Here is a 49,592-nt window from a genome sequence, read left to right as displayed (position 1 = left end):
AACTCAAATCGAGACAGCCCACCAAAATCAAACTCAACTGCAATCTCAAATATCCGACTTAGAAAATCAGTTAGAAAGTGGGCGTCAAACTCGCTCAGAATTGGCATCTCAACTCACTTCTCAAATCTCGGAACTTCAAACTCAAATCGAGACAGCCCACCAAAATCAAACTCAACTGCAATCTCAAATATCCGACTTAGAAAATCAGTTAGAAACATTACATCAAGAACGCTTGCAGCTACAATCGCAACTTTCCTTATCAGGCGAGCGAGAATTTAAAAAAGCTGAATCAGGACAAATAGAAGCATCTACTTCAGCTCCCAAAGTTTTGACAAGTAAAGAATTTGTTGTTTGTCAACAGGGTCAAGGCAATTATACTACTATTAGCGAAGCGGTAAAAAATGCTGCTCCCGGTACGCGCATTTACCTGCGTCCTGGTTTGTATAAAGAAAGTCTAATTCTCGACAAATCTGTGGAAATTATCGGCAGCACAGAAGCTGGTAGCGTCACTATTGAAAGCACCGACTCAAACTGCATTCAAATGGCAACAAACAGCGCTTTAGTGCGAGGATTGACAATGAGAACAACCGGGAAACATTACGCTGTAGATATTCGCCAAGGCGAGTTAATCGTAGAAGACAGCGATATCACTTCTGCCAACTATTCTGTGGTGATAATTTGCGGCCCTAATGCTAATTCGGTAATCCGCCGCTGTCAAATTCATGATGGAATATGGAACGGAATCTTTATCTCGGATAATGGCAAAGCAACGGTGGAAGATTGCAATATCTATGATAACGGCACTCTGGGAATCGGTGTCGGATTGGGAGGAAAATTGATTGCGCGCCGGTGTAGAATTAATGGTAATGAAGGTGAGGCGATCGCAGTTTATAGAGATAGCATTGCTACGGTGGATGATTGCGATTTGACTGGCAATGCTGGGGGTGCTTGGCGGATTTCAGATAACGGATACGTGCGCGGCCAAGGTAATCAAGAATAGAAGAAGTCCTGCCGTCATTAGTCATTAGTCATTTTAGACGCTCGCGAAGTCGAAGGCTAGTCATTAGTCCGCAGTCATTGGTCATTTTACCCAGAGCGAAGTCGAAGGGTGGTCCTGCCGTCATTAGTCATTTTACCCAGAGCGAAGTCGAAGGGTGGTCCTGCCGTCATTAGTCATTTGTCATTTGTCATTTGTTAGTGGCTACCAATTACTAATGCTCGATGCCCAATTATTTCATGTCCGGTCTATTGACCGCAATCAGTAAGGTTCGTAGTGCCCGCGAAAGTCCGCAGCTTTTTGCGGTCTATTGACCGCACTACGAACAGTCATTGTTATCGTAATCGACCGGACATGATATTACCCATTCTAAATTCCCCGGCGATGCGGTGCATTGCTTCTACAGCGTCGGGATTAAGGCCACCGATCGCGCGATTGAGCACAATTCCCCCGAAAACTTGGATTTGCGGTACAATTTTATTGACCAAAACTGCCCGCGCTGCTGTGCTGGCATAGTGATTTTTGAGTACAACTGCTTTCATGTGCGATCGCGCGGCTGACTCAGCTACCTCAAAATCGTCTAACCTGCGGGGAATCACATCGGGAGACGAATGGACGTGAAAGTCGATCGCACCTTCTATCTGCGAATCTCCGACAGCACAAACAGGCTGGCAAAACCCACAGCACACAATCCCAAAAATTGCAACTATTGCGGCAATTTTTAACTTAATCGATCGCACAAAAAACACTTATTTTTTACGCCAGATAACTTGACAAAAGTCTATTTAGTTTGTAGTGTGGACTTTAGTCCGCAAAATGCTGCGGACTAAAGTCCACACTACGAACCGTTAAAGAAAAGATTTAACCGCATTTGCTAAATCCGCTGCATACTCTTCGTGCAAACCCAAAGAGCCCGGAATAACTCGCGATTCCACACCCGGTAATTGGGCTAATACTTCCATTTCTGCCTTAGATTTTGGTGGCGCTTTTTCAGCAATTACAACCATCACCGGCACTGCCAATTTTTGGAAGTTGGCGACAAATTCTTCCCGCGTTTTTGCCGGATCTAAACCACCAGTTACAAATGCCGCCGAACCAAATCTCGCACCTGGTTTTTGGGTGACTTTCCACTTATTTTCGATGAAATCAGGCGTGACTTTTGCTGCATCCGCATAGACGTGGCGGCGGTACATGAAACCCAGGAATGACGGCGCAGTGTTCAGTTTGTAGAGAAATTGACCTAGTAAGGGCGATCGCACTAATTCTCTCACAACTCCGTGCCAACCGCTTTGCTGCTTGCTCATCGTCGGTAAAGGCCCGCGCCAAGTCGGCGCAGCTAACACAATTTTTGACCAAACATTCGGCTTTGACTGTGCTAATTGCATCGCATAACCCGCAGCGTGACCGGCCGCAACTACAGCCACAGGACTGCTAAAAGTTGACTCAACAAAATCCTTAAGAAATTGATGATATAATTCCGGTTCGTAGTCGGTGCGCGGGCGAGCAGAGTCGCCGAAACCAGGCCAATCTACACTCACAACTTGAAAGTTAGGAGCTAACAATTCCGCTAAAGGACGCATTTCTGAGCGCGTGGAAACCGTACTGAAAGCTGGTAGCAATAATACGGTGTTTCCCTCTCCTGTGGTTTCGTAAATAACTTTGATTTGCGTTTCTTTCCAGTTCCAGAGATATTCTTGAACTGTGGCGGGATAATTACTAGAATTAGATTGGGTTAGATCGGCAGTCTGAGTCACGGCTTTTTCTCCTGTTAATTTGCTTCTGCTTGCGCGTTCACTTCGCAAGCAAGTGCTTTGTTTCTCATCATTTGAAAGATGTTGTAAAATCCGTTCGCGCGGGAAGGAGTCAGGCTCACATTCAATCCCGTATCTTGAATAAAATCTGGGGTAACGTTGACTATTTCAGCAGGCGTCAATCCGCTCAAACCTTCGACGAGCAAGCCAACTAATCCTTTAACTAACTGAGCGTCTGAATCGCCTTGATACGCTATTTTTCCGTCGGTCAAATTTGCAGTAATATAAACTTGCGATACGCAGCCAGAAACTTTGTTTTCCGGCAATTTATCGCTTTCGGGAAATGCTGGAAGTCGCTTAGCATACCACAGCAGTTGTTCGTAGCGCTGTTTCGGGTCGGAGTGTCGCTGGAAGCGCTGGACAATTTTAGCTAGGGTTGCGGGTAGCGCGGTATTTGCGGACATGATTTCGAGTAGCGGTTTACGTCGCTAATATTATACATTTTATTTTAGCAGCAGGGCGATCGCCCTGCAACATCTGCGTCCATCCGCGTTCATGTGCGGTTAAAAAATCCCAAGAAAAACGTTTGCTAAAAATCGCGTTTGTTGCTCTGCTATATAATTCTATTGGGGATAATTTTGGAGATGTTAAAAAGTCGATCGCCCGCTTGTCGATTGATCGCCAATTTGCATAAATTCTTGTAGAGCAAAAGTGCGATCGTCCCGCAAATCTCAAGTGTCGCAACGATCGCGATCTTACCAAAAAACATTCGGCCCAAAGCCCTCAACTCGCCTGTAACGGTGGCAAACCGCGCAACTGGCGCAGGGAATTCATGCAAACCGGGCAATCGCAGCCAAACAACGCCACGGCGGCATCGCTTTCTTCTTCGGTAAAGTCCATCATCGCCACCGGCTGGCCATCCGGCGACTTCGAGCCGATTGTCTGTTTAGGATTAGCAGCAGCGGTTTTGGCCCGAAGGCGCACGCAACTCAGACGCTGAGTGTGGGGCGATCGCACGCAGGTAGGCGCATCCGCCGATTTGCCGGGTGTTTCGCCTATATTTTGAGCGTTTTGGGCGATCGCGCTTACAGACATCAGAGATCCAAACAGCGTCGGACTTACAAGCAAAGTGAGGAGCAATCTATTCATGTGTCGTCCTTAAGAACTTCAACGTATACAGTAGCCGATTATCTGTGGCAATTCAACAAGGTTTTCATCCTCCACCAGTACAGTTTGCCGTGATTAAGGCTTAAAAGCCGAATACTTTCCCCCCAAACCTTCAACAATTGTCCGCGTATTAGCAACCAGCATTTTGCGATCGGTATCGGCGGCGCTTCCCACTTTAAGATTTGTTGCGATTTTAGATAATCTCGCTCGCCAGTGATAACAAAATCATCCAATGTGGGTAAAATAATGTCAGCAAGGGCAACTCGAAGCAGCGAACAAGTTTACCTCAGAAACCAAGTGGGGAGTGATGAGTACAGTTTTAGTTGTGGAAGATTCCCGCAGCCAGCGGGAGTGCATTTCACATCAGTTGAGATGCAGCGGATTAAATGTAATTCAAGCATCTGACGGTGTGGAAGCACTGGATAAAGTTGAGAAAAATTACCCGGATTTAGTATTATTAGATATCGTAATGCCTCGCCTCGACGGCTACGATGTTTGCCGTTTAATTAAGGCTAATCCCGAAACTCGGAATATACCAGTAATATTTTTAACCGGGAAGGGACAGCAGCTAGCTTTGTTCTCCAGGGCGATCGATCGCGCCGAGGCGTATGTTAGCAAACCTTGGCAGCCCAGGGAACTTTTGGCAACCATCAAAAAAGTGTTGATTAATGCCGATCTTAAGTTCGATCGAGCTTCCGCTGACGCTTGGACGGAATACGGTATTTTAACCTTAAATACGATCGAACTTTATCAAAGTCGCGCCGATGCTTGGACAAAATACAGCGCCCAAATTATTAAATTGTACGATGCCAGCATAGCAGCTTTCCAGCAAGCTTTGTCCATTGAACCGAGTCACTCGAATGCCAACAAATATCGCAACCGAGTTCAGACAATTCGGGCAATTTTAATGAAAAAAATTGAGCAAAATCAACCTTGCAAAGTCTGCGATTATTATTACGGCCAAGACGGAATCAATTGTGCAGTGCATCCCGCTGGCCGCCCTCAACCTTTTTGTCGCGATTGGGAATTTAATTAAACTAAAATGAAAACAAACAACCGCACTAACTTGGAAAAGCTGCTGCAAGAAAGAAACGAACGTCCCGAAAAAATGGCAGAAATTGATGCCAAAATAAATGCAACTTTCCGCCAAGAACACACAATATTGGTAATGGATATGTCGGGCTTCTCGCGAACGACTGTCCGCTACGGAATCATTCATTTTCTGGCAATGATTCACCGGATGCACGGAATTGTCAAACCGATAATTGCGGAATGTGGCGGTACTGTTGTTAAAGAGGAAGCGGACAATATTTTTGCAGTATTTCCCGATGTAAAATCTGCTGTAGAAGCTGCAATCGACTCTCTAAAACAAACGGCGGCTGTCAACACGACACTGCCACCCGAGATGGATATTTACCTCTCCATTGGCATTGGCTGCGGCGATGTTTTGATGCTGGAAGGAGAGGATATGTACGGAGCGGAATTTAATCTAGCTGCTAAACTGGGAGAAGATTTGGCGGAACGGGGAGAGATTTTGCTCACCTCCGCAGCGTTTGAAAAATTGGAAGGTGAGAAGGAAGATTGGGAAAAATTGGAATTTTCGATTTCTGGTTTAGATTTGGTGGCGTACAAGCGGGTACAGTCTGCTTAAATTATCTCAGGGGTTTTTCATGATTGCATAAAATATTATGTATAAGGTGCGTCGCTATCAGGTTATCGGTCTAATTTAGGGATTATTTATGGCGACGCACCCTACAAAAAATTATTATTTATTCTTCCTTCTTCCTTCCTATAAATGATTGACGAACAAAAAAAATGGCAGGCTATAAATTTAGCGAATATTCAACAGAGGCTTGCTTGGGTGCAACAACAGCCGGATGGAGTTGTTTTTTGCAAAGAGTCGGGAGTTCACTATGTTGCAGTTAGAAAAGACAAAGGTCAAATTAAGCTATGTTTAGTAGAAAAGGTGAATTTGCATACAGATTTATTGCAATCTGTGTTCAACCTCAACAATCCTCTGCATTTAGTTTCAGAATATACCCAAGCGATGATGTTGGGTTTATTGTGGCAAAATCGACCTAAAAAAGTTTATATAGCTGGGTTTGGTGGCGGCAGAATTCCGTTAGTTATGCACCATTATTTGCCGGAAACTATTGTAGAATGTGCCGATGTAGATCCGATCGCCCTGGAAGCAGCCATCGAGTGTTTTGGAGTGCAGTTCGACGATAGACTCACCGTCGCAATCCAGGATGGGAGAGAATACCTAGAACAGCAAAGCCCAGATATTCAGTATGATATAATTATGACAGACGTGTTTTTTGGCAACGGCTACTTTCCGCACCGACTAGCAACTAAAGAATTTTATGAACTTTGCCAAAAACATTTGTCAACCGCCGGAGTTGTTTTAGTAAATCTGCTGCAAAGAGATGAGTTTTATGCCCAAAAGGTGAAGACTTTTCAAAGCGTGTTTTCCCAGGTATGCGTCTGCCCTTGGAAGGATATTAACAGCGTTCTAATTGGTACTAACAGCCCTATTTTAGAGAAAGACGAGATTGTTTCCAGGGCCAAATATGTGCAAGATGGACATGAATTTTCGTTTTCCTTGACAGACAGAGCTCTTGATGTGAAAATAAGTTCAGAATTGGGTGAAATTATACCTGATTTAGACAAAGCTAAAATTTTGACTGACGATTCGCCGCCCGCCGGTTATTTTGATTGCTGGTTATTTTGATTGGAGTGGCTTCAGTTTGTAGGGTGCGTCGCCATCGACAATCCCTAAAAAAGAGCGACAATCTGAAAGCGACGCACCTACAGAATATATCAGCAAATAAGCCCAACAATTGTGTTGTAGGAAGATTTTTTATAAATGGTATCAGGTGCGTCGCCCGTGAAATTGTCGATTTAATTTAGGTATTTTTCATGGCTCCACACCCTACGGCAAATTACAATCTACGTCTTTATGCTTTAATATATTCAGCCATTTGTTTTTCTAGGCGATCGATCAATGTATCGACATCCACTGCTGCGAGTTCAAAACAATCAGGAGGTGCGGGGTCAATTTCAAACAAAATTAGCTTGATTTCACCTTCACCGATCGCCAAAATCGCCACCTCTTTCTCGGGTTTGTGAGCGTTGAGCACTCCTAAAATTTCCTGAATGTGACTTTTAACTTGACGGTTTAACTCTTCAACAGCCTCTTTTTTACAGTACACGAAACGCGGCGTTCCGGCAATGTCAATGCCCAAAATATCTTCGCTTTCCTCTCCCCTTTCCTGAAACAACCCCCAAGCTAAAGCCGCCAATTCTTGTTTGTTGGCTGCTACAAATTTATCTAACTTGCGGCGCCAGTTATTTTGATTTTTTTGTTCTGAATCAGGGCCACCAAATAAAAACATTTTCTCTCCTTGTAGAAACTAATATTTTTCAGTCATTAGTCATGGGGGATCGGGCATGGGGCATGGGGCATGGGGCATCTTGCCCGCTCGCGAAGTCGAAGGGTGGGCATTGGGCATTGGGTATTAGTTAGGTATAAAATCACCAATTACCAATTATCAATTACCAATTATCAATTACCAATTATCAATTCCGAATTCTCAATTCCCAATTCCGAATTCCCAATTCCGAATTCCCAATTCCTAATTCCCTTTTTGGCCCGATGCCCGATGCTCGATGCCCGATGCCCGATGCCCCATCCCCCATTCCCCATTCCTAAAAAGCACTGCGTTTCTATTTTATACCAGATTGCACTCGCCAGAGCGACGCATAAATTCCATCATGTTCGATCAGTTGTTCGTGCTGCCCCGATTCTACCACTCGCCCTTGTTCCATGACAAAAATACAATCGGCATTGCGGACAGTAGAAAGACGGTGGGCGATCGCAATTGTAGTCCGATTTTTGGTGATTCGTTCGAGCGATCGCTGAATTGCGGCTTCCGTCTCGTTATCCACCGCTGAAGTAGCTTCATCTAGAATTAAAATCGGCGGATTCTTCAACACAGCCCTCGCAATCGCAATCCGCTGCCGCTGTCCCCCCGACAATTTTTGACCGCGTTCCCCTACAATAGTTTTGTAACCCTCCGGCAATTGCACGATAAACTCGTGAGCCTCAGCAATTTGAGCAGCATTTACGATGTCTCGATTGCTAGCCTCAAAACTGCCGTAAGCAATATTTTCTGCTACCGTACCGTGAAACAAGAATACATCTTGACTCACCAATCCGATCGCTCTGCGCAAATCTTTTAAATTCAGGGTAGTTAATTCTATACCATCGAGATAAATCTGACCGTACTGTACCTCATACAGCCTCAAAATTAGTTTTACCAGCGTACTTTTCCCCGAACCAGTCACCCCAACAATCGCAGTAGTTTTCCCCGCCGGTAGAGTCAGCGAAAAATACTGTAAAATCGGTTTTCTTTGATTGTAATAAAAGGTAACATTTTTAAATTCTAGCTCACCCTTAATCGAACTAACCGGCAGGCGAATATCGCCCGTGCGAATTGCGATCGGCGTATCCAACAAATTCATCACCCGATTAGTAGAAGCCATGGCGCGCTGGTATCGATCCATAGTATCACCCAGCCGAGTCAGGGGCCACAGCAACCGCTGTGTCAAAAACACCAAAACGCTGTAAGTCCCTACAGACAACCTACCCGCCACCACCTCCAAACCGCCCAGAAATAGCGTTGCAATAAACCCCAAGAAAATTATCACCCGAATCAAAGGAATAAAAGCTGCCGAAAGTGCGATCGCCCGTCGGTTACTTTGGCGGTAAGCTTGGCTTTGGGTTTCGATGCGCCCAGTTTCATAATCTTCGGAAGTAAAACTTTTAATAGTAGTAATTCCCGTCAAATTATTCGACAGTTGCCCGTTGAGAAAACTCACCTTTTCCCGCACATCAGCATACAGTGGAGCGAGACGGTTTTGAAAGGCGAATGAGCCCCAAATAATAAAAGGAATCGGCAGCATTGACAGGATAGCAACAGCAGGAGATGCTGCAAAAAAAGCGGCGCTAATCACAATGACCGTCGTACTTACCTGAATCACTTCATTGGCACCACCATCCAAAAACCTCTCAAGTTGATTGATGTCATCATTGAGAATTGAAATCAAACCGCCGGTGCTGCGTTCTTCAAAATAAGCTAATTCTAATTCTTGTAAATGGCTGTAAGCTTCCAGACGCAAATCGTGTTCGATATCCTGAGCCAAATTGCGCCACAAATAATCATAGGCATATTCAAAAAGAGATTCCAAAGTCCAAACTATCAAACTCAAAAAAGTAATGATTGCGAGTTGCCAAAATACATCTTTTATTCCCCACTTAGCAAGGATAGAATCTTGCTGTTTCACAACCACATCAACGGCAATACCGATTAATGCTGGTGGCGCTAAATCAAAGAATTTATTCAGCAGCGAACAGATACTGGCGAGCCAAGTTTTCAGGCGGTAGCGGCGCCCGTACTTTAGCAGCCGCTTGAGGGGATGGATGGGTTTTGATTGATTTGGTGACAATTGAGAATCGGTCATAGGGCATGGGGCATGGGGCATCGGAAATCGGGCAGAGAATTAAAAATTATAGGACTTATGCACGCTGACCTCAGAAACCGGGTTTCTGCGTATATTTTCGTTACTAAACGCAGAAAATCGTAGAAACCCGGTTTCTAGCCCCCCATGCGTAACCCCTCAATTAGTAGGGTGCGCGCCGAGGCGCACCCTACCCTGATTTAATTTTTAATTCTCAAATGCCCCGTTCCTAGGCTTTAAACGTTAACACTGGCTTCATTTTAGCGACTATCCCCACCATTTGTGCCTCCACCTGAACGTCAATTACTGGTTGAATTGGTTTGTAAGCTGCCGGGGCTTCTTCGATTCTACGTTCTTCCCGCAAGGTAATGCAATCTACGCCGGTTAATCCCAAAGCGGAGTCAGTTTTGTCAGCACCTTGGCGACTGAGATCGAAGCGCGATCGCGCCCGGCCCGCACCGTGAGAAGCCGATCGCAAAAATCGATCGTTCCCCTTACCAACCAGCAAATAAGACGGCGCACCCATCGAACCCGGTACAATTACAGGCTGGCCGGAATGTGCGGGACAAGCGCCTTTGCGCGTTACCCAGCCAGCACCTTCAGCTAAGGTAATATTGTGAGGCAAATCGTAAACTAAAGGAGCTTCGATATCCCCGAAAACTTGCCGCAAACGCAGTCGCAGAAGTTCTGCTAGCAGCAAGCGGTTGATAAAACCGTAATTGGCGGCCGTTGCGGACGCTTGTAGGTAGCTGCTCACAAGTTCGGGATTGGCTTCGACAGACAGCGGAAACAGCCCGGATTCAGGGTATTTTAGGGTTTTCGGCCAGGCGGCGATCGCTCGATCGCGCCACATACCACCGATGTATTTGCCGACATTTCGCGAACCGGAGTGAATCATAAAAGCGATTTGTCCCGATCGCACTCCCCAAGTATAAGCCGTAGCTCGATCGACAACTTCTTCAACCACTTGAATTTCTACAAAATGATTGCCGCCGCCGATGGTAGCCAACCCGCCATCCCTTACTGTGCCGTCATTTGGGACTAATTCTTCGGGAGCCCATTTGACATCGCCATTCATGGAACCATTGAGAAAAGTGCGATCGGCGCACTCAGCAGCCAACTGCTCAAAATCCGAATTAGCTGCGCTACCAATTGCTTTATCCTGCATAGCATCCAGCCATCCGGGTATCCCGTGTTGGAACATCGCGCGGGAGGTTTTTGCAGTCATGCTGACATCGCGAGTACCGAAGAAATAATCGCCTTTCATCAACTCTACAAATCGATCGCGCTGACTGAGAAATTGTGCGATCGACAAATCAGCAACGTGCAAGCGCATCCCGCAGTTAATGTCGGAGCCGACAGCCGCCGGAATCACCATTTTGTCAGTTTGGACGATCGAGCCAATTGCCACTCCCGCATCCCCCGGATGGAAGTCTGGAGTGGCGCAGGCGCGACAAACACAACCACCTTGAGGGTGACGAACATTCGCCAAATTTGCTAACTGTTTGAGAGCCTTTGCTTCCAGCGGAAAACCTTCTGGAAGCAAAACTTCTGCTGTTATGGAACTGGCATCTTGCCAGTTTTCTCCTGTGAAACTGGCATCTTGCCAGTTTTCTTTCAGAGAACTATTGAGACAAATCGAGTAGACTTGATTGTCGTAACTCAGATCAAGACCTTGCCGAGACAAAGCTCGCAAAAGCCTATTCAAGTTTTTTGGCTGCTGCATAAAGAGTCTGTTGCGGGTTGCAGTGCAACCCCCACAAATTGAAGAGATGTTGTAGTTAATCAAAGACTTTGGTTCAGCAGCCGCAATCTTTTGAGAGACAAGTTGAAGGCAACTTTTCTAATTATGTCGATCCTGGCACATTATTTTTGATCTGTCAACTTCCAGCGAGTATCAGAAACCGGGTTTCTGCCTAGATACTTCGCAACCACACAAAAATTTTGTCAGAAACCCGGTTTCTTTTCCCAGCGAGTATCAGAAACCGGGTTTCTGCCTAGATACTTCGCAAACACACAAAAATTATTAGAACTCTTGCAAAAATCCAAAGCACCCCACCCCAACCCTCCCCGAACTCGCGGGGAGGGAGCAAGATTATTCTTGTTTCCCCCCGCGGGAGGGGGGACTTGCGGGGGGTAAATTTGACTTTTGCAAGAGGTCTATTGTCAGAAACCCGGTTTCTTTTCCCAGCGTCTCCTAAATAATTCCAGTTTTCAAAGCTTAAAGATAATATCTCACCGTTGTAACAACCCGACTTCTTTTAGCCCGCAAAGCCGCCTTCAAAAAGAAAGCAGTTTGATTGTGCAGCAGTCCCTCCCACCAATTTTTCGTCACAAAAGCCGGAATAATCAGCGTTAAGAACACTCCCGGCCGCTGTTCTTCAAACAAAATCAAAAAGTGAGTCAAAGCCTCAGTAACAGAACGGTAAGGCGATTCCAGAATTTCCAAAGGAATGTCCGACTGCAAATCTTGCCAAGCTGCTTGCAATTTTGCTCGATCGGTCAAACCAATATCCACATGAACCGCCACAACCTCATCAGCAATTAAACGAGCGTAATCCAGGGCCTCCAAAGTTCCCCGGTGCAACTGCCCGACTAACACCACCGCCGGATGTGTCACCTCCTTAACTTTCGGTCTCCGAAGATAGGATTTAGGTGCTATTCCCTGAATGCTCAAGCGAGCCGCTACATAACGATAGTGCCGGTGAATAGCTAAAAATAGACTGACTACGATCGGAATAGTTACTACCACAACCCAAGCTCCCAAAAGGAATTTGGTAGCGACAATTACAGCCAAAACTCCCGTTGTTGCCACTGCACCAATACCGTTCATCGCAGCACTAGCTTGCCAACCTTTACCTCGCTCTTTAAACCAGTGAATTACCATTCCCGATTGGGAGAGAGTAAAAGAAGTAAAAACCCCAACCGCATACAGCGGAATTACTGCGGTGGTATCGCCTCGGAAGATGATAATTAACAGAGCCGCGCAGAGGCTGAGCAAATTAATGCCATTAGAATAAACTAGGCGATCGCCCAACAGCGACAACTGCCTCGGCAAAAACCCGTCCCGCGCCAGAAAATAACAAAGTCGCGGAAAATCCGCATAACTCGTATTCGCAGCCAACAGCAAAATCAACAGAGTTGCGGCCTGCAAATAGTAATAAAATACACCTACTCCAAAAATATCTTTTCCCAACACAGAAAGCAGCGTTTCGTTTTCTCTAGGAATCACCTGATAAATATGGGCTAAGTAACTAATGCCCAAAAACATCACTCCCAGAATTACTCCCAAATAAGTTAAAGTCAGGCGCGCATTCTTCCATTCAGGAGGCTTAAAAGCTAACACTCCGTCCGATATTGCTTCAACTCCAGTCAGAGCCGTACAGCCCGCCGCAAAGGCGCGCGCGATCAGAAATAATCCCAAAGGTTCCTTAGCTGGAATATTTTCTAATGCAGGCAAAACATGACCTGTTGCCTGTTGGAATAAACCGCAACTAATCAATATAAAAATGCCCACGATAAACGCATAGGTTGGCACCATAAATATCTTGCCAGATTCGCGCAATCCCCTGAGATTGGCAAACATGATCAGGACAATACAAACTAAGCACAAATCAACGGTATAGGGCAGCAATGAAGGAACTGCGGAAGTCAAGGCTGCCACCCCAGCCGAAATACTCACAGTTACGGTGAGGATGTAGTCAATCATCAGCGAAGCTGCTGCGATCAAACCTGGATAAATACCTAGATTTTCTCGCGCCACAATGTAAGCGCCACCGCCGTTTGGGTACGCTTTAATTGTCTGTCGGTAAGACAGCGCTACGATCGCCAACAGTAAAATAATAATTCCCGAAATCGGCAGCGATAAACTCAAACTGCTGCTCCCGGCTAGTAACAGCACCAGCAGAGTTTCTTGAGTAGCGTAGGCCACAGACGAAAGTGCATCGGAAGCAAGAACAGCTAGTCCTGTAGCGTTGCTCAGCCGTTCGTGAACAGATGCGCTGGTAGGGAGAGATTCACCCAGTAAAACCCGCTTGAGTCGAGAATAAGTGTACATTGAAACTCAATATATAGGCGTCCACAAATCATAATCGAGACGGGGACAGTTTTCAGCAATTTTTGGCTCACAAGTTGTAATTTTTTCTAGCTTGTTGAGTCAGCTTCAGCTTGTGTTCGAGAGCTTGCCAATTTTCGGCTTGGATATCGCTGATGAACTCGTCGAGACTGTCGCGGTAAATAGAGAGCGATCGCAATAATTGCTCTCGATTGTACTTGGCCACCATCACTCCCAGCTCGGGGTTGCCACCCCCTACGCGACTCGTGTCCCGAAAACCCGAACTCGCCAAATGCTGGGCTAAATTAACAAGATCTCGATCGCCCTCTCGATCGCACGCAGCAACCAGCGTCGCGCTAGTCATCAGCGGCAAATGAGAAATCCAAGCCACAGCTCGATCGTGCTCCTCAGGCCCACACCGGTAAACCTCAGCACCCAGCAACCGCGCAATTTCCTCAACCTTCTCCACCGCCAGCGGCGGAGTCTGTTCCGTCGGCGTCACCACGTAAGGCCGGCCCACAAACAAATCCCTTACCGCCGCCTCAATCCCGCTTTCTGCACTCCCCGCCATCGGGTGTCCCCCGACAAAATTCGGCCACAGATCGGACACAGCTTGTACTATGGGTGTTTTTACCGAGCCCACATCCGTTACGATAGTATCAGGGGAAAGATGGGGGAGCAATTTTTGGACGATCGGCTCGATCGCTCCTAAGGGCGTGCAAATAAAAACCAAATCCGCTGCTGCCATCAGAGACAGGTGTATGCTAGCTTCAGAGACAACACCCGTTTCTTGCGCGCGATCGCAAGTTTGCTGCCGGCTCGAAACCCCAAAAACATCAAACCCGCGCGATCGTAAATCCAGGGCGATCGAGCCACCAATTAAACCAAGTCCTACAATACCGATATTCATTAGCAATAAAATGGGGATATTTGATACGGTGCCGCCCCCATGACAGTCGAGGAACTCCTGAAAAAATATGCCGCCGGAGAAAGAAACTTTGCCGGAATCAACCTGACTGAGGCCAACCTCAGCGGCGTCTACTTGAGCGGAGCCAACCTGACAGGTGCGAATCTGAGTGTAGCAAACCTGAGCGGAGCTAACCTCAGCAAAACCAACCTCACCGGTGCCAAACTCAACATCGCCAGACTCAGCGGCGCCCATCTCGGCGGCGCCAACCTCACCGACGCCGACCTCAACGTCGCGTACCTAGTGCGAGTTGACCTCAAAAAAGCCATACTCACAGGAGCTAAACTGATCAGAGCCGAGCTAATTAGAGCCGAACTCACTCAAGCCAACCTCACTCAAGCCAACCTCAGCGGCGCCACTCTCACCGAAGCCACCCTCCGAGGAGCCAACCTCGCTCAAGCCAACCTTCGAGGCGCTCACCTCAGCGGCGCGTGCTTGACAGAAGCCAACCTCGAACAAGCCAACCTGCAAGGCGCCGACCTCAGCCGAGCCGACCTCAGCGGTGCCGACTTGCGAGGGACAGAACTGCGACAAGCCAACCTCACTCAAGCCATACTCAGCGGCGCCGACCTCAGCGGCGTCAACTTGCGGTGGGCCATCCTCAGCGGCTGCAACCTGCGCTGGGCAGATCTCAGCGAAGCCAAATTGAGCGGCGCCGACCTCAGCCGAGCCGACCTCTGCCACGCCAACTTGCTCAATGCCAGTTTAGTTCACGCCGACCTGTCAAATGCCTATTTGATCCGTGCCGACTGGATTGGAGCCGACTTAACCGGAGCCACCTTAACCGGAGCCAAACTCCACGCAGTTTCGCGCCTCGGCATCAAAACCGAAGGTATGACCTGCAAGTGGGTTGACCTGAGCCCCAACGGCGACCACAGCCAAATTTACTGGTTGAACTCTGGAGGAACCCACGAATTTTTTCACGAAACCTTGCCCACAGTTCGGATTGTGATAGACTCGCCCTTAGACCAAGGCGCTCATTTTGCCCTAGCTGCAACTTATTACCAAATTGCCCAACAATACCCGAGTTTAAGTCAGCCACCCACAATCGAAGTCAGCTCCAGGCGCACCGTACTCGCTTTTAAAATGGACAGCGACGATAAATTATTTGCGACCGCTTACGTTGCCATCATTCCTTTTAACGACGCCGCCACAACTCAAAAAAATCTGATAGCTTTGATGAAAATGATTCAATCCCACGATGCAGGCAAACTGAACGTCAAAGAATCCAAACACGTCCAGTTATGCAGCAAAGCTCTCAACCAAGCTATCAGCAAAGTAGACCAAATCAAAATTTCAAGTTCTTTTCCAAAAATCGGGGAAAGCATCAATTTTTTTCAAATTCCTACACAGATGATCTTAATTAATTCCCGCGACCAAAGACTCAGCGTATATCACCATCCAGCCTTCGGCAAGCGCCTGATTAAAAAATACGATCCCAACAACTCCAGCGCAGGCAAGTTAGCTGAGGGCACAAAATTGGGTCAAGCTAATATCACGAGCATTTTGGATTTTATAAAAGGCTTCCATAATATAGATGTCTAGGCATATTGCATCAAGTTACAAAAAATGCTTATTCTATTTTAAAGGTTGGCATAACAAAGCTTTGTTCTAGCTAACACATCAGGAAAAGTGAAAAGCATGGACGCGGAAGAACTCATCGCCAAATATGCAGCAGGAGAAAGAGACTTTACTGCCATCCTCCTGTGCGAGGCCAATCTCAGCAGGATCGATCTGGCCGGGGCTAATTTCAGTGAGGCAATCTTGAGCCTCACCAACATGAGCGGCACCAATCTGTCAAACGCCAACATGAGAAAAGCTAAACTCAATGTTGCTAGACTCAGCGGTGCCAATCTCAACAAAGCCAACCTCAACGGCGCTATCCTCAACGTGGCTAACTTGATTCGGGCCGACCTCAGCGAAGCCCAACTCGTCGAAGCTACACTGATCAGAGCGGAACTGATCAGAGCCGACCTCAGCGGTGCCAACTTGAGCGGTGCAAACCTCAGCGAAGCAGATTTGAGAGAAGCAACCCTCAGAGAAGCCAATCTAGAGCAAGCCGACCTCAGCGGGGCTCACCTCAGAGGCGCTTGTCTGACAGCGGCCAACTTGGAACGGGTCAACTTGCACAGAGCCGACCTCAGCAGGGCAGACTTGCGAGGAGTAAACCTCTGCAATGCCGAACTCAGACAAGCTAATCTGTCTCAAGCCAACCTCAGCGGCGCTGACTTGCGAGGCGCTAATCTCCGGTGGGCCGACCTCAGCGGGGCGAACCTGACGGGTGCTGACCTCGATGAGGCGAGATTGAGCGGGGCTAACTTGTACGGGGCAAATTTGAGCAATGTCAACCTGTTGAACGCTACTCTGGTACACGCGGATTTGACTCAAGCGAATTTGATTCACGCTGATTGGGTGGGCGCAGATTTGACGGGGGCGGCCCTGACTGGGGCAAAAATTTACGCGGTGTCCAGGTTTAATCTGAAAGCCGATGATATAACCTGCGATTGGGTGGATCTGAGCCCTAACGGCGATCGCAGCCACATCCAGCGCTTTACCCCAGAAGAATCTCAACGGTTTTTTAATGCTACACCGCCGACAGTGCAAATTATTGTCGATCGACCGCTCGACCCCGACGCTAACTTTGTCCTCGCAGCTACCTACCGCCAAATTGCCAGTCAATACTCGGGTTTGAGCAATCCTCCCAGCATAGAAGTTAATTCGCGGCGCACAATCATATCATTTAGAATAGATCAGGACGAGCAACTATTTCCCACAGCTTTCGTGGCCATTATTCCCTTTAGCGACGCGGCATTTACTCAAAAAAATCTCATTACTCTGATCAAGATGATTCAACCCCAAAACGGCAATAACCTAGGCGTCAGAGTCTCAAATCTGGTAGTGCAATTGAACGTCGCCCTGACCAAAACAATTAGAAAAATAGGGGAAATGAAAATACAGCCGATTCGCCTCGATCGCGAACCGATGTCGAGTTTTTTCCAATCGCCTACCCAAACTGTACTGGCTAACTCCAGTGCCGAAAGTTTGATGGTTCACTATCACCCAGACTTTGGCAGAAACTTGACAAATTTGCCGGGAGTCAACAAAACCTCGATCAGTCCTGCAATTAAAGCCCAAAGATTCACAACCCCGCCACTAAATACGGTGGTTGAGTTTGTCAAGAGCTTTTATCAGCTCGGTGAGTAAATAATATAAATTAATTTAATATTTATTATATTTATGCCCGATAAAAGTTAGTCCATCGCCCTTTAAGTCAGGTAAAAACAATGGAAGCTGAAGAACTTCTCAAACGATTTGAACTCGTCAAAAGATACACAGAAGGCGACAGAGATTTCACAGGAATCAACCTGAATGAAGCTAATCTCAGCCGCATCAACCTCAGCCAATCAATTTTAAGGCAGGCTAGCTTATTTGTCACCAACATCAGCGGCGCTAACTTGAGCGAAGCTGACTTGAGCGAAGCTAACCTGAATGTGGCTAGACTCAGCAGCACCAATCTCTCGCGAGCAATTTTAAACGGGGCTAGTCTCAACGTAGCAAACTTAGTAAGAGCCGATTTAACCGCAGCTCAATTAATCGGAGCATCGCTGATTAGAGGCGAATTAGTCCGCTGCGAACTCAGCAAAACTAACTTCAGCGGCGCTAACATGACTGAAGCAGATTTAAGAGAGGTAAAACTGACGCAAGCTAACCTGTCACGTGCTAATCTTTCCGGTGCAAATCTCAGAGGTGCTTCGGCTTCATCAGCTAACTTTCAAGACGCTAACTTGCACGGCGCGGATTTGATGAAAGCTGAACTTAACGGCGTCAATTTGAGCAATGCCGATCTGAGACAAGCTTCTTTGCAGGAAGTGAATCTCAGCGGTGCTGATTTGAGCGGAGCTAACCTCAAATGGGCAGATTTGAGCGGAGCTAACCTCAACGGCGCCGATCTGAGCGATACTAAATTGAGCGGAGCTAACCTCAGCGGAGCAGATTTAAGAAATGCTAATTTAGCAAATGCTAGTTTGGTTCACGCCGATCTGACAGAAACCAATTTGATTAACGCAGATTGGGTGGGCGCAGATTTGACCGGGGCAACTTTAACTGGGGCAAAAATGTATTTGGTTCCCCGGTTTGGCATCATTGCAGATGATATTAATTGCCAGTGGATTGACATCAGCCCCGCAGGCGATCGCAGTCTGGTTCAACAATTTAATTCGCCGTCTGAAGCGAGAAGATTTTTAAATCACACGCCGGGGTTAGTGCGAATTGTGGTTGACGCACTTTTAGATCATTCAGCAAACAGCACTTTAGCAACAGCTTACAGCGAAATAGCTCGGCATTACGGGGCAATGAGCCGTCCTCCCAATATTGAAGTCGGCTACCGCCGGACAACTCTAACTTTTAGGTTTGATAGCGACGAGCATTTATTGCCAGCAGCTTTTTTAGCGATTCTTCCTTTTAATGACGCCTTAGAAACTCAGAAAAATATTGTGGCGCTTGGCAAAAATATCGCTCTTCAAGATTTGGAAGAAAAACGGATAGTGCAGTTGTCTAAAGCATTGAAGGCAGCGATGGATAATTTAAAGAATGTGAAAAAAATGCTGGAAACAGCACTAAATTCCGGTCAGCAAACAAAGTTTTTTCAGTCGCCTACCCAAACTATTTTAATTAGTTCGGGGCTGGAGAGTTTGATTGTGCAGTCTCATCAGAATTTTGGTCGGCGCAGTGGAAATAATCAGGAGAGTAAATTCAGTGTGCCTGTGGGTCAAAAAGTAGTTGATTTTATGGCAAGTTTTGATTATCTTGATTGAGAAATCCCAACTGTGAAATCGATTGATTGAGGTAGAAGTCCATAATTCGCTGCTGAGCTTTTTGCGATCGCACTCCGAGCCGCACTGGCCCCACCATTTAACGATGGCGCGGCTGGTGGCGCGGGCTTTGCGCTTGGGGCGGAGCGCTCTGATCCAAACTGGGCTGCCGGCGGGAGCTTACCGACAGCGGTATCGAGTCAGCTATTTGATGCCGATTTTGATGTGGCCCGAACCGGTGATTTTAGTGGCGCCGACACCGCTGCTGGAACATTTGCAGGAGGTGGAAATTCCGCGATTGCAAGAGTGGCTGCAAACTAAAAAGTCGATCGACATTTATTCCCATAATGCCGCTGGACGAGGATTGATGCTAGCAGATCCGGACACTTGGCTGGCGGCTCGCTTGGCCCGAAATTCGGAACTTCACAGCCATATTCCGACAATTATCGACGGTGTGGATGATTTGGAAGTTTGGACGCGCCAGCAATTGACGGCGGGCTTGGTACCGGCTGATTGGAATGATTTAATGCAATCTCAGTCAATGCTGGCGGATGAAATCAGAGAAGCGCGAGTGTTGCTAACGCGGGCTGTGTTTCAGCATCCAGCTAAGCCTGATGAGTGCTATTTGCTGGAAACCGCAGAGCAAAATATTTTGCAAGGGCTGTTGGAAAGAATCGAGCAAAACCCTGGGATTCCGCCTGCTTGGAGCAATTTTTGGCAGCGGTGGAACACAAACGGGAAACTGCGGTGGGCGCAAATTCATCGCTCTGCTGGGTCATTTTCGCTGTTGAGCGCGCCGGTGCAGGTGGCTGATGTTTTGAGCAAAATTTGGTCTGCTGTGCCTGTGGTGTTGATTGGTGGCGCGGTGGATGTGGAACAGAAGGCTCCGATCTTCCGGCAAATGATGGGATTGCCTGAGTTGACGAGTGTGAAGTTTTCGCCCGATCGACAAAACGAGTTAATTCAACTGTACATTCCCAACTGGCTGCCGCTGCCGAATACGCCGGAATTTCAGGGAGTTTTAATGGAAGAAATTCGGACTTTGCTGTTGATGAGCGCGTCGGTGGCGGGTTTAACTGTGCTGATTGTGGGTGATGTACCGCTGAAGGCTCGAATGGCGGCGATTTTGGCTTCTGAGTTCGGTTCTCGGGTGCAGGTGGAAAAAACCGAGGTGGGGGAGAATGCGATTTTGGTGACTGGATGGGAGTTTTGGCGGGAACATCAGGGGGAGTTGCGGGCGCCTCACTTGCTGGCGATCGCCACTTTGCCGCTACCTTCGTTGGAAAATCCTTTGGTGACGGCGCGTGTGGCTTTTTATAAGGAACAGCGTCGGGATTGGTTTCGGTTGTATTTGTTGCCGGCGGCGCTGAATGAGTTGCAGCGGGCGATCGCGCCGGTGCGTGAGCGTCAGGGGGTGGTGGCGATTTTTGACAGCAGGGTGATTCACCGCAGTTACGGAAAGCAGGTTTTAGCGGCGCTGAGTCCGTTTGCGAGGATTGATTATTTGGATACGACTTGGTTGACGCAGGCTTGAGATGACCTGTTGGCCTATAATTTGGTTGGTTATCCAATTGAAATCTCATTTAGCAAGCAAAGATTATGGGTGAAGCTAAGCGTCGTAAAGAGTCGATCGGCGACGAATTCGGTAAAGAAGAACGCATCCTTCCCTGGCTACCAATCACGAAAACCCAAAGCGACGATTTTCTGAAGTGGACATCTCGCGGAAGCTGGATCGGGATTAGCCTGTTGGTGGGTTGGTGGATTGTGGTGCGGTTTGTTGGCCCCGCGGCGGGTTGGTGGGTGGTTGATTGATGCGATGAGTGCGATCGACTTGGAGGGCGATCGCACATTGTGTAGAGTTTGAACTCCGAAACCAGCGGCTGAATTTTTGGGAAAAATTTAGTTGCAAATCTGGAGTCAGTATGTTATGTTAATTATCTGCGGGCGATTAGCACAGTGGTAGCGCGCTTCCTTCACACGGAAGATGTCACAGGTTCAAATCCTGTATCGCCCATAGTTTCCAAATTAGATATATCAGGAGTTACAGGGATTTAGATCCGGTTCGTGCCTGTATTTTCTATCAATTAAAAGTGGTTCGTAGTGTGGACTTTAGTCCGCAGGATTTTGCGGACTAAAGTCCACACTACGAACTGACCGATCTTTACAGGAGGTTTGCTCGTGACAAATCCCAATCTTCCTCAAAATTTCAACTTAATCGTCCCCGCAGGAACCCAAATTGTCACCAAAATTGAGGTCAAAAACCCCGGCGGCGACCAATCTTGGAAACAGGGCGCAGTAGGTGCGATCGTCAAATCGCCTACAGACAATTCCCACGCCTATTCAGTCAAACTACCAGACGGAACAGAAGTTAGTCTGCGGCGACACGAATTCAGCATTCGCAAGCAGTTTCAAAGCGAAGGATTGCAGTCTGGAGGAGATTTTCTCGCCGAATACAACCTCTATGATTCTGTAATTTATCGCTGCGTTGTTGGTTCGAGAGCCTACGGTTTGGATAACGAGCAATCTGATACAGACAGGCGCGGAATTTACCAGCCGCCGGCCATACTTCATTGGTCGCTTTACGGGATTCCCGAACAATTGGAAAATAAGGAAAATCAAGAATGCTATTGGGAACTGCAAAAGTTTTTGGTTTTGGCGCTCAAAGCTAATCCCAATGTGCTCGAATGTTTGTACACGCCTTTGGTAGAAACTCTTTCTCCTGTAGCAGCCGAATTGCTGGAAATTCGCGAAATCTTTCTGTCGCAATTGGTTTATCAAACTTACAATAGCTACGTTTTGTCACAGTTTAAAAAAATGGAGCAAGACTTGCGGAATACTGGGGAAATTCGCTGGAAGCACGCGATGCACTTGATTCGGTTGCTGCTGTCAGGAATTACGGTGCTTAAAGAGGGGTTTGTGCCGGTGCGGGTGCAGGATTTTCGATCGCAACTTTTGGCTATCCGCAATCAGGAAATCTCCTGGGATGAGGTGAATCGCTGGCGGTTGAGCTTGCACGCAGAGTTCGATCGCGCTTTTGCTGAAACTAAGTTACCGGAACGTCCTAATTACGAGCTGGCTAATCTGTTTTTGATTAAATCGCGTCGGAGGGCGATCGAATAGTTCGTTCGTAGTGCCGTTCGTAGTGCGGACTTCAGTCCGCAACAAATGAGCGGACTGAAGTCCGCACTACGAACCTTAGCGATCGATTTGACGTGATAATATAACATAGAAAATTATGGTAGAATATATCTCCGAATTAGTCAAGATTGTGTCCGAGCGACCTTATCCGCTGTTGTTTGCAACTGTCAGCGGCTCGCACTTATACGGCTTTCCTTCCGCAGATTCTGACTTCGACTTGCGGGGAGTTCATATCTTACCGCTACCGAAAGTTATTGGACTGATTTCGGGAGATGAAACCATCGAAGTTTCGGAAGTTCGGGAGAAGATGGAACTCGATTTAGTCACTCACGATATTAAGAAGTTTCTGGAGTTGCTGTTGAAGCGCAACGGCTACGTGTTGGAACAATTGTATTCGCCACTCGTAGTTTATACTACCGAGGCACATGAAGAGTTAAAGCATCTCGCCTCGAACTGCATTACCAAGCACCACAGCCACCACTATCTGGGTTTTGCTCAAACTCAATGGCGGTTGTTTGAGAAACAAAGCCCGCGTCGGGTGAAGCCGTTGCTGTACGTTTACCGCGTGTTGCTGGCGGGGATTCATTTAATGCAAACGGGGGAAGTTGAGGCGAATTTGGTTACACTTAATGAGAAGTTCCAGTTGCCCTATATTCCCGATTTGATTGCTCGCAAGCTGGCTGGGGCGGAAAAGTCTGTCCTGGAGGATGCAGATATTGGATTTTATCACCAGGAGCGCGATCGGCTCATTAATGTATTAGAAGAGGCAAGTTTTAGCAGTCATTTACCGTCAAATCCTAATGCAAAGGTTGCTCTCAATGATTTTCTGGTAAAGGTGAGGATGGCTTCTTTGAATTAAGCTATTTTATGGTGTAATTTGCAGGCGGCGGACGGGGGGCCCGCCCATCCCACAAAAGTTTGGGAAGGTTTAATATCGGCTTCTGGAGACGATTTTCTCTAATTTCTCACATCCGGCGGCTGACAAACCAAAATCTCTAATTTCCCCTTGGAGATTTGAAAAACTGCCAAATCCACCTAGATAACCGTTGATTCTTGCTGCTACAGTGGAGTCGAGCAACTGAGTTTTATCGAATTCTTTCATCAGTTCCGGTTCCTGACGTAAATAATATTTCTGATGATAATCCTCCGCTAAATAGAACTCTGTCAAAGGCTGAATTAATGTATAAATCTCGCCACCATGAGCTTGTTCGCGATCGAGTTTTAGCTCAACACATTGTTTTTGTGATTCACTGCGATAGAAAACTGCATCCATGTATTGGCGAGACCAACTAGGTGATTGGCGGGGATTGTGACTTTTCCAGAAAATATCTAGTAGTTCTGAATAGGAAATCTGCGATCGATCGAAATCTATTTCGACGGATTCAATATGATTGCCAATGTTATGATAAGTCGGATTTTCTGTAGTGCCGCCCGCGTAACCCACGCGAGTTCGCACGACTCCTTGCATAACTCCAAACTGCGCGTCGGGAGACCAAAAACAACCGAGTCCAAAAGTAGCAGTTTCTATTGTTTCTGGTAATTTCGTGTTCATTGGTGGCGGGTTTTGTGAAGAAGATTTTTTTTTAACCGCAGAGGGCGCAGAGGGCACAGAGAAAGAGAAAAGAGAGAGAAGTTGCTGTTTACAAATCAATTAGAGTCGTTCTCGTACCTGCGCGGCGTGTAAACCCAAATATCTCCATATTTGCGCGGAATAATCCGAGTTTGACTGGAACCGACAATTACTAAAGTTCTCATGTCGGCGTCTTCCGGTTGGAATGCGCCAAGAGTACAAACGCGCACGGATTGGCCCGGGCGGCCGAGATTTCGCCCCAATACAACGGGGGTTTTAGCATCGCGAGTTTCCAACAAAATCTCGATCGCCCTTTTCAATTGCCAAACCCGCTGTTTCGAGATTGGATTGTAGAATGCCATAACTAAATCCGCCTTTGCAGCCGCCGAAATCCGCTGTTCTATGACCTCCCAAGGCTTGAGAATATCCGAAAGCGAAATCGCACAAAAATCGTGTCCGAGGGGCGCTCCGATCGCAGCAGCGGCCGCCTGCATGGCAGAAATACCCGGTGCTACCCGGATGTCGATGCCTTCCCATTCCGGTTTAGCGTCAAAGTCGATCGCCTCAAACACCGCCGCAGCCATCGCAAAAATACCCGGATCTCCCGACGAAACCACGGCGACGGATTTACCGGATGCTGCTAAATCTAAAGCAAAACGCGCGCGATCGAGTTCTTCGCGGTTGTCGGAATCGTGCCTGTTTTGTCCTTCTCTCCGTGTTCCGGCTAAGTCGAGATAGAACTTGTAACCCACCCAATCGGTAGCTTCGCGCAGAATTTCCTTGACTTCCGGGGACATCCAAGCCGCGCCTCCGGGCCCCGTACCGACGATCGCCAGTTTGCCGCGACTAATGCCGATCGCACTTGGATCGATCGGTTCGGTAGCAAGTGCGATCGCGCAACTGAATGCGTCTGTGCGATCGTACCCGATTAACTGACTGTTTGCACCCGCTGCTGTCAGGGCAATTTGGGCGGCCGTGACTTCAAAACTGGAATTATATTGTATTAATTTAACTAAGTCGAATTCCACTAATTCGGAGAGATTCAAAAAACGCACGGGAACTTTAAAATATTGGCTAATTGCTTCTAAAGTGGGATTTCCCATGTCATGTTTTAACGCAAAAAATCCCGCAACGGAAGCTGCTGCTAAATCTGCATTTTTTAAGACTTGCTGCACGAAGGAAATTGCTATTTCCGGCTCAATATCTGATAGTTGCGTGAGTGCAAATGTGGCTGTTTGCGGGTGGTAAACTAAACAGTCGGGCGTCGGTGCAATTGCTTTTGAGGTGACGCGGATGGTTAATTGGGCTTCGGGGGCGATCCTCTCCGAGGGCTGCGCTAACGGCAAATTGCTCTCGGAAAGCCAGCTTGCAGCCCCTTCTAGGCGTACTTTCGCCCCGGCGAGCAAATTTGAAATAAAAATCTTCGCGTCCTCTGGATTCGCCAGATAATAGCCTTGGGGAGGACTCAGCAGGGCGGTACGAAACCGAATATCTCCGGTGGTGGTAATTGCGGGCTGTACGCCGAGGGCTGTTGCAATTTCTCTCGCCAAGTCGTTGACGCCGTGCAAACCTCCCAGTAGCGGTACTACGGCGCTTCCGTCTTCGGCGACGGCTAAGACTGGGGGCTCGGCGCGTTTGTCTGACAGCAGCGGGGCGAGGGTGCGGATGATGATTCCGGCGGCGCAGATGGCGATGATTGGGGTTTCTGTGGCGAATAGTTCGCGCAGGGTTTCGCCGAAGTTGCTAAAGTTGATGTCTGTGTGGGATGTGCGATCGACTAAACCGTAAATCTGGGAACCTGGGAAGACTGCGGAGATGGTTTGGGCGATCGGCAGGCTGTTTTGACCTAAGATAATTATTGCAGGAGAAAGTCGAACCATTTTAGATTTTAGATTTTAGATTTTAGATTTCATGAGAGTTGCGACGGAAATTAGGAATTAGGAATTGATAATTGTAAATTGATAATGTAGGGGCGGGTTCGCCAACAATAATTGCCTAAAACCAACAATCTCGTAAACCCGCCCCCACCTCACGACAAATCTCAATCTACCTTTTTCAAAATATAAGGTACAGGTTCGCCAAGGTCTCCAATACACACCAAAAATATCCTAAACCCGCCCCGCGCCCACGGAGAATGCTAATATATAATATCACCTAATTAAAACAGGCTACAATCAATAAATATTTCGAGGTTGGGTTGTGAAACGAATTGTCTTAATTGCAGGGTTTGAATCTTTCAATGCCGATTTGTACCGCCAAGCCGCCCAGTTGGCTGTTTCCGGGTGTCAGGGATTGTCGGTGAGCGTTTTTAGCGATCGCGCCCTTGCAGATGAGCCTGACGCTGTAGCCGCCGCCCTCTCGAATGCTGATGTGTTTTTCGGGAGTTTGCTGTTTGATTACGATGCGGTGATGTGGCTGAGGGAAAGGGTGCAACATATTCCCATTCGTTTGGTTTTTGAGTCCGCTTTGGAATTGATGAGTCTTACTCAAATCGGCGCTTTTAAAATTGGCGACAAGCCGAAAGGTATGCCGAAGCCGGTTAAGTTTATTCTGGATAAGTTCAGCAACGGGCGAGAAGAAGATAAGCTGGCTGGTTACATTAGTTTTTTGAAGGTTGGGCCGAAGTTATTAAAATATGTGCCAGTGCAAAAAGTCCAAGATTTACGCAATTGGCTGATTATTTACGGTTACTGGAATGCGGGCGGCACGGATAATGTTGTCTCGATGTTTTGGATTATTGCTCAAAAGTATTTGGGGCTGAAGGTGGCAGAGATTCCGCCGCCTGTGGAAACTCCTAATATGGGTTTGTTGCATCCCGATTATCACGGTTATTTTGAATCGCCTCAGCAATATTTGAATTGGTATCTGAGCAATCAAATTGGTGGAAACGGGCAAGATGCCCGTTCCACCCAAAACGGGCAAGATGCCCGTTCCACAAAATTTGACACCCATGGGTGTCAAATTTCAAATGTAGGAAAATTCCCAGTTGTGGGCATTTTGCTTTACCGCAAGCACGTTGTCACCAAACAGCCTTATATTCCTCAATTAATCCGCTATTTTGAAGCTGCGGGAATTGTGCCTTTGCCGATTTTTATCAATGGCGTTGAAGGCCATGTGGCGGTGCGGGATTGGATGACTTCTGCTGCTGAAACTGTGCAGCGAAAACAAGGCAATATTGAAACTCTTTCGCTTTCTCAAGAAGCAGTAGAAGTTGATGCGATTGTTTCTACGATTGGCTTTCCTTTAGTTGGTGGGCCTGCTGGTTCGATGGAAGCGGGGCGTCAGGTGGAAGTTGCTAAAAAGATTTTGGCTGCTAAAAATGTACCTTATTTTGTGTCTGCGCCTCTGTTGATTCAGGATATCCATTCTTGGACTCGTCAGGGGATTGGTGGTTTGCAAAGTGTGGTATTGTATGCTTTGCCGGAGTTGGATGGCGCGATCGACCCCGTGCCTCTGGGCGGTTTGGTGGGTGAGGATATTTACCTGGTTCCCGATCGCGCCAAACGCCTCACCAGTAGAATTAACAATTGGGTGAAACTAGCTAAAACTCCCCCATCTGAAAGAAAAATTGCCATTATTCTCTACGGCTTTCCTCCCGGTTACGGTACGGCGGGTACGGCGGCTTTGTTAAATGTACCGAAATCGCTGCTAAATTTGTTGCGCGAAATGCAAGCGGCGGGGTATGAAGTTGGTGAAATTCCGGGTGATGGTGAAGAGTTGATTCGCATGGTAAAAGAGGCGGATGATGCAACCGCAGATGGGGGCGGATTAACGGGGATGAACGCAGATGGGAGGGGAGGGTTTGGCAATACTGTTAATGTTCAAACTTTGGAGAAGTGGTTGGGGTATTTGTCAGCGAGTCGGATTGAAAAGCAGTGGAAATCTTTAACTGGTACGGGCATTAAAACTAAGGGCGATGAGTTCCAAATCGGCGGCATTCAACTGGGGAATGTGTGGATTGGTTTGCAGCCGCCACTGGGGATTTCGGGCGATCCGATGCGCTTGATGTTCGATCGCGATTTGACGCCTCACCCGCAATACGCCGCTTTCTACAAGTGGCTGCAAAATGACTATCAAGCTGATGCTATCGTTCACTTTGGGATGCACGGGACTGTGGAATGGTTGCCAGGCTCTCCTCTGGGAAATACTGGCTATTCTTGGTCGGATATTTTGTTGGGAAGTTTGCCAAATCTTTATATCTATGCCGCCAACAATCCCTCGGAATCGATGTTAGCAAAACGGCGCGGTTACGGTGTTTTGATTTCTCACAACGTGCCGCCCTACGGCCGTGCTGGCTTGTACAAGGAATTGATAACTTTGCGCGATTTGATTGCGGAATATCGGGAAGATGCGGAAAAGAATTATCTGCTGAAAGAGGCTATTTTTCAAAAGATTTTAGATAGCGGTTTGGAGGCTGATTGTCCGTTTGAGGATGCTCGCAAGTTGGGCATTGCTTTTAGTTTTGAGAATCTGCGAATGTTTAGTGCTGATGCTTTTAACCGCTATTTGGTGAAGCTGTACGAGTATTTGCAGGTGGTGGAATGTCGCTTGTTTTCTTCGGGTTTGCACGTTTTGGGTGAGGCTCCTAATTCTGAGGAAATGGTGTCTTATCTTGCTGCTTATTTTGGTGATCGGTTGTCGGAGGAACGGGTGCGGGAAATTGTTTTTGATGAGAATGAACCGCGAAGGCGCGAAGGGCGCGAAGAGGAAGAAAGAGAAGGTTTTAAGGAGGGGTTGCTAGTTAGGGATTTGTTGTTGCAAACTACTGATGAGTTGACTAATCTTTTGCGGGGTTTGAATGGGGAATATATTTTGCCTGCACCGGGTGGGGATTTGTTGCGGGATGGGGCTGGGGTGTTGCCTACTGGTAGGAATATTCATGCTTTAGATCCTTATCGGATGCCTTCTCCGGCTGCTTTTGAAAGGGGCCGCGAAATTGCTCGCAAAATTCTTGAGAAGCACGTTGAGGAACATGGTAAATATCCTGAGACTGTGGCGGTGATGTTGTGGGGTTTGGATGCTATTAAGACTCGGGGCGAATCTATTGGAATTCTGCTGGAATTGGTGGGTGCGGAACCGCTGAAGGAGGGGACTGGGCGGATTGTTCGCTATGAGTTAAAACCGCTGGCTGATGTCGGGCATCCCCGGATTGATGTGTTGGGAAATCTTTCGGGGATTTTCCGCGATAGTTTTGTGAATATTATTGAGTTGTTGGATGATTTGTTTGTGCGGGCTGCTGATGTTGATGAACCGGAATCGGATAATTTTATTCGCAAACACGCTTTAATTTTGCAGGAAAAAGGCGTGCAGAATTATTCAGCCAGGTTGTTTTCTAATCCGGCTGGAGATTTTGGTTCTTTGGTTAACGACAGGGTTGTTGATGGTAGTTGGGATTCGGGGGATGAGTTGGGGAAAACTTGGGAAAGTCGCAATGTTTTTAGTTACGGGAGAAAGGATAAGGGGGAGGCGAGGCCGGAGGTTTTGACTCAGTTGTTGCAAAAGTGCGATCGCATTATTCAAGAAATAGACTCGGTGGAATACGGTTTGACGGACATTCAAGAGTATTATGCAAATACTGGCGGTTTGAAGAAAGCAGCGGAAAAGCAGCGCGGCAAAAAAGTTAACACGAGTTTTGTGGAAAGTTTTTCTAAGGATACAACTGGGCGCAATTTGGAAGATTTGCTGCGTTTGGAATATCGCACGAAGTTGCTAAATCCTAAGTGGGCTAATGCTATGGCAGCTCAAGGTTCGGGCGGCGCCTATGAAATTTCGCAGCGGATGACGGCGTTAATTGGTTGGGGCGGAACGGCTGATTTTACTGATAGTTGGGTGTACGAACAGGCTGCTGATACCTATGCGTTGGATGCAGAGATGGCGCAGAAGTTGCGAGAGGCAAATCCTGAGGCTTTTCGCAATATTGTAGGCAGAATGTTGGAGGCTAACGGCCGTGGTTTTTGGCAGCCGGATGCAGATAAGTTGCGGCAGTTGCGCGAGTTGTATGAGTTAACTGATGAGAAGATTGAAGGAGTGACTGTGTAGTTTTTTGATTCATGTTTATAAGGTTCGTAGTGAGGACTTTAGTCCTTCTTAATTTTTGCGGACTCGCATTCCTCACTACGAACCCGATCGAGTTGATACCAATGGCAGCGCCGCCCTCTTTTTTCAACTTTGAGACTGCCTCACAAACATCCTAGATAGTGTTTTTCGCTACATTCTGCAAAGCCGTCACCGTCAACAATGGTAGGTAAAACTACAAAGGACAGCTCCGATATCGGCTGGCAAATAACTTATGAAACCTCGAATCATTGTTTGCGGCTTGGGCCAAACGGGATACAAGATTTTTTGTTTGTTGAGACAGCAGGGGGCGATCGCGATCGGCATTAGCGATCGCCCAATTCGCAGCGAAACTTCTGATGTGGTTGTCGGTAATTTGCAAGCAGCTTCTACTTTGTTGGCGGCGGGCATCCAAAAAGCCCACACTTTAGTCATTGCAGGTAATGATGATGCTGTAAATTTGGCAGTTTTGATGCAGGCGAGGATTCTTAATCCTCAAATTCGGATCATTAACCGATTGTTCAATACTAGCTTGGGCGACAGAATTGACCACACTTTGCCGGAACACGCTTCGATGAGCGTTTCGGCTCTGGCGGCTCCGGTTTTTGCTTTTGCTGCTCTCGGAAATCGGGCGATCGGACAGTTGCGTTTGTTCGATCGCACTTGGCCGATTCACGAAGAGTATATCGATGCAGATCATCCCTGGCTCGATCGACAACTCAGCGATTTGTGGAACGATCGATCGCGAATGTTGATTTATTACCTCCCGGCTGCTAACAAAACTGATTTGGTATCGGCGGTGCTGGCGGGCCGGCAGTGTCAAAAGGGCGATCGGCTAATTGTGGCCACTCAGCCGACTATCCGCAGCCCCCAAAAAACTTTAATTCAAAAATTCCTTAAAATCTTAACTAACCTGCGCCGATTTCAACAGCACAGTCAAGCAGCAGTTATTGTTGTACTGACACTGCTGGCAATGATTGCAGTTGCTACTGTCACCTATATTTGTGTTGAGGATAATATCTCAGTTATCGATTCTCTCTATTTTTCAGTGGGGATGATTACCGGAGCCGGAGGCTATGAAAAAGTTGCAGAACAAGCTCCCGACAGCATTAAATTATTTACAGTTGTGATGATGTTAGTTGGAGCGGGAATCATCGGCATTTGCTACGCGCTGCTCAACGATTATGTATTGGGAACTCGCTTTACCGAATATTGGGATGTGGCGCGAGTTCCGCAGCGCAATCATTACATTATTTGCGGACTGGGCGGCTTGGGAATACAAATTGCTAAAGAACTGCACACTAACGGTTACGATATTGTGGCGATCGAGCAAGATCCGAACAGCCGCTTTCTGAACACGGCTCGCTCAATGCAAATTCCAGTCATTCAGGGAAGTGCCAGTTTGCCCGCAACTCTGGAAGCTGCTAACGTTAAGCAAGCAGCAGCACTTTTGGCAGTTACTAGCAGCGATATGTCCAATCTAGAAATTGCTTTGACTGCTAAAGGATTGGCACCCAAACTGTCGGTGATTGTCCGCAATCAAGACTCACATTTTGCTTTGATGGTGCAGCAAGTTTTTGACTTTGAAGGAGTTTTGAACCCGACGGAATTAGCGGCTCCTGCTTTTGCCGCGGCGGCGATTGGAGGCAGAATTTTGGGTAACGGAATGACTGCTGAGAGTTTGTGGGTTTCCTTGGCAACTTTGATTACACCAAAACATCCTTTCTGCGGCCACCGCATTCAAGATGCTGCTAAGTCTGCTGATTTTGTGCCTCTTTATGTGGAGACTAATTGTCAAACTATTCACGGTTGGGATTTGCTCAATTGTTGTTTGAGTGCGGGGGATGTTTTGTATTTGACTATGCCGGCGAATCGGTTAGATCAATTGTGGAGAACGACTTCGGAATTAATTAAAAGTTAATCGCTTATAGTTGCAATTTATGTCGCAGCTCGCCCAATTGCAGCTACAAACCCGATCGACGCGGGCTTGTATAGTTTTTTGATTCATGTTTTTAAGGATCGAGCGTGAGGACTTTAGTCCTTCTTAATTTTTGGCGGACTAAAGTCCTCACGCTCGATCCCGATCGCCGATCGCCCAATTGCAACTACAAACCTGATAAACTGAAGTCTGTATAGTAAATAGGACTTACGCCTAATCCTCAGAAACCCGGTTTCTTGCCGTATTTCTCGTTACCCAACCCAATATTTTCGCAGAAACCGGGTTTCTTAGCTTAAGTTCGAGTATAAATAACCAACAGACTCTCAATTAGTTGCGATTTAGAATGAGAAAATTTTTAGCATTAGTTGTGTTTGGGATGATAATGGCGATCGCCTCTGTAGCTGTGGCCGCTCAACCTTTGTTTGTCGCCTATCCTCCCGCCAACCACAAAACAATCGCCGATCGCATTTTTCTCATCGGTACAGCCCCGCCAACCGGACAAGTATCGGTAAATGGCCAGCAAATTGCGCGCACCGCAGCCGGCCATTTCGCCCCGACTTTTCCCCTGCAAATCGGCGAAAATGTCTTTAGCTTGCGTTACGAAAATCAGCAAGTCCTCCTCAAGGTGACGCGCGAGTCGAATCAGCCGGAAGTCCCCGCAGGCTTGGCTTTTGCGAAAGATTCCCTGACGCCGAAAGTCGATGTAGCCAGTTTACCGGGGGAATATATCTGCTTTGGCGCGATCGCTCCGGCGAATGCTCGAGTTGCGGTAAAATTGGCTGACGTTGATATTCCTCTCAAAGCGCGATCGCCAGTCGAACTCCCCGACAACAAATCAGTCTTGTTAGGTGAAAACTCCCCCATCAAAAAAGGTGGCAGCCAACAGTATCAAGGCTGCGCTATTACCCCCCCCAACCCCCCCGAAGTTCGGGGGGGCAATGAGTCTAATTCCCCCTCTGCTAAGGTAGAAAAAAATGATTTGGGAGTACCAATATTTTACCTAACAGTGAACGATCAAACTGTCAGCCAACAAGGTACTGGCAAAATTTCTATCCTATCTCCCGCCGATTTAGAAGTAGCAGAAGTCACAGCAGATCCCGGTGTTGCTAGAACCGGGGCGAGTACGGATTTCTCTCGGATGACACCGCTACCCAAGGGAACTCGCGCCACAGTTATCGGGCGCGAGGGAGAATGGATTCGGCTCGATTACGGCGCTTGGATTAAAGCATCCGAGGTGCGAATTGTCAAGGATGCGGTGCCTGCGCGATCGATTATTCGCAGCGCCAGAGCCCGTCAAGTTTCCGGCTGGACAGAGGTATTATTTCCCTTAGAAACACCAGTGCCAGTCACGGTGCAAGAAGGTGAACGCACGTTCACTTTAACCCTGTACAATACCACCGCTCAAACTGACATTATTCGCCTCGACGATGACCCGGTAATTTCGCGTTTGGCATGGCAACAAATCTCGCCGCTGCAAGTACAATACACTTTCAATCTCAAATCTGCCCAGCAGTGGGGATATAAGTTGAGATACGATGGCACAACTTTAGTGCTGTCTTTAAAACACCCGCCGACAAATACCAGCGGGGTGCCGATTTCCTCAGAAAAACCGCTGTCAGGAATCAAGATTCTCATCGATCCGGGACACGGCGGGCCGCAGGACTCGGGTGGTGTGGGCCCCACAGGCTACCGCGAGAAAACAGTAGCTTTAATAGTGTCGAAACTGGTGCGGGAGGAATTGGTAAATCGGGGCGCAAATGTGGTAATGACGCGGGTGGAAGATGTCGATTTGGATTTGCCGCCGAGGGTGGAAATGATTCAAAAAGAAGAACCTGCGATCGCAATTTCCATACACTACAATGCTTTGCCGGATAACGGCGACGCGATTAATACTAAAGGTGTCGGTGCTTTCTGGTTTCACCCGCAAGCCCACAGTTTGGCAATGTTTTTGCACAATTATTTAGTTGCCAAGCTGAACCGCCCGAGCTATGGTGTATTCTGGAACAACCTAGCTATGACTCGTCCTGCCGTTACTCCATCTGTTTTAATGGAATTGGGATTTACGATCAATCCCGAAGAATTTGAATGGATTGTGAATCCGACAGAACAGCAAAAGTTAGCTGCTGCCATTGCCCAAGGCATTACCGAATGGTTTGCCTCCGTCAAATAACAGTTCGTAGTAAGGACTTCAGTCCTTTCCAAAAAGTTAGTTCGCAATCAGGACTTCAGTCCTTCCAACCCCAGGAGATTAAATAAATGTTGAGTTTTAGTCAATCAAAAGCCTTTTTCATTGCAGCGGCAGTTGCAAGTTTGAGTTTTTCACTTTACAGCTTTCCAGTTTTCGGCAAAGAGCAAAGTCTTTCACCGCAAAAAGTAGAAGCTTTAAAAAAGCAAACTCAATGCTCGTTTATTACAGGTGAAGGCGGCGAGGTTAACATTCGCAAAGGCCCCGGCAATAACTACCCGGTTGTAGCTAAACTCAAAAGAGGAGACGGAGTTCGGGCTGTCAGCAGACAAGGTGATTGGGTAAAAATTGCGGCTAAAACTTCTGGGAATCCTCCTAATGAAACTTTTACCATCCTTGACGGTTGGGTGAACAATCAATTTATTAATGGCTGTTCGGAAGACCAATTTGATAGATGGCGGAAGTAGAGTTAGTCTTGGACGAAAGTTTCACAATACTTTGAGGTACGTAGTTGCGCTTGGGCGCTCTAGATCTAAGAGCGCCCACGCGCAACTACGTACCTGATCACTCCCTTATTTTTATGCCAATTCCTGCTGTTTCTAAGTTAATCGCCAGAATTGCTGGGAAACTTCCCCTGCGAATTGTGTTGATTGTCCCCTTTGTGCTGCAAATTGTGGGGACTGTAGGGTTGGTGGGGTATTTTTCCTATAAAAACGGACAACAAGCAGTTGAAGACTTAGCTTATCAGTTAATACATCAGGTGAACGAGGGCGTCGAGCAAAATCTGCAACATTATTTGGATATCCCGAAGCACATTAATCAAAGCCTTGCAGCAGCAATTCGCACCAGGGTTGTGGATCGAAAAAATTTTTCGGGTTGAGAAGGCTACTTCGCGCAGCAACTGCAAATCTATCCCACTGTTAGTAATGTGGCGATCGCCACTGAGCAAAAAGAATTCCTCACTGTCGAAAAATCCCTGGCAAGTGATTCTTTAGTTATCGGAGTCCTGAATAAATCTACAAACTACCACTTTCACTACTATAGCGCCGATCGCCAGGGCAAGCGCATTCAGCTCACAAAAGTCCGTAAAGACTACGATCCGCACCGCGATCCACCTCAAGGGCGTCCCTGGTATCGAACCGCACAGCAGGCGGGTCAAGCAATTTGGCTGCCAGTAGTTAATCTATCGCAGGGAGTCGATCGCCCGATCTTGGCGATCGTTAACCTTTTACCATTTAATGACGCAGAAGGCAAGTTTCAGGGAGTTTTGGGAACCTCGCTGTTTCTACCTCAGATTGCTAGTTTTCTAGATAGTTTGAAAGTAGGAAATACAGGGCAGGTATTCATTATCGACCGCCAAGGATTACTGATAGCCAGTTCCACAGGCGAGACACCGTTTAAGCAAAATTTGGATGCAAATTATTTAAAAAACTTGAATCCTCAAGAGTGGAGACTGGCAGCTAAAAACAGTAAAAATCCCCTGACTCAGGCATCGGTTAATTTTTTATTAGCTAAATTTAATGATTTTCATCAATGTGAATCAAATCAAAAAAATAAATTTGAATTTCAGCACAATCGCTATTTCTTACAATTGAAGCCCATCTCTGCTCAAAGTCAGTTAGATTGGTTGATTGTTACAGTCGTTCCCGGAGCCGACTTCATGACGCAAATTCAGGCTAATACTCGCCTGACGCTCCTGCTGTGTCTCGCTGCTTTAGTCGGGTCTATCGGTACTGGTATTGTTACGGCTCGTTGGATTGCCAAACCCATTATGCGGTTAAATAAGGCTACTAAAGATATTGCCAATGGTGAAATAAATAAATTCATAGAAATTGAACGCGTTGATGAAGTCGGGGAACTGGCAAGTTCTTTTAAGATCATGGTGGCGCAACTGCAACAGTCATTTGCCGATCTCCAATCGTTAAATGAAGCTTTAGCGCAGAGTGAGAGCAAGCTGAATCAAATTCTGGAAGCTATGCCTGTGGGGGTATCAGTTAACGATATTACTGGACAACTGATCTACGCCAATCAAAAATCCCGGGAGTTACTGGGTATCGAAACTTTACTCGCAGCCAAAACTGAGCAATTGACAGTAATTTATCAAATTTATCAGGCAGGAACACATCAGTTATATCCGGTAGAAAATCTGCCTGTCGTTCGGTCGTTTAAGGGAGAACGGGTAAGGGTTGATGACCTGGAAATTAGCCTGCCGGATCGGACAATTCCCTTAGAAGTTCACAGTACACCCCTATTTGATAAAAATGGGAATATTGTCGCGGCAATCGCTACCTTTGCTGACATTACCGATCGCAAACAAGCCGAGAAAATCTTAGAAGCCACAGTCGCTCAAAGGACAGCAGAATTAGCCCGTACCCAACAACGCCTCCAACACTTACTTGCTTCTACTCCCGCGATCATTTATAGCTGCAAACCATCGGGAATCGGAGTGAATTTTATCAGTAACAATGTCCTGCGATTGCTGGGTTGGGAAGCGCAGGAATTTTTAGATGATTCACAGTTTTGGGTAAACCGGATTCACCCAGAAGATAGGGAGCAAGTCTTGGCTAAATTCGCGCGGTTGCCTCAAGAGAACGTTATCTTGATGGAATACCGCTTCCTGCACCAGGATAAGAGGTATCGCTGGCTCTACGAGCAGGCAAAGTTAATCCGCGATGAAGCTGGTAACTCGGTTGAATGCGTTGGTTATGCGGTGGATATTACTGACAAAAAGCAAGCAGAACTGGCTCTGCAAGCGAGTCAACGCCGCTATCAAACCTTAGCAGAAGCATCGCCTGTTTGTATTTTCCACACTGATGCCACAGGTAATTGCATCTATGTCAATCAGCGCTGGAGTGAAATTACTGGACTATCTCTAGAACAAGCTAGCGCGTCAGGTTGGACAAGTACCCTACATCCAGACGATCGCGATCGGGTTTTTAGCGAATGGTACGAAGCCGCCGCCGCCAGAGTCCCCTTTAAGTCAGAATACCGCTTTATGCGTCCAGATGGCAAAATTACCTGGGTCATCGGTCAGGCATTGCCAGAAATAGGCAATAACGGAGATATTATCGGCTATGTTGGCACAATTACAGACATTAGCGATCGCAAACAGGTAGAGCAAGAAATACGCCAATTGAGTACAGCCCTAGAAAATGCTGTAGAAGGAATCTCACGCCTGGACGCGCAAGGACGTTACATTGCTGTCAACAAAGCCTATGCCAGCATGACTGGCTATCAACCTGAAGAAATGATTGGCATGGAATGGCAGCGAACCGTACACCTTGATGAGTGCGAAAAAATGCTCGCTGCTTACCAAGAAATGCTCGAATTCGGCAAGGTAGAAACTGAAACCAGAGGCATTAGGAAAGACGGCTCGATTTTTTACAAGCAACTCGTCACGATCTCCGCCTACGACGAGCAACACAACTTCATTGGGCATTACTGCTTCATGAAGGACATCAGCGACAAAAAACAAGCCGAAGCAGCCCTAAAAGATCAGTTAGCGGTAATCGAAGCGGCTACTGAGGGCATCGCAATTCTCGATGGCAATAGTGAATATGTCTATCTGAATAAAGCTCATGTCACTCTATTTGGCTACAGTGAGTCCAAAGAACTAATTGGCAAAACTTGGCAAGAACTCTACTACCCTGAAGAAATTAGTCGATTGCAGCGCGATATTTTTCCTATCCTATTGCAGGTGGGGCATTGGCAAGGCGAAGCCACGGCTAAAAGGCAGGATGGTACTACGTTTGCAGAGGAACTTTCTTTAACCTTAATTGAAGGAAAAGGACTAATTTGTGTCTGTCAAGATATTACCCAACGCAAACGAGCAGAAAAATTTTTACTAGAAAGCGCACAACGAGAAAAAGCGATCGCTACTGTCATTCAAAGAATGCGCGAAACCCTGGAGATTGACACAATATTCAGAGCCACCACCGAAGAAATGCGCGCTGTTATCAAATGCGATCGCGTCGTCGCCTATCAGTTTAATTCCGACTGGAGCGGACAATTTGTTGCCGAGTCAGTCGGGGAGAGCTGGATTTCTTTAATGCAACAACAAACAAATAATCTTCTGGCTACCGATATTTTTTTGAACTATCCTCACTGCACTCTGAAAACCACGTTGAGAGGCACTCGCGAACCTGTGGTAGATAGTCATATGCAAGAAACAAAGGGCGGTGCCTACAGCCAAGGAGTCAGTTACCGAGTCACCCAAGACATCTACCAAGCTGGATTTAGTCCCTGTTACATCAACCTCTTAGAAAGCCTGCAAATCAGAGCATACATCATTGTTCCCATCTATTGTGGCAGTCAAATATGGGGATTACTAGCCTGTTATCAAAATTTAGATTCCCGTGCTTGGAGCGAGGCAGAAATTAATACTGTAGTTCAGATTGGCATTCAGTTGGGAATCGCTTTACAGCAAGCTCAATTACTCGAAGCCACTCAACAACAGGCTGTACAACTCCAACAAGCGAAAGAAGCCGCAGAAGCAGCTAACCGCGCCAAAAGCAAATTTTTGGCAAATATGAGTCACGATCTCCGCACTCCTCTCAACGGGATTATGGGCTACGCGCAAATCTTGCAGCGAGACAAAAACTGCACCGCCAAGCAACAAAAAGGTGTGGGTATTATCTACCAGTGCACCGAACATTTACTGACGCTGATTAACGATATTTTAAGCTTGTCTAAAATCGAAGCCAACAAACTCGAACTTTACCCAGAAACGTTTAATTTTTATACCTTCCTGCAAGGCTTGTCAGAAATCTTTCGCCTCAAAGCCGAACAAAAGTCAATTGACTTTACTTACCAGGCTCTTACCATACTCCCCAACAGGGTTTATGCTGATGAAAAGCGACGGCGCCAAGTTTTAATTAACATTATTTCCAATGCTGTAAAATTCACCGATCGCGGCAGTGTAAAATTTACTGTTGAGGTGATTGAAACTGAAGCCCCAGCCACAGGTAATGGGGAGGAAGACGCGGAAACACCAAGACACGCAGACACGGCGAGCCAACAAAATTTATCCAGATCCGCGCATTTGGGCGGCCAATTGCCAATTAGCAAAATCCGCTTTCTAATTCAAGATACAGGCGTTGGAATACCGCCCGAACACTTGAAAAAAATCTTCTTACCCTTCGAGCAAGTGGGAGATACTGCTCGCCGCACAGAAGGAACTGGGTTGGGACTGACAATTACTCAGAAACTGATTTCTTTAATGGGAAGTGAAATTATTCTCGAAAGCAATCCACAAATTGGCAGCAAATTTGGGTTTGATTTAGACTTGCCAGTTGCCTCAAACCCGGGCTGCTCAACCTCTGTCAAATCTACCGATCGCGCGATCGTCGGCTATCATGGTAAAAAACAGAAAATCCTCGTAGTCGATGACCGTTCCGAGAATCGATCCGTTGTCGTCAATTTATTAGAAGCGATCGGTTTTGAACTCAACGAGGCAGCAGACGGACAAGAAGGTTTAGAAAAAGCCGTTGAGTTTCAACCAAACTTGATTCTCGCTGACTTAGTGATGCCGGTGATGGATGGCTTTGGGATGATACGGCAACTGCGCCAATTGTCGCAGTTTCAAGATACAATTATCATAGCAGTCTCTGCCAGTGTCTTTGAAGCCGATCGACAAAATTGTTTGGCATCTGGCTGCAACGATTTTCTCGCCAAGCCAATTCAAGCGGAAGATTTGCTCAACAAAATCCAGAGTTACTTAAACTTATCGTGGATTCCCGAACCAGAAGGGATAGAGGAAAATTTTACTGTAGCTGTGCCTCTAGCGTCTAGCCCCACGGAAATGGCGGTGCCGCCCAGAGATGAATTGCTGACCTTGTATAAAGCAGCTAAGGGCGGTAATGTTGAAGGAGTTGAGCAGGAAGTCTTCCGGCTGAAGCAATTAAACCCAGAGTACACTTCCTTTGCTGCGCGGGTGCAGGAACTGTCCGAAGATTTTGAGTATGAAGCAATTGTCAAATTGATCGATCGCTCTTGATTAGGACTTGCATAGAACATTTAAATGTAGGGTACACCATACTAAATGTAGGTTGCGATAATAGCGAACCTTACCCATACATAATCTAGGGTGCTATAAGAGCCTACTTTACGCATATACAGAAGATTCCCTGTCGTTCTAGTAAGCTGTTGCACATTTAAATTGTATATTCGGGGCAGCGTCGAAGCCTACCCCACAAGAGTTGGATTATTTCTGTACCTACGATTTAAAGGCCAACAGCTTACACATCAGAAACACGGAATAGCCAGCACGGCGGGGCATCGCTGTCCGAGCCAAACCGTTTTTTTGTACTTGATTTACTAGCCAAATTCCTGTAGAGAGAGGCTCCAACAATTCCTGGGGTAATTCCTATTTATTAGAAGCATCAGAATCAGCACATTGATTATATTACAGGTGGGTAGGCAAATGTCATTTTATCAACAATATCAAATCGAGTCAAATTTTCAACAACACTTATCTAGCTCGGAGGTAGCTCTAAAAAATAGCACCAAAAAAGAGCAAATTTTGGTAGTAGACGATACCATTGCCAATCTTCAATTAATTTCAGATTTTTTGAGAGAGTCTCAGTTTGAGGTTCGGGTTGCTAAAAGTGGTGTCCAAGCCCTAAAAATTATGGAGACCACTCAGCCAGATCTGATTTTGTTGGATGTCGTGATGCCTGAAATGGACGGGTTTGAAACCTGTCGCCGCCTGAAAGACTCGCCGCAGACAAAAGATATTCCAGTAATTTTTATGACAGCGGTGGATGATGCTTCTAATCCACTTTATAAGGTCAAAGGGTTGGAGCTGGGGGCAGTAGATTACATCAGCAAGCCGATTCAACTGCAAGAGGTTTTAGCCCGCATCAAAACTCACCTGCAACTGCGTTATTTAACTCAGCAACTCCAACAGCAAAAAGACTTACTTGAATCTGTCTTTAACCAATCGGCTGATGCGATTTTTCTAGTCAATTTTGAAACTGGTTTGATTGCAGACTGCAATCAACGTGCAGTAGAACTTTTTCAAGCAACAAGCAAAGACGAATTACTCAATATTCAAGAGGAGAGTCTTCAAAAGCACCGTTTTCCACCACCAGAACTGAGTTCGATTTGGGACGAGATTGAGAGGGAGGGCTTTTGGAGTCGCGAGGTGGAATATGTGACCAAAAAAGGAAAGTTATTTTGGGGAAATTTAGCCGCCAAGCAAATTTATGTAGCGGGCGAGAAAATGAATCTCGTTCGCGTTACGGACATTACCGATCGCAAACTTGCAGAAACACGAGAATGGGAAAAGTCACGACAACTAAAATTGGCATTAGCCGAATTGAAACGCACTCAAGCTCAACTGATTCTCACTGAAAAAATGTCGAGTCTGGGACGAATGGTAGCCGGTATTGCCCACGAAATCAATAATCCTGTCAGCTTTATCTACGGCAATATTATTCCAGCCAGCCGCTACTTCCAAGAAATGCTAAAGCTGATTGAACTTTACCAGCAGACTTACCCCGAGCCCACGCCAGAAATTGAGGCTTTTGTGGAGGATATCGACTTGGGGTTTGTGGTAGAAGATTTCTCAAAACTGATGAATTCAATGCAAGTGGGGGCCGATCGCATCCAGCAGATTGTCCTCTCGCTGAGGAACTTCTCAAGATTGGATGAAAAAGAGATCAAAGCTGTAGATATCCACGAAGGTATTGACAGCGCGCTGCTGATTTTGCAGCATCGGTTGAAGTCAAAAGGATCTGGCCAAGAGATTCAGGTGATTAAAAACTACGCTCAACTGCCTTTAGTTACCTGCTATGCAAGTCAGTTGAATGAGGTGTTTATGAATATCTTGATTAATGCGATGGATTTTTTGGAGTACCAAACCTCTCGGGTAATTACCATCAGTACCTCACTGATTGCGAAAGAAACAGCTATTTCCAACAGTCAATTTGTGGCGATTCGGATTGCTGACAACGGCACCGGGATGAATGAAGCAGTGAAAAAAAAGATATTTGACCCATTTTTTACTACTAAACCCGTAGGAAGCGGCACGGGATTGGGGTTAGCAATCAGTCACGAAATAGTCGTGGAAAAACACAAAGGTTATATCAATTGTATTTCAGTTTTGGGGCAAGGGACAGAGTTTATTTTAGAGATTCCGGTAAAGCAGGTATTGACCGATCGGGCAAAGGTTCGATCGTTCCGAATGCGAGTCCTCTGTTTTGATGAGGACTCGCATTCGGAACGCTCGAACCTGTAAGGATCGCGAATTAAATAATTTACACAAGTTTGTGGGATGTCGGGCCCGTCCTTTCTGGACGGGCCCGACATCCCACAAGAACCATCAAATTGTAAGTTATTTAATTCTCATTCCTAACAAAATTGGTTCGTTCCGAATGCGAGTCATCTGTTTTGATGAGGACTCGCATTCGGAACGATCGAACCTGCCGTTCATGCTTGCATTCTCAACCAGCTAAACACCTGTTCGGCGGTGATATTCAGGGGAATCATTTCGGGTACTGGAAGGACATCGCTACCTTCGCAGAATTGCGGTTGTTGATGGGGTAAAAATGCTAAAATCGATCGCTCTTCTGGATCGACTAGCCACCCCAACTGACAATTATGTTGCAGACAGTGAATAATTTTTTTAGTTACGCGATTTGAGCTTTGTTGTGGCGACAGGATTTCGATCGCCCAATCGGGTGCAATTAGCACATTATCCAACGGTTCGCTGCTCTCATCAAATTGAATTTGTTCCCACAATAGTACCGCAATATCTGGAACAATCGAGCGCCCGCCAAACGTACACCGCAACTCTGGAAAAGCATAAGCTATCTTCGGTTCGATCGCGTGGTGAGGTATACCCACGGAGGCCACGGAGGCCACGGAGGCCACGGAGGCCAGTCGTACCTCATCTTTCTGAAAAAGGCTATATCTTCGGTTCCTCTACCACTTCATTAATGGTACGCAGGAATCGCCCCTGGAGACGAGAATGCTTTGTTTTAGGCTGAGGTTTTTGGATAATGTCGCCCTGAATGTATTCGCTGGCTGGTTTGGTTTCTGGCAGTTTGAGAAATTCTTCAAGAGTAATGCGCTTAATTGCGATCGTCATAAATAAATTCCTCAATGCTACCGATCTTCATTGTAAGGCAAAAAATATTTATCTTGCATGAAACTGGTGTTAAATCAATACGCTTGGGTTAAGGCTGATCTCCCTGGCGCCCCGCTCACGCAGGGGGGGACAAGAAATTGCCCGCAGCGTCCCCGCAACGATTCGGGGGAGTAGGGGGTATGCGAGGGGGCTCTCCGGGGAATAAACATCATTAACCCAAGCGTATTTGGTGTTGAATCGCCTAATTTTGGGGAACAATCTGCTGTTTAAATTCAAATACATTCGGGTTTTTGGGGTCATAAAAAGCCCGCAACCAATGGACGTTGGGAGAACCAAAAGTTTCAACTCTGGTAAAATTTTTCAGTCTGGGGAGTTGAGTTTCATCGGTAAAACGGGGTAAAGGTTTGTCGATGCGGAAATAGTGAGTATCGCCGTGCACGTATACGACTTGTCCGGGAAAATTGCGCGTTTCTGTTTCCAAAGCTGCGATAAAATCGTTGTAGCCGCTTCTTCTTTTGTCAGCCGGATCGAGTTCAAATCCCGGATTTGCTTGTGCAACTAGGATAATTCCTTTGCTGTTGCTGCGTTTGGCTGAGGCAAAAGATTCTTTGATCCAGGCTAAATTAGCCGAATTGCGATCGGCATATTCCTTATCCTGCTCGGGAGTGCGGCCAAAATTGTTGTTACTTCCCGGCATATTTATCGCTAAAAATACAACTCCATGATAACTCCAGCGGACATTTTCGCGGTATTTAGCAAACTGCGGGTTTTCGCTTTGACGGGTGAGAGTTAAGGTACGCTTTCCCAAACTTTGAGTACCTTTGCTGAAGATTTCCCGCAGTTTAGCAAGTCTTTCTACTGGATCGTAACTGCCGTTCTTTTTGCGGTGACAGTCAGTCCAGTCATTATCGCCATAGGCGAGAATAAACGGCATATTGAAATTTTCAAATAACTGCTTTCCCTTAACAAAAGTTGCATCGTCGCAGAGAGTTGAACCGCTTTTGAAATCGCCGTCGTGGACGACAAATGCTGCGGGCGATCGATTGATATCTGCAATCAAATTCGGAAAATTTGCTTCTTGTTCTGCACTGTAGGGCAAATCGCCAATCAAGGCAAATTCAAAATATCTATCGCCAGAATTTTCCGCGTAACTCAAAATACCTAAAGTCGTAATTGATAAAAAAACAATACAAGCCAGAATTAGAGATTTTTTAGTCATTGATTTGGCGGCAAGTAATTGAGTTATTAGGACTTACGCAATCCCAACAAAGAAACCGGGTTTTTAAACAGAGATTGAGAGTTTTAAGCAAATATTTTGGTGAAAAAACCCGGTTTCTGCCCACCCGTCAGTAAGTCCTGCTTATGATATCATAGATGCCGATAAATCACTCCGCTCAATCATGAATTTTCGTCGGTTGCTCTCGGTAATTGCCGTGCTTTCGATCGCAAGCTGCGACATCCAAGCGCCAAAAACCAACACACAGCGTACAGAAAGCCGATCGCCAATTGCAACACCTGCACCGGCTAAACCCAAGTCTGAGATTAAAGAAGCGCAACTAATTGCTGTCGGCGATATCATGATGCACAGTACCCAAACGATCTCGGGCTACGATGCAAAAAAGCAAACATACAATTTTGACAGTTTTTTCGCACCAGTGAAAAGTATCCTGTCAAAAGGCGATTGGGTAACGGGAAACCTGGAAACACCTTTAGCGGGAGAAGATGCGGGCGGATATACGGGATATCCGCTATTTAACGCACCAGTGCAATTACTGGATGCTGCGAAAAAAGCTGGATTTAATATCTTGACAACGGCGAACAATCATGCTTTGGATCGGGGAGAAATAGGGGTAATGAGGACGATCGCGAATTTGGGCGATCGCAAAATTGCCTCAACAGGGACAGCCGGATCGCAAGCAGCGGACGATACGACTTTAATCATCACCAAAAACAACATATCACTAGCCATGCTAGCCTACAGCTACGGCACAAACGGCATCCCGATACCGAAAGGCAAAGATTACTTAGTTTCCCTAATCGACGAAAAACAGATAATCAAAGACATCGCCAAAGCCAGAAAAAAAGGAGCAGATGCGATCGCAATTTCCCTGCATTTTGGCGACGAATATCAGCGACAGCCAAACACTCAACAAAAACAATTAGTTGAAAACCTCTTAAAAGCTGGTGCAGATATCATTCTCGGCAGCCATCCCCATGTCGTTCAACCGTATAAAATCTTTAAATTTAAAGGCAAGAATGGGAAAACTAGAAAAGCCGTAGCAATTTATTCAATGGGTAACTTTATCTCCGGCCAGACTCAAAATTATACAGACTTAGGCGTCATCTTGCAAGTTAATATTCGCAAGACATTTCCTACAAAAAACACAGAAATTACCAGCGTCAAAGCAATTCCGACTTGGGTACACCGCTATACTCTGAACAATAAATCTAAGTATCGCATTATGCCCTTAGAAAAAACTGTCACCCAGAAAAAAGACCCGCTGCTAGCAACCTCGCAGTATCCAGTTTTAAAAGCATATTTACAAGAGATGAACAATCATCTTAACTCCTTAAATACACAAAACAAATAACTAAGGTTCGTAGTGAGGACTTTAGTCCGCAAGAAAGAAGGACTAAAGTCCTCACTACAAACTTTTAAGGAAAAAAGGTTCGTAGTGAGGACTTTAGTCCGCAAGAAAGAAGGACTAAAGTCCTCACTACAAACCTTTTGTGATGAAAGCATATTCGCGGTTCGTTTCACTTCAACTGCTCAATCAGCCAAGAAATCGCCCCGGTTACATCAGCAACCTGCTCAACATTAGGAATCGGCTGCCGCTGCACCATCACCACCGGAATTCCCAGTTCCCTAGCAGCGATAATTTTAGCATAGGTAGCAGCACCCCCACTGTTTTTACTAACAATTGTATCAATCTCATATTCTAATAGCAATTGCCGCTCATCTGCCAAAGAAAACGGCCCCCTTGCTAATAATAATTCACCATGAGGAACAAGAGTATTTGGTGCTGGAGGATCGATCGCCCGCATCAAACACCAAACATCCTCCAAACCCGCAAACTCCGCCAATTCCTGCCTCCCAATGGTGAGAAACACCCGCCGAGAATGCCCCGATAAAGCCTTTGCAGCATCTGAGTGGCTGGCGACTTCAATCCAGCGATCGCCCGGAACGGGCTCCCACGCAGGGCGCACCAGCATCAAATGAGGGACATGACACTCAACCGCAGCAACCGCAGCATTGGCAGAAATTTGCGCTGCAAAAGGATGAGTCGCATCAATTAAAAAGTCGATCGGGCTACAACGCAAAAACTCAGCCAGCCCAGCCGCCCCACCAAAGCCTCCAACCCGCACCGTACCCGTTTTTGGGGTCAAAGGCTGTTGAGTGCGCCCTGCTAGCGAAGATATCACCTCTATATCAGCAATTTGAGAAGCTCTGGCAGCCAGTTCAACAGCATCACCCGTTCCGCCCAAAATTAATAAATGTTTTTTCACCAAATTACTCATAACCGATCGAACCAATACCCGGAATTTTGGTTAATAATGTCTTTATGTAAAGTTTCAACTACCACCACAGATGATTCGCTCACTTTTCACATTTTTGACAGTATTAATTGTAACCGGATTAGTTTGGTTGGGAAATATCGCACCCGCCACCGCACAAGTACAACCAACAGATCTCACTCCTTCCCAGCAGGAATTAGGAGAACTTGTTCAAAAAGCTTTTACGGCTACAAATGAAGGCAAATTTCCCGCAGCGGAAACTTTGTGGACAGAAATCATTGACAAATTTCCATCCCAAGCCGCCGCTTGGAGTAACCGAGGTAATTCGAGAGTCAGTCAAAATAAACTAGAACCAGCCATAGCTGACTACGAAAAGGCGATCGAGCTAGCTCCCAACGCCCCCGATCCTTACCTAAATCGCGGCACAGCCTTAGAAGGTTTAGGACGCTGGGAAGAAGCCATCGCTGACTACAATCACGTACTAGAATTAGACCCCCAAGATCCAGCCGCCTACAACAACCGAGGTAACGCCGAAGCAGGTTTAGGCAAATGGGAAATAGCCATTAAAGACTACAGCAAAGCCTTTGAATTAGCACCAGAATACGCCTTTGCTCGTGCCAATCATTCCCTCGCGCTTTATCAAAACGGGCAAACCAAAGAAGCAATTCGCAACATGAAAAATATTGTCCGCAGATATCCCCAATTTGCTGACATGAGAGCAGCCCTCAGCGCCTGTCTTTGGGAGGCCGGACAGCGCGGTGAAGCCGAGAGCAATTGGGTAGCTGCAGTCGGCCTCGATTCCCGCTACAAAGACCTCGATTGGGTGGCAAAAACCCGCCGCTGGCCGCCAGTTGTAGTTGGTGCTTTAGATAAATTCTTGAACTTGAAATAATCTCTAAATGGTAATTGGTAATGGGTAATTGGTAATATCGTGTCCGATCCTCCATTAACCGCAGTAAGATTCGTTCGTAGTGCGGACTTCAGTCCGCAAAATGCTGCGGACTAAAGTCCGCACTACGAACGTTTTTTATGGCAATCGATCGGGATTGTCGGTATTTTGCAATCAGCAGCAGGTTGGCTTTTTACTTAACTAATTCTCCAATTCGTGCAGCAGTCAACTCTTCGACATTCCTGAAAACTGCTACTGCACCTGCTTTTTTCAGCGCCGCAGCATAGGCTTCACAGCGAGCAGAATCATCCAAAACGTGAGGCGGCAAAATTCCTGCGCCCAGCCAAACTCGATTTGGTTGTAATTCCCGCGCTTTCACAATAGTGTAAATATCTGCAACAGTATCTCCCGCATAAATCACGGGCAAATCTTTGTCTAAGCAGTGGAGTTTTTCCAACTGTTCAATTGCCGCAAAAAGTCCAGTCGGGTCTGGTTTTCCCGGTGCATCTTCCATCGCCACCAACACGGGGGAATTTAAGCCGAGTTTCCCTTCCAAAACATAAGCTGCTTCATCGCGCATCGCGCCACTAAAAAATCCCCAAGCAACGCCTCCAATTGTTAAATTTTCCAGGTAAGCTGGATTTAACAGCAGCGGTTCGTCACAAATGTAACCAGTCCAATTTTTATCATCATTCCCGCGATAGCGACTTTGGAAAAAAGCGACTAATTCGTCATAGTTGAAAGCGAGTTGATTTCGCGATCGCCCAATCCGCTCAAAATAACGGCAAACTAACTCCAAAGACGCCTCCCAGTCATTATTCCACACACCCTCAGACTTCAGAGAGTCGATATCGATCGAATTCGGGCGAAAAGCACCAGCCGTGAAGTGTTCCACCGCATCGGCGATCGCCCGCCGATAAGAACCGGACACATCCCGCACTACACCATCAATGTCAAAAACTAAAATAAATCTGCTCATAACTTAATTATCCCTGTAGCTGGGGCGAGTGAGTGCACAAATTTTATTGGTTTCGGGCCCCTAAGCAGCGGGAAACCCAGCCGCGCGACAAAACTTTTAATCGCCGATGACCCATTATTGAACAGAATGTGCTACGCTTAGCGATTGTAGAAATTTTTAATAAGTTCGATCGGAACCCTGGAGGTTTGCTTGTCCAAGTTCATCTTAAAAGTTCTCTGGCTAGAAGAGAATGTTGCCCTCGCCGTTGACCAAGTTGTCGGTAAAGGAACTAGCCCGCTGACATCTTACTTTTTCTGGCCGCGCAAGGATGCGTGGGAAGAACTCAAAAACGAACTCGAAGCCAAACACTGGATTGCTGACAACGATCGCGTCGAAATCCTCAACCAAGCTACAGAAGTTATCAACTACTGGCAAGAAGAAGGCAGACGGCGCCCGATGACTGAAGCTCAGTCAAGGTTCCCCGAAGTGACTTTTACCGGCAGCAACTAAGCCCTGCTTTAAGTTGCTACCTCTATAAATTGCCTGTGATGGCTAACAGGAGAAGGAGAGAGGGGGAGAAGGCGAAAAGATTTGACGCTTGGCTTTTTCCACCTCGTCCCAAAAATTACAATTTAAATGCGCTACAGCCGATCGATATCTTAAATATCATGCCCGAAAAACAGGTTTGTAGTGAGGACTTTAGTCCGCAGAAATTGATGCGGACTAAAGTCCTCACTACAAACCGCATTTATTCACGGTAATCGGGTTTTGCGCTTGGTAGATTAGAGATTAGAGATTTAAGATTTATTCAAAACAAAGCTCTAAGTAGATAATGTCAAAAAACATCGTATCTACAAGGTACTATTGTTTTTTAGTGCCCAATGACCAATGACTGATGACCAATGACCAATGACTAATGCCCCATGCCCACCCTTCGACTTCGCGAGCGGGCAAGATGCCCCATGCCCCATGCCCCATGCCCCAT

At 46.7% G+C, this 49,592-nt stretch carries 36 protein-coding genes, 1 tRNA gene and 1 pseudogene; 22 read left to right on the top strand and 16 right to left on the bottom strand.

Going from position 1 to position 49,592, the window contains the following annotated elements; all coding sequences use genetic code 11:
* On the top strand, positions 1–1,000 hold a 1,000-nt coding region (locus tag QUB64_RS27730; RefSeq protein WP_333325141.1), incomplete at its 5' end, for a right-handed parallel beta-helix repeat-containing protein.
* Positions 1,001–1,332: 332 nt separating this feature from the next.
* On the opposite strand, the gene QUB64_RS27725 is transcribed toward QUB64_RS27730, so the two are convergent.
* From QUB64_RS27725 to QUB64_RS27705, 5 genes are all read right to left on the bottom strand, one after another.
* Positions 1,333–1,746, bottom strand: coding sequence for a DUF6282 family protein (locus QUB64_RS27725; protein WP_333343209.1), 414 nt, complete (start codon positions 1,744–1,746; stop codon positions 1,333–1,335).
* Positions 1,747–1,845: 99 nt separating this feature from the next.
* Positions 1,846–2,751, bottom strand: coding sequence for an alpha/beta fold hydrolase (locus QUB64_RS27720; protein ID WP_333272268.1), 906 nt, complete (start codon positions 2,749–2,751; stop codon positions 1,846–1,848).
* 14 nt (positions 2,752–2,765) lie between these two features.
* Positions 2,766–3,212, bottom strand: a complete 447-nt coding sequence (locus tag QUB64_RS27715) for a SufE family protein (RefSeq protein ID WP_333272265.1) — start codon at positions 3,210–3,212, stop codon at positions 2,766–2,768.
* 149 nt (positions 3,213–3,361) lie between these two features.
* Positions 3,362–3,517, bottom strand: a complete 156-nt coding sequence (locus QUB64_RS27710; protein ID WP_333272262.1) for a hypothetical protein — start codon at positions 3,515–3,517, stop codon at positions 3,362–3,364.
* Positions 3,518–3,531: 14 nt separating this feature from the next.
* A complete protein-coding gene (locus QUB64_RS27705) occupies positions 3,532–3,897 on the bottom strand; it encodes a hypothetical protein (protein ID WP_333272260.1) in 366 nt (121 codons plus the stop codon).
* A gap of 325 nt (positions 3,898–4,222) precedes the next feature.
* On the opposite strand from QUB64_RS27705, the gene QUB64_RS27700 reads away from it, so the two are divergent.
* The 3 genes from QUB64_RS27700 to QUB64_RS27690 all read left to right on the top strand — a co-directional run bounded on the left by QUB64_RS27700 (position 4,223) and on the right by QUB64_RS27690 (position 6,646).
* Positions 4,223–4,951, top strand: coding sequence for a response regulator (locus QUB64_RS27700; protein WP_333272257.1), 729 nt, complete (start codon positions 4,223–4,225; stop codon positions 4,949–4,951).
* 6 nt (positions 4,952–4,957) lie between these two features.
* The gene (locus QUB64_RS27695) at positions 4,958–5,566 is read left to right on the top strand and encodes an adenylate/guanylate cyclase domain-containing protein (RefSeq protein WP_333272254.1); all 609 of its coding nucleotides are present in this window, start codon (positions 4,958–4,960) and stop codon (positions 5,564–5,566) included.
* A 144-nt stretch (positions 5,567–5,710) separates the two neighbouring features.
* Positions 5,711–6,646, top strand: coding sequence for a spermidine synthase (locus tag QUB64_RS27690; protein ID WP_333272252.1), 936 nt, complete (start codon positions 5,711–5,713; stop codon positions 6,644–6,646).
* Between the two features lie 226 nt (positions 6,647–6,872).
* Here QUB64_RS27690 and ccmS read toward each other — a convergent pair whose 3' ends face one another.
* The 5 genes from ccmS to QUB64_RS27665 form a co-directional block, all read right to left on the bottom strand.
* Positions 6,873–7,310 carry a beta-carboxysome assembly chaperone CcmS gene (ccmS, locus tag QUB64_RS27685; protein ID WP_333272250.1) on the bottom strand — a complete coding sequence of 146 codons (438 nt, stop codon included), beginning with the start codon at positions 7,308–7,310 and terminating at the stop codon, positions 6,873–6,875.
* Positions 7,311–7,641: 331 nt separating this feature from the next.
* On the bottom strand, positions 7,642–9,438 hold the full coding sequence (locus QUB64_RS27680) for an ABC transporter ATP-binding protein (RefSeq protein WP_333272247.1): 1,797 nt from the start codon (positions 9,436–9,438) through the stop codon (positions 7,642–7,644).
* Between the two features lie 226 nt (positions 9,439–9,664).
* Positions 9,665–11,161, bottom strand: coding sequence for an RtcB family protein (locus QUB64_RS27675; RefSeq protein WP_333272245.1), 1,497 nt, complete (start codon positions 11,159–11,161; stop codon positions 9,665–9,667).
* Positions 11,162–11,656: 495 nt separating this feature from the next.
* Positions 11,657–13,492 carry an APC family permease gene (locus tag QUB64_RS27670; protein WP_333272241.1) on the bottom strand — a complete coding sequence of 612 codons (1,836 nt, stop codon included), beginning with the start codon at positions 13,490–13,492 and terminating at the stop codon, positions 11,657–11,659.
* A 67-nt stretch (positions 13,493–13,559) separates the two neighbouring features.
* Entirely contained in the window at positions 13,560–14,399 is an 840-nt protein-coding gene (locus tag QUB64_RS27665) for a prephenate/arogenate dehydrogenase (RefSeq protein WP_333272238.1), read from the bottom strand.
* 39 nt (positions 14,400–14,438) lie between these two features.
* Between QUB64_RS27665 and QUB64_RS27660 the strand changes: the two genes are divergently transcribed.
* From QUB64_RS27660 to QUB64_RS27625, 8 genes are all read left to right on the top strand, one after another.
* Positions 14,439–16,001: a pentapeptide repeat-containing protein gene (locus QUB64_RS27660; RefSeq protein ID WP_333272235.1), complete on the top strand. Its 1,563-nt coding sequence runs from the start codon at positions 14,439–14,441 to the stop codon at positions 15,999–16,001.
* Between the two features lie 96 nt (positions 16,002–16,097).
* Positions 16,098–17,660 carry a pentapeptide repeat-containing protein gene (locus QUB64_RS27655; RefSeq protein ID WP_333272233.1) on the top strand — a complete coding sequence of 521 codons (1,563 nt, stop codon included), beginning with the start codon at positions 16,098–16,100 and terminating at the stop codon, positions 17,658–17,660.
* 80 nt (positions 17,661–17,740) lie between these two features.
* Complete coding sequence (locus QUB64_RS27650) at positions 17,741–19,270, top strand: pentapeptide repeat-containing protein (RefSeq protein WP_333272230.1); 1,530 nt, start codon at positions 17,741–17,743, stop codon at positions 19,268–19,270.
* Positions 19,271–19,292: 22 nt separating this feature from the next.
* Positions 19,293–20,801, top strand: a complete 1,509-nt coding sequence (locus tag QUB64_RS27645) for a helicase C-terminal domain-containing protein (protein ID WP_333272227.1) — start codon at positions 19,293–19,295, stop codon at positions 20,799–20,801.
* Between the two features lie 65 nt (positions 20,802–20,866).
* Positions 20,867–21,079: a DUF2839 domain-containing protein gene (locus QUB64_RS27640; protein ID WP_333272224.1), complete on the top strand. Its 213-nt coding sequence runs from the start codon at positions 20,867–20,869 to the stop codon at positions 21,077–21,079.
* A gap of 130 nt (positions 21,080–21,209) precedes the next feature.
* A tRNA-Val gene (locus QUB64_RS27635) sits at positions 21,210–21,281 on the top strand.
* A gap of 164 nt (positions 21,282–21,445) precedes the next feature.
* Positions 21,446–22,387 (top strand): nucleotidyltransferase domain-containing protein, encoded by a 942-nt coding sequence (locus QUB64_RS27630; RefSeq protein ID WP_333272221.1) that lies wholly within the window; start codon positions 21,446–21,448, stop codon positions 22,385–22,387.
* 115 nt (positions 22,388–22,502) lie between these two features.
* Entirely contained in the window at positions 22,503–23,264 is a 762-nt protein-coding gene (locus QUB64_RS27625; RefSeq protein WP_333272219.1) for a nucleotidyltransferase domain-containing protein, read from the top strand.
* Between the two features lie 69 nt (positions 23,265–23,333).
* Here QUB64_RS27625 and msrA read toward each other — a convergent pair whose 3' ends face one another.
* The gene (gene msrA, locus QUB64_RS27620; protein ID WP_333272216.1) at positions 23,334–23,957 is read right to left on the bottom strand and encodes a peptide-methionine (S)-S-oxide reductase MsrA; all 624 of its coding nucleotides are present in this window, start codon (positions 23,955–23,957) and stop codon (positions 23,334–23,336) included.
* Between the two features lie 95 nt (positions 23,958–24,052).
* Positions 24,053–25,855: a precorrin-3B C(17)-methyltransferase gene (gene cobJ, locus QUB64_RS27615; RefSeq protein WP_333272213.1), complete on the bottom strand. Its 1,803-nt coding sequence runs from the start codon at positions 25,853–25,855 to the stop codon at positions 24,053–24,055.
* 319 nt (positions 25,856–26,174) lie between these two features.
* On the opposite strand from cobJ, the gene bchH reads away from it, so the two are divergent.
* The 7 genes from bchH to QUB64_RS27580 all read left to right on the top strand — a co-directional run bounded on the left by bchH (position 26,175) and on the right by QUB64_RS27580 (position 42,392).
* Positions 26,175–30,014, top strand: coding sequence for a magnesium chelatase subunit H (gene bchH, locus QUB64_RS27610; protein WP_333272211.1), 3,840 nt, complete (start codon positions 26,175–26,177; stop codon positions 30,012–30,014).
* A gap of 250 nt (positions 30,015–30,264) precedes the next feature.
* Entirely contained in the window at positions 30,265–31,950 is a 1,686-nt protein-coding gene (locus QUB64_RS27605; RefSeq protein ID WP_333272207.1) for a potassium channel family protein, read from the top strand.
* 361 nt (positions 31,951–32,311) lie between these two features.
* On the top strand, positions 32,312–34,138 hold the full coding sequence (locus tag QUB64_RS27600; RefSeq protein ID WP_333272204.1) for an N-acetylmuramoyl-L-alanine amidase: 1,827 nt from the start codon (positions 32,312–32,314) through the stop codon (positions 34,136–34,138).
* Positions 34,139–34,224: 86 nt separating this feature from the next.
* On the top strand, positions 34,225–34,620 hold the full coding sequence (locus QUB64_RS27595; protein ID WP_333272201.1) for an SH3 domain-containing protein: 396 nt from the start codon (positions 34,225–34,227) through the stop codon (positions 34,618–34,620).
* A gap of 113 nt (positions 34,621–34,733) precedes the next feature.
* On the top strand, positions 34,734–35,033 hold the full coding sequence (locus QUB64_RS27590; RefSeq protein ID WP_333272199.1) for a hypothetical protein: 300 nt from the start codon (positions 34,734–34,736) through the stop codon (positions 35,031–35,033).
* A 48-nt stretch (positions 35,034–35,081) separates the two neighbouring features.
* A complete protein-coding gene (locus QUB64_RS27585) occupies positions 35,082–40,148 on the top strand; it encodes a PAS domain S-box protein (protein WP_333272197.1) in 5,067 nt (1,688 codons plus the stop codon).
* Positions 40,149–40,574: 426 nt separating this feature from the next.
* Complete coding sequence (locus QUB64_RS27580; protein ID WP_333272195.1) at positions 40,575–42,392, top strand: hybrid sensor histidine kinase/response regulator; 1,818 nt, start codon at positions 40,575–40,577, stop codon at positions 42,390–42,392.
* A 191-nt stretch (positions 42,393–42,583) separates the two neighbouring features.
* On the opposite strand, the pseudogene QUB64_RS27575 reads toward QUB64_RS27580, so the two are convergent.
* Together QUB64_RS27575 and QUB64_RS27570 are read right to left on the bottom strand one after the other, a co-directional pair.
* A pseudogene (locus QUB64_RS27575) lies at positions 42,584–43,244 on the bottom strand (Uma2 family endonuclease).
* Between the two features lie 241 nt (positions 43,245–43,485).
* Positions 43,486–44,463: a hypothetical protein gene (locus tag QUB64_RS27570; RefSeq protein ID WP_333272192.1), complete on the bottom strand. Its 978-nt coding sequence runs from the start codon at positions 44,461–44,463 to the stop codon at positions 43,486–43,488.
* Positions 44,464–44,644: 181 nt separating this feature from the next.
* Between QUB64_RS27570 and QUB64_RS27565 the strand changes: the two genes are divergently transcribed.
* A complete protein-coding gene (locus tag QUB64_RS27565; protein ID WP_333272190.1) occupies positions 44,645–45,835 on the top strand; it encodes a CapA family protein in 1,191 nt (396 codons plus the stop codon).
* A gap of 166 nt (positions 45,836–46,001) precedes the next feature.
* On the opposite strand, the gene QUB64_RS27560 is transcribed toward QUB64_RS27565, so the two are convergent.
* The gene (locus QUB64_RS27560; protein ID WP_333272188.1) at positions 46,002–46,763 is read right to left on the bottom strand and encodes a cobalt-precorrin-6A reductase; all 762 of its coding nucleotides are present in this window, start codon (positions 46,761–46,763) and stop codon (positions 46,002–46,004) included.
* Positions 46,764–46,833: 70 nt separating this feature from the next.
* On the opposite strand from QUB64_RS27560, the gene QUB64_RS27555 reads away from it, so the two are divergent.
* Positions 46,834–47,652 (top strand): tetratricopeptide repeat protein, encoded by an 819-nt coding sequence (locus QUB64_RS27555; protein ID WP_333272185.1) that lies wholly within the window; start codon positions 46,834–46,836, stop codon positions 47,650–47,652.
* A 190-nt stretch (positions 47,653–47,842) separates the two neighbouring features.
* Here QUB64_RS27555 and QUB64_RS27550 read toward each other — a convergent pair whose 3' ends face one another.
* Positions 47,843–48,628 carry a TIGR01548 family HAD-type hydrolase gene (locus QUB64_RS27550; RefSeq protein ID WP_333272183.1) on the bottom strand — a complete coding sequence of 262 codons (786 nt, stop codon included), beginning with the start codon at positions 48,626–48,628 and terminating at the stop codon, positions 47,843–47,845.
* Between the two features lie 177 nt (positions 48,629–48,805).
* Between QUB64_RS27550 and QUB64_RS27545 the strand changes: the two genes are divergently transcribed.
* Positions 48,806–49,117, top strand: coding sequence for a 30S ribosomal protein PSRP-3 (locus QUB64_RS27545; RefSeq protein WP_293146632.1), 312 nt, complete (start codon positions 48,806–48,808; stop codon positions 49,115–49,117).
* Positions 49,118–49,592 lie beyond the last annotated feature (475 nt).

Source organism: Microcoleus sp. Aus8_D2 (assembly GCF_036702665.1).
Lineage (GTDB): Bacteria > Cyanobacteriota > Cyanobacteriia > Cyanobacteriales > Microcoleaceae > Microcoleus.
This window is presented reverse-complemented; position numbering and strand designations above follow the sequence as displayed.

What these genes read in the sequence shown, in the direction of transcription:
- QUB64_RS27660 (WP_333272235.1), top strand. Translation starts at nt 14,439, where the DNA reads ATGACAGTCGAGGAACTCCTGAAAAAATATGCCGCCGGAGAAAGAAAC.
- QUB64_RS27665 (WP_333272238.1), bottom strand. Translation starts at nt 14,399, where the DNA reads ATGAATATCGGTATTGTAGGACTTGGTTTAATTGGTGGCTCGATCGCC.
- QUB64_RS27675 (WP_333272245.1), bottom strand. Translation starts at nt 11,161, where the DNA reads ATGCAGCAGCCAAAAAACTTGAATAGGCTTTTGCGAGCTTTGTCTCGG.
- QUB64_RS27700 (WP_333272257.1), top strand. Translation starts at nt 4,223, where the DNA reads ATGAGTACAGTTTTAGTTGTGGAAGATTCCCGCAGCCAGCGGGAGTGC.
- QUB64_RS27695 (WP_333272254.1), top strand. Translation starts at nt 4,958, where the DNA reads ATGAAAACAAACAACCGCACTAACTTGGAAAAGCTGCTGCAAGAAAGA.
- QUB64_RS27605 (WP_333272207.1), top strand. Translation starts at nt 30,265, where the DNA reads ATGAAACCTCGAATCATTGTTTGCGGCTTGGGCCAAACGGGATACAAG.
- QUB64_RS27705 (WP_333272260.1), bottom strand. Translation starts at nt 3,897, where the DNA reads ATGAATAGATTGCTCCTCACTTTGCTTGTAAGTCCGACGCTGTTTGGA.
- msrA (WP_333272216.1), bottom strand. Translation starts at nt 23,957, where the DNA reads ATGAACACGAAATTACCAGAAACAATAGAAACTGCTACTTTTGGACTC.
- QUB64_RS27680 (WP_333272247.1), bottom strand. Translation starts at nt 9,438, where the DNA reads ATGACCGATTCTCAATTGTCACCAAATCAATCAAAACCCATCCATCCC.
- QUB64_RS27670 (WP_333272241.1), bottom strand. Translation starts at nt 13,492, where the DNA reads ATGTACACTTATTCTCGACTCAAGCGGGTTTTACTGGGTGAATCTCTC.
- QUB64_RS27710 (WP_333272262.1), bottom strand. Translation starts at nt 3,517, where the DNA reads ATGTTTTTTGGTAAGATCGCGATCGTTGCGACACTTGAGATTTGCGGG.
- QUB64_RS27655 (WP_333272233.1), top strand. Translation starts at nt 16,098, where the DNA reads ATGGACGCGGAAGAACTCATCGCCAAATATGCAGCAGGAGAAAGAGAC.
- QUB64_RS27560 (WP_333272188.1), bottom strand. Translation starts at nt 46,763, where the DNA reads ATGAGTAATTTGGTGAAAAAACATTTATTAATTTTGGGCGGAACGGGT.
- QUB64_RS27590 (WP_333272199.1), top strand. Translation starts at nt 34,734, where the DNA reads ATGCCAATTCCTGCTGTTTCTAAGTTAATCGCCAGAATTGCTGGGAAA.
- QUB64_RS27595 (WP_333272201.1), top strand. Translation starts at nt 34,225, where the DNA reads ATGTTGAGTTTTAGTCAATCAAAAGCCTTTTTCATTGCAGCGGCAGTT.
- cobJ (WP_333272213.1), bottom strand. Translation starts at nt 25,855, where the DNA reads ATGGTTCGACTTTCTCCTGCAATAATTATCTTAGGTCAAAACAGCCTG.
- ccmS (WP_333272250.1), bottom strand. Translation starts at nt 7,310, where the DNA reads ATGTTTTTATTTGGTGGCCCTGATTCAGAACAAAAAAATCAAAATAAC.
- QUB64_RS27570 (WP_333272192.1), bottom strand. Translation starts at nt 44,463, where the DNA reads ATGACTAAAAAATCTCTAATTCTGGCTTGTATTGTTTTTTTATCAATT.
- QUB64_RS27715 (WP_333272265.1), bottom strand. Translation starts at nt 3,212, where the DNA reads ATGTCCGCAAATACCGCGCTACCCGCAACCCTAGCTAAAATTGTCCAG.
- QUB64_RS27580 (WP_333272195.1), top strand. Translation starts at nt 40,575, where the DNA reads ATGTCATTTTATCAACAATATCAAATCGAGTCAAATTTTCAACAACAC.
- QUB64_RS27625 (WP_333272219.1), top strand. Translation starts at nt 22,503, where the DNA reads ATGGTAGAATATATCTCCGAATTAGTCAAGATTGTGTCCGAGCGACCT.
- QUB64_RS27690 (WP_333272252.1), top strand. Translation starts at nt 5,711, where the DNA reads ATGATTGACGAACAAAAAAAATGGCAGGCTATAAATTTAGCGAATATT.
- QUB64_RS27555 (WP_333272185.1), top strand. Translation starts at nt 46,834, where the DNA reads ATGATTCGCTCACTTTTCACATTTTTGACAGTATTAATTGTAACCGGA.
- QUB64_RS27650 (WP_333272230.1), top strand. Translation starts at nt 17,741, where the DNA reads ATGGAAGCTGAAGAACTTCTCAAACGATTTGAACTCGTCAAAAGATAC.
- QUB64_RS27600 (WP_333272204.1), top strand. Translation starts at nt 32,312, where the DNA reads ATGAGAAAATTTTTAGCATTAGTTGTGTTTGGGATGATAATGGCGATC.
- QUB64_RS27550 (WP_333272183.1), bottom strand. Translation starts at nt 48,628, where the DNA reads ATGAGCAGATTTATTTTAGTTTTTGACATTGATGGTGTAGTGCGGGAT.
- QUB64_RS27565 (WP_333272190.1), top strand. Translation starts at nt 44,645, where the DNA reads ATGAATTTTCGTCGGTTGCTCTCGGTAATTGCCGTGCTTTCGATCGCA.
- QUB64_RS27640 (WP_333272224.1), top strand. Translation starts at nt 20,867, where the DNA reads ATGGGTGAAGCTAAGCGTCGTAAAGAGTCGATCGGCGACGAATTCGGT.